The sequence below is a fragment of the Streptococcus sp. 1032 genome (assembly GCF_013277015.1).
Classification (GTDB): domain Bacteria; phylum Bacillota; class Bacilli; order Lactobacillales; family Streptococcaceae; genus Streptococcus.
Map to the genome: position 1 here is coordinate 57,672 of NZ_VMMD01000009.1, position 57,671 is coordinate 115,342.

The window sequence follows — 57,671 nt, forward strand, 5'->3', positions numbered from 1 at the left end:
GAAGTGCCACGCTACACTGAGCAGTATAGCCCTGAAATGATGGCGACCTTGCTCTTGCCAGCAGGAATTACCTCTCCAGCCAGCATCAACTACAAGGATGAGGATGCTATCATCAGTCAAATGACGGAGAAAGGTCTGTCAGTTGACCAAGCCTATGTCGAACACGTCCTTCCTGAAAAGATGCGCTATAACCTCGACTATCTCCGAGAATTTAGTTTCCTTGGAGACATCAAAATCATGTTTCAAACCGTGTTTGAAGTACTAAAATAAAGTAGTCATTAGAAAATGAGTACAGATAAAAGGAGCAAATCAATGCCAAATTACAATATTCCATTTTCACCACCTGATATTACGGAAGCAGAAATTGCTGAAGTAGCGGATACCCTGCGTTCTGGTTGGATCACAACAGGTCCTAAGACAAAAGAACTGGAGCGTCGTTTGTCTCAATACACACAGACGCCTAAGACTGTCTGCCTCAACTCTGCGACTGCCGCTCTTGAGTTGATTTTGCGCGTCTTGGAAGTGGGACCTGGTGACGAAGTCATCGTTCCAGCCATGACCTATACAGCTTCATGTAGTGTCATCACTCACGTAGGAGCAACCCCTGTCATGGTGGATATCCAAGCGGATACGTTTGAGATGGACTATGACCTGCTGGAGCAAGCTATCACTGAGAAAACTAAGGTGATCATCCCAGTAGAGCTCGCAGGGATTGTTTGCGACTATGACCGTTTGTTCCAAGTTGTGGAGAAAAAACGTGATCTCTTTACTGCGTCAAGCAAGTGGCAAAAAGCCTTTAACCGTATTGTGATTGTTTCTGATAGTGCCCATGCTTTGGGATCTACTTATAAAGGGAAACCAGCTGGTTCTATCGCTGACTTCACATCCTTCTCATTCCATGCTGTTAAGAATTTTACAACTGCAGAGGGTGGAAGCGCAACTTGGAAGACCAATCCAGCGATTGACGACGAAGAGATGTACAAGGAATTCCAAATTCTTTCCCTTCATGGTCAAACTAAGGATGCTCTTGCCAAGATGCAACTGGGCTCATGGGAATACGATATCGTCACACCAGCCTACAAGTGCAATATGACCGATATCATGGCGTCCCTTGGTCTGGTACAATTGGACCGTTACCCAAGTTTGCTTGGCCGTCGTAAGGATATCGTGGATCGCTATGATCGTGGTTTTGCAGGTTCTCTCATCCATCCTTTGGCACACAAGACTGAAACTGTCGAATCTTCACGCCACCTCTACATCACCCATGTAGATGGAGCGAGCTTAGAAGAACGCAATCTTATCATCCAAGAATTGGCTAAAGCAGGAATTGCAAGTAATGTGCACTACAAACCGCTTCCTCTGTTGACCGCCTACAAGAATCTTGGCTTTGATATAGCCAACTATCCTAAGGCCTATGCCTTCTTTGAAAATGAAATTACGCTCCCTCTTCACACTAAATTAAGCGATGAAGAAGTAGACTATATCATTGAGACTTTCAAAACAGTTTCTGAAAAAGTACTAGTTTCATCAAAAAAATGACAAACTACAGTCAAGTAATAGTGATTCTGTTTCTAAAAAGTCTAATTGAGTGTAAAACTGTTGTTTTCAATTGAAAGTCCTATAGTAAAATGAAATAAAAACAGGACAAATCAATCAGGATAGTCAAATTAATTTCTAGCAATATTTTAGAAGCAAAGGTGTACTCTTATAGTTTCAATATACTGTATGGTTTGAAATGAGATGTGAGCAATTTGGTGTAGCATTTAGAATTTTTATTAGGCATCATTTAGAAAATGTAGTGTCTTGTTCTAGTTTTCAATTCACCCTATTTTTTGAAAGACGCGAGTTTCCACGATGAGGTTGTGGAAACTCGCGTCTTTCTTTTTTGTTTTCAGAATATTGTTCAAAGTTTTGAGACTATTTTTCATGTTCTAGTCATTCTTTTGAAATAATCTATAAAACACGTGTCTGCAATGATTTATATGTCCTATTCCAGTATTTTAGAAGAACTGCGTTTATTTTTATAGAGCTTGAATCTAGCTTTTATAGAAAATCTATTTAAGAAATATATTGTATTGTTTTGATTTCAATCCGCTATATGAACGATATTCATGTAAATATACCTGGCGAATGCTTGCATGACAAGATATTTGTTCTTGTATTTATAAATTAGTATTTTACGAGATGTCAACATGCTTTAAATACAGTGAATAGGATATTTTTATGTTCAAGCTAAGAAAGATAGTAATCACTTTTGAATGGAAGGTTAAAGAATTATTAGAAGTATGGTTAGATATATAAATGGTCACGCTTTCACAGTTTTGATATTTTATTGTGTTATTCCTTGACAATTTTGATTTAAAAATATATTATAAAGAAAATGACAGCGGTGTCATTTTCTGGCATGGAATTTATATGAATATTAAATTAGGACATAATGTTTTTAATTGGAGGCTAATATGAAATCTTTTCAACAAAATGAGGTTTTCTCTATTCGTAAGTCTAAGGTGGGAGTTTGCTCAGTTCTCTTAGCGGTTTTATTTATTGGAACACAAAGTGTTTTAGCTAATGAAGTAGTTGGTGAAACTTCTTCGTCTAAAGATAATATGCAAATGAACTCTTTGTTGAGTAGCACATCTACATCATTATCTGCGGAACCCCATTCTGATACTCTCAGTCTTGATAACAATTCAAGTTTAAGTACTGATAATAATGGAGGAGTGAGTATTAATCAAAATAAACCTGATATAACAAATGATACTATGATGGGTAACATCTCTGGGATGGAAGTGAATACTATTTTAAGTACTAATCTGAACGAAGACGTAGCTTTGAATGTTAAAGATTATGGAGCAATAGGTGACGGAGTTAATGATGATCGACAAGCAATTCAAGATGCAATAGATGCTGCAGCTCAAGGGCTAGGTGGAGGAAATGTATATTTTCCGGAAGGAACTTATTTAGTAAAAGAAATTGTTTTTTTAAAAAGTCATACACACTTAGAATTGAATGAGAAAGCTACCATTCTAAATGGTATAAATATTAAGAATCACCCTTCTATTGTTTTTATGACAGGTTTATTTACGGATGATGGTGCGCAAGTAGAATGGGGCCCAACAGAAGATATTAGTTATTCTGGTGGTACTATTGATATGAACGGTGCTTTGAATGAAGAAGGAACTAAAGCAAAAAATCTACCACTTATAAATTCTTCAGGTGCATTTGCTATTGGGAATTCAAATAACGTAACTATAAAAAATGTAACATTCAAGGATAGTTATCAAGGGCATGCTATTCAAATTGCAGGTTCGAAAAATGTATTAGTTGATAATTCTCGTTTTCTTGGGCAAGCCTTACCCAAAACGATGAAGGATGGGCAAATCATAAGTAAGGAGAGCATTCAGATTGAACCATTAACTAGAAAAGGTTTTCCTTATGCCTTGAATGATGATGGGAAAAAATCTGAAAATGTGACTATTCAAAATTCCTATTTTGGCAAAAGTGATAAATCTGGGGAATTAGTAACAGCAATTGGCACACACTATCAAACATTGTCGACACAGAACCCCTCTAATATTAAAATTTTAAATAATCATTTTGATAACATGATGTATGCAGGTGTACGTTTTACAGGATTCACTGATGTATTAATCAAAGGAAATCGCTTTGATAAGAAAGTTAAAGGAGAGAGTGTACATTATCGAGAAAGCGGAGCAGCTTTAGTAAATGCTTATAGCTATAAAAACACTAAAGACCTATTAGATTTAAATAAACAGGTGGTTATCGCCGAAAATATATTTAATATTGCCGATCCTAAAACAAAAGCGATACGAGTTGCAAAAGATAGTGCAGAATATTTAGGAAAAGTATCAGATATTACTGTAACAAAAAATGTAATTAATAATAATTCTAAGGAAACAGAACAACCAAATATTGAATTATTACGAGTTAGTGATAATTTAGTAGTCTCAGAGAATAGTATATTCGGTGGTAAAGAAGGAATTGTTATTGAGGATTCAAAGGGTAAAATAACCGTTTTAAATAACCAATTTTATAATTTATCCGGTAAGTATATATCATTCATCAAATCTAATGCAAATGAGAAAGAACCTGTTATACGTGATAGCGATGGTAATTTCAATATTGTAACGGAGAATGGGCTTTACAAAATTGTAACAAATAATTTAAGTGATAAAAACGAAAAAGAAAAAAACAAAGAGGAAAAACAATCTAATTCAAATAATGTAATTGATAGTAACCAGAAGAACGGAGAGTTTAACTCAAGTAAAGATAATAGACAAATGAATGACAAGATCGACAATAAACAAGATAATAAGACAGAAGAAGTAAACTATAAAATAGTTGGAGATGGCAGAGAAACTGAAAATCATATTAATAAATCTAAAGAAATAGTAGATGTAAAACAAAAATTACCAAAGACTGGTTCGAACAAGATTATGGAACTATTCTTAACAGTGACAGGAATTGGTTTACTTTTGACACTAAAAGGGTTGAAGTATTATGGTAAAGATAAATAAAATTTGTTCGATACAAGGAAGTTCTGTAGAAAATGAGGATACTGTAGGTTCACAAAATCAGTATTTTTGGATTATCGATGGAGCTACAGATTTATATAATTCTAAAGAGGAGATAGGTTATTCAGTCTCAGAAGTTGTACATATTTTATCAGAAAGTTTGTCGGTTAATTGTAAAGAATCAAAAACTCTTAAACAAATATTTGAAACTGCTTTACTAGAGGTTAAAGATGAAATCGGTTTAAACTCATATGAATTAACAGAGTATTATCGCTTACCAACATTTGCTTTTATATTTGCTAAACTTTCAGAAAAAAAGTTGGAGTATATGATGCTAGGTGACTGCGTCATGTTAGTAAACGAAATGGAAATAACTGATCATAGAGTAGATAACTTATTTGAAAAAGGAAAAAATGAGATAAAAGATTCAATTGGTACAAATAGTGCTTTAAATAAAAAAATTATTTTACAAAAAATCAGAAAATTATCTAATCAACCGAGTGGGTACTGGATAGGTTCGTTGGATGAGAGATTTTTAGACCATGCTATTATTAATCAAATAGATGTTACTAGTGAACAAATTGTTTTAATGAGCGATGGCTTTTATGAATTCTATCAAAATAATCAAAATAAGACTTTTGAAGAGTTAATTAAGATGAGATTTAATTCTTCTGCTATTGATCCAATCTATGGAAAGAAGGATGATGCAAGTATTCTAGTTATTGATGTTTGATATATTGTTTAAAATATTAATTGTTACTATTGAACTTTGTTAAGAAGAGGTACCTAAATGTTAAGGTTATATTTAGAAAATGAAATTATAGAATTATCAAATAATTTAGAGACCATTTGGGTATCTGTGCTTGATAAATACGAGAAGTTATTTGAATATTTATCAAATGAAGAACGAATAGAATTGATTAAAGAAGATTTAATCATAAATGAGTCAGTTCTAAATGTTGATAAAAAAGGATATGAGTTAATTTGTTTACAACATCCCGTTTCATATGACTTAAGAAGAATTATTAGTGTAATAAAAATATCAACTGACATTGAACGTATTGGGGATAGAATTGTTGAAATTTTAAAAAATCTACAGATTATTCAAAATAATGAAATTTTGAAGAAAATTATTTCAGAAATAAAAATACTTCATGAAGTTATCGGACTGCATATGAATAGGGCTATATCTTGTTATAGAGAGGAACAATTTGGATGTTTAGATATGGTTGTTATACAAAAACAGAATGAGATAGAAGAGCTTAGTATAAATATTGAAAAGAAAATAATGAATTACATATTTGAAGATGATGGGAATGTTTCTGAAGTAATTGGTGCTTTAGATATTATTCATCACCTTGATAAAATTGCTCATACTACGCAATCAATTTATAAATGGATAATGTATAGAAAATATGGGAACATAAATTAGAAAGAAAAATATATGAAAACAATTATTGATAATTTTGTTGATAGAGTAATTGAATACGGAATGTATAATGAAATTGACAAAATATATGTGAAAAATAGGGTACTAGCGTTAATAGGTGAGGAGGGAACTGATCGCATTTCCGATGAAAATGACCTGAAACAAATAAAAGATTACTTAGTGGAAATCGCCTTAAAAAACGGTAAAATTAAAGATTTAATTGAGGAAAAGGAATGTTTAGGAGCAGAGTTAATGAATTTCATAGTTCCTTTACCTAGTCGATTAAATGATATTTTTTGGAGTTCATATGATATATCACCTCAAGAAGCAGTTGAAGAGTTTTATAAGTTAAGTAAAGATAGTGATTATATTAAAACTTCTGCTATTGCTAAGAATATTGAGTTTCGAGCATCAACTAAATACGGAGAGCTAGAGATTACGATAAATTTGTCAAAACCCGAAAAAGATCCAAAAACAATTGCTGCTGAAAAATTAGTAAAAGCCACTAATTATCCCAAATGTTTACTATGTATGGAAAATGAAGGATATCAGGGGCGAATAAATTATCCAGCACGTTCGAATCATAGAATTATTCGGATGAAACTTGGTGACGAAGTATGGGGATTTCAGTATTCTCCTTACTCATACTTTAATGAGCATGCGATATTTTTGAATAGTCAACATGTACCAATGGCTATTACCTCTAAAACATTTGAACAATTATTGGAGATTGTTGATATTTTGCCAGGATATTTTGCTGGTTCAAATTCTGATCTTCCTATCTCAGGAGGCTCCATTCTTAGTCATAACCACTACCAGGGAGGGAAACATATTTTCCCAATGGAAAAAGCAAAATTTGAGAGTGAATTTCGTTTTAAAGACTTTGAGGATGTTAATGCTGGTATTGTAAAATGGCCAATGTCAGTAATTAGGTTACAAAGTGAAAATAAAAATCGATTGTTAGATTTAGCTACTAAAATTCTAAACAAGTGGAGAGAATATTCAGATTTAGAAGTAGACATCATTGCAATGACTGCAGATGTCCCACACCATACGGTGACTCCTATTGCTCGTAAAGTGGACGGAAGATATGAATTAGATATTGTTCTAAGAGATAATCATACTACTGAACAATACCCAGATGGTGTTTTCCATCCTCATCAAGATGTACAACATATTAAAAAGGAAAATATCGGATTAATCGAAGTGATGGGACTTGCGATATTACCACCTCGTTTGAAACCAGAGTTAGAAGAAGTTGGAAAATATCTTTTAGGAGAGGAAAACGCAATTGCGGATTATCATTTAGAATGGGCTGATCAATTGAAAGAAAAATATCCTAACATTAAAAAAGAAGAGGTTAATAGCGTAGTTCAACACGAAGTAGGACAAGCATTTGCGAGAGTCCTAGAAGATGCAGGTGTTTATAAGAATACTTCATCTGGACATGAAGCGTTTATGAGATTTGTTAAATCGGTTGGAATAAATTAGGAGGAAACAAAAATGGCAATATTGGTAACAGGCGGAGCTGGTTATATTGGTAGCCATACCGTAGTAGAATTACTAAATTTAGGTAAGGAAGTCGTTATTGTCGACAACCTTTCAAACTCAAGCATTTTAGTATTAGATCGTATTGAAGCAATTACAGGGCAACGTCCTGCGTTTTACGAATTAGATGTCTGTGATAAACAAGGATTGAGAAAAGTTTTTGAACAAGAATCTATTGAGGCTGCAATTCATTTTGCAGGATACAAAGCTGTCGGAGAATCCGTGCAAAAGCCTGTAATGTATTACGAAAATAATATTATGAGCACATTAGCTCTTGTTGAAGTGATGTCAGAGTTTAATGTTAAAAAGATTGTATTTTCATCGAGTGCGACTGTATACGGCGTTCACAATCAGTCTCCCCTTATTGAGACGATGCCGACAAGTGCTACAAATCCTTATGGGTATACGAAAGTGATGCTTGAGCAAATTTTAAAAGATGTTCATGTGGCAGACTCAGAATGGAGTATTGCGTTGCTTCGTTATTTCAATCCAATTGGTGCTCATGAGTCTGGTTTGATTGGGGAAGATCCCTCAGGAATTCCTAACAACTTGATGCCTTATATTGCACAAGTAGCGGTAGGTAAGTTGTCAGAGCTAAGTGTGTTCGGAAATGATTATGATACGCTTGATGGTACTGGTGTGCGTGATTATATCCATGTAGTAGATTTAGCAATAGGACATATAAAAGCTTTAGAAAAAGTATCTGAAAAAACAGATGTTTATATCTATAACCTAGGCTCGGGAGAAGGCACTAGTGTATTACAACTTGTAAATACATTTGAAAGTGTTAATAAGATCCCTATTCCTTATAAAATAGTTCCAAGACGTTCAGGAGACGTTGCAACTTGTTATGCAAATGCAGACAAAGCATATAAGGAATTAAATTGGAGGACAACAAAATCGATTGAAGACATGTGTAGAGATACATGGAATTGGCAATCAAAAAATCCCAATGGCTATAATTGATGATACTGTCTATATGAGTGCTGTATTTTGGAAAAATTACTTAAACTTTTAATGAAATGCATATTTAATGAAAGATAAATTTTTTTAAAAAATGTTTGAAAGCGCTTGACAAAGTAAACGGTTTCGTTATATAATATAAGCATGGATGACACCGGTGTCAAATATAAAAAAGAGGGTCTTTATATGAAAAACCTAACAAAAATTAAGTTCAAAGAAAATGGAGAATTTAATCATTTTCCAGGAAATACTGTTGTAGCAAATCTTTATACTAAACAAGATTTGATGGAAGTTGTTGATATTATTCAATCACGTTATAGAGAATTACCATTTATCGATAAGTTTACTTTAACTCCAAGGAATTCTATTCACATGACTGTAATTGAATTGTTGTGCCATGAAAATCGTGAAACGGAGTTTTGGAGCAGTAATCTTCCTCTTGATACACCTTTACAGGAAATACATGATTACTTTGCTAAACAACTTGAAATTTTTCCATTGTTGGATGAAGAAATTCATATGCGTGTGACTGAAATGGGAAAACAAAACATACTAGTTGAACCTGCAGATGAAGCTTCTGCAAAGAGATTAGAAGAAATTCGTACTTATGTTTCAGAAAAAGCAGGTGTTCGTTTCCCTAATCATGATAGATATCAATTCCATATTTCAATTGGATATCTTCGGATTCCTCTAACCGAAGAGGAGGAAGAAGAGTTTACTAAAGTCAGAGCAGAATTAACTGAAATCTTATTAGAGAAGATTCCAACTATTACTGTAAACCGTATTGACTATACTGTATTTGAAGATATGAGACAATTTGTTCCATATCACGAAAAATTTAAATAAAATAATAAAAAAGGAGAACTTATCATGAAAAAAATGAAAGTTTGGTCTACTGTACTTGCAACGGGAGTTGCTCTTACTACACTTGCTGCTTGCTCTGGAGGTTCAAACTCTACGACTGCTTCTTCATCTGAAGAAAAAGCTGATAAAAGTCAAGAATTAGTAATCTATTCGAACTCAGTTTCAAATGGTCGTGGTGATTGGTTAACTGCTAAAGCAAAAGAAGCTGGTTTTAATATAAAAATGGTTGATATTCCTGGCGCTCAATTAGCAGACCGTGTTATTGCCGAGAAGAATAATGCAGTTGCAGATATGGTATTTGGAATTGGTGCTGTTGATTCAAATAAAATTAGAGATCAAAAATTACTAGTCCAGTACAAGCCTAAATGGTTAGATAAAATTGATCAATCTTTATCAGATAAAGATAATTATTATAATCCTGTGATTGTTCAACCATTAGTTTTAATTGGGGCGCCTGATGTAAAAGAAATGCCTAAAGATTGGACTGAATTAGGTAGTAAGTATAAAGGTAAATATTCAATTTCTGGTCTTCAAGGTGGTACAGGACGGGCAATTCTAGCAAGTATCTTAGTTCGATACCTTGATGATAAAGGTGAATTAGGTGTTTCCGAAAAAGGTTGGGAAGCAGCAAAAGAATATTTGAAAAATGCATACACTCTTCAAAAGGGAGAAAGTTCAATTGTTAAGATGTTAGACAAAGAAGATCCAATACAATATGGAATGATGTGGGGTTCTGGTGCATTAGTTGGACAAAAAGAACAAAATGTTGTTTTCAAAGTTATGACTCCTGAGATTGGTGTACCATTTGTAACTGAACAAACTATGGTTTTAAGCACTAGTAAAAAACAAGCGTTAGCTAAAGAATTTATTGATTGGTTTGGTCAATCAGAAATTCAAGTAGAATATAGTAAGAACTTTGGATCTATTCCTGCAAATAAAGATGCCCTAACAGAGTTACCTGAAGATACGAAAAAATTTGTTGATCAAGTGAAACCACAAAATATTGACTGGGAAGCTGTTGGAAAGCATTTGGATGAATGGGTAGAAAAAGCTGAATTAGAATACGTACAATAAGAAATAAGAGTTAATTTTTATGTCCAAGTCTCTCTATTATTTCTAAATTTAAGGAAGAAATAAAGAGAGGCTTTTGGTTTAGTAATAGAGGGAGTTAGTGAGATGATTAAATTTGATAATATTCAAATTAAATATGGTGATTTTGTTGCAATTGATAATCTAAATTTAGATATACATGAAGGGGAATTTTTTACATTTCTTGGACCTTCAGGATGTGGTAAATCAACTACTTTGAGAGCATTGGTAGGTTTTCTAGATCCATCATCAGGAAGTATTGAAGTTAATGGAACAGATGTCACTCATTTGGAACCTGAAAAGCGTGGAATTGGTATTGTATTTCAATCTTATGCGCTATTTCCAACTATGACTGTTTTTGATAATATTGCATTTGGTTTAAAAGTTAAGAAGGTAGCTCCAGATGTTATTAAAGCAAAAGTATCAGCAGTAGCAGCAAAAATTAAGATCTCTGATCAACAGTTACAGCGTAATGTATCAGAATTATCTGGGGGTCAACAACAAAGGGTAGCATTGGCTCGTGCTCTGGTTCTTGAACCTAAAATTCTTTGTCTAGATGAACCATTGTCAAACCTTGACGCAAAATTACGTGTAGATTTGAGAAAAGAGTTGAAAAGACTTCAAAAAGAGTTAGGTATTACTACTTTATATGTTACTCATGATCAAGAGGAAGCCTTGACTTTATCTGATAGAATTGCAGTCTTTAACAATGGATACATCGAACAGGTCGGTACACCAGTAGAAATTTATCATAATTCTCAAACTGAATTTGTATGTGATTTTATTGGAGATATTAATGTTTTGACCGATGAAACAGTCCACGAAGTATTACTGAAAAATGCAAGCGTTTTCTTAGAAGATAAAAAAGGATACATTCGATTAGAGAAAGTTCGATTCAATCGTGAAACTGAACAAGATTTCATTCTAAAAGGGACAATTATTGATGTTGAGTTTTCTGGAGTTACAATTCACTATACAATAAAAGTTTCTGAAAGTCAGATTCTTAATGTAACAAGTATTGATAGTCAGGCTGCTATTAGATCTGTCGGAGAAAGTGTGGAATTATTTATCACACCATCAGACGTTCTGCAATTTTAAGGAGGTGCAGTATGCGTCATAAATTAAATTTAAAAGATTGGCTTATTCGTTTAGGGTTAATCTGGTTCTTAGTAACATTTATTATTTATCCAAACTTTGATCTAGTAGTGAATGTATTTGTAAAAGGAGGAGAATTTTCCCTTGATGCTGTACATCGTGTTCTAAAATCTCAAAGGGCACTTCAGAGTATTATGAACAGTTTTAAGTTGGCATTTTCACTCATTATTACAGTTAATATCGTAGGTATTCTTTGTGTTCTATTTACAGAATACTTTGATATTAAAGGTGCTAAAATTTTAAAATTAGGTTATATGACCTCTTTAATTTATGGAGGAGTGGTTTTAGCGACTGGATATAAATTTGTCTATGGTCCTTATGGATTGATTACAAAATTTTTACAAAATATTATGCCTTCTTTAGACCCTAACTGGTTTATTGGGTATGGTGCAGTCTTATTCATTATGACATTTTCAGGAACTGCTAATCATACATTGTTTTTAACAAATACAATTCGAAGCGTTGACTATCACACTATTGAGGCTGCTCGAAATATGGGAGCAAAACCATTTACTGTTTTCCGAAAAGTAGTGTTACCAACCTTAATTCCAACTCTATTTGCACTTACTATCATGGTTTTTCTTAGTGGTTTATCTGCAGTAGCAGCACCCATGATTGTTGGTGGTAAAGAATTTCAAACTATAAATCCAATGATTATTACATTTGCAGGGATGGGGAATTCTCGTGATTTAGCTGCTCTACTTGCAATTATTTTAGGTATTGCAACTACAATTTTGCTTACTATCATGAACAAGATAGAAAAAGGTGGAAATTATATTTCTATCTCTAAGACTAAAGCGCCTCTTAAAAAACAAAAAATTGCGTCTAAGCCTTGGAATATCATTGCTCACATTGTAGCATATGGATTGTTCACAGTTTTCATGCTTCCACTAATTTTTATAGTATTATACTCATTTACAGATCCAGTTGCAATTCAAACAGGTAACTTAACATTATCAAACTTTACTTTAGAAAATTATCGCTTATTCTTTAGTAATAGTGCGGCATTCTCTCCATTCTTGGTCAGCTTTATTTATTCTATTATTGCTGCGACAACAGCAACAATTCTCGCAGTTGTATTTGCTCGTGTTGTCAGAAAACATAAATCTCGTTTTGATTTCTTATTTGAATATGGTGCTCTACTTCCTTGGTTACTACCAAGTACACTTTTAGCAGTAAGTTTATTATTTACTTTTAATCAGCCACAATTTCTTGTCTTGAATCAGATTTTGGTAGGTAGTTTGGTAATTCTACTTATTGCATATATAGTTGTAAAAATCCCATTTTCTTATAGAATGGTACGTGCTATTTTATTTAGTGTTGATGATGAGATGGAAGATGCAGCAAGAAGTATGGGTGCTTCACCTTTTTATACTATGATGAAGGTTATCATTCCATTTATTTTACCGGTTGTTCTCTCTGTTATTGCTTTAAACTTTAACTCTTTATTAACTGACTTCGACTTATCTGTATTTCTTTACCATCCATTAGCTCAACCACTGGGTATAACTATTCGTTCAGCAGGTGATGAAACAGCAACTTCAAATGCTCAAGCACTTGTATTCGTTTATACTATTGTATTAATGATAATTTCTGGTTCTGTTTTATACTTTACTCAGAGACCAGTTAGTAGAAAAAGGAAATAATAATGCAAGCAACAAGCTTAGGACTATCATATATCGAAATTGTATTAAGAATTGTACTTTCATTAGTTATTGGTGGTGTAATTGGTTTAGAGAGAGGAAGTAAATCTCAACCAGCAGGTATTCGTACACATAGTATTGTTTGTCTGGCTGCATGTTTAATTATGATGACTAATGAGTATGTATCTTATAAATTTGGTACAGGAGATCCTACACGCTTAGGTGCGCAGGTTATATCAGGTGTTGGTTTTCTTGGGGCTGGAACAATACTTATTACAGATAAAAAGAAAATAACTGGTTTAACAACTGCAGCCGGAATATGGGCTTCAGCTGGAATCGGTCTAGCTATTGGTGTTGGTTTTTATGAAGGAGCCATACTAGGAGCAATGTCTGTTTGGAGTATTATAACTATGTTCCAACCTTTAAAAAAATATCTTCAAAGTCGTTCAAAGATAATCGAATTGTATATCGTTGTTAGATCTACAGAGGCATATAATCGGGTACTAGTATACTGTGCTGAGAATGGCATTAGAATGACTGATTCTAGAACTGCATTTGGAGATGTTAATTCAGAAAGAATTGAATATTTTGATGTTCCAGACAAAAAAATCGCGTCATTTATTACTCTGGAATTATCAGGTAGATTTGAGCACCTTAAACTAATGGAAGAAATTGCTAATATTGTTGGTGTGATTTATGTTGAGGAAATCAGCTAATCTAGGGATAAACAAAGGGACGGATTATTCTAGTCCTTTTGTTTTCTTTAAATAATAAGAAATATAAGGGCACATCTAAAAACTCAATTTCAATACTTTTAAACATTGATGTATCAACGTTTTCTGAGCAATAAAAATAGAAAATCGGTAGTTTTTAGAGGTGTCCATAATAATTTTTGAAGAAAAGGATCTAACTAATTTGAGAGTATATAAAGTGGATTTTGATGCAGGAAAAATAACTTATTTTGATGACTATAATCTCATACAGGTATACCACTTCCATTCATTTTATGATGTTTGTGAGATGGTGTTCGCTTGTCATTTACCATTTGAAGAAATGCTTAGAAATGTTATTGTTAAGGAGAAAGCTGTTCCCATATTAGAGTGTTATATTGAACAGATAATGAATACATTTCTAAATACAGAAGGATTTACTGAAAATGATTCCTTGGAATTTTCAGGTAGTGTATTTTCTTATCCGGTGATTTGTAATGCAGTTTACAAAATAGTACAAAACAGTGAATTGAATTGTAAAATTTATGTTACTAGTACTGAAAGTTAATGTAGATTTAGTGAAGTATTTCCTCCAGATGTAAACTAGATTAAAAGATTAGAATGTAATTTTCTTGTTAAAATAATTTAAATATTGTATAGTTATAGTGAAGGTTTATGACAGGAGTATTTTAATGGAAAAAGGGAAAAAGGTAACGATATATGATATTGCACGTTTGTCTGGTTTTTCTCCAAAGACAGTTTCACGTGTAATAAATGGAGGGAATAGAGTAAAACCTGAGACTTATAATGCCATAAAAAAAGTCATCGATGAGTTATCCTATATTCCAAATGCCTATGCTCAGAATTTAACGAAGAAAGAAACCACGAATATTTTAATATCTGTGAAGAAGATTGATTCTTTTCCTTTAATCTGGTTTCAAACACTTTTAGATAAAGTTTTACAAACTTGTAGACAATTTGGAGTAAATGCTATTGTTGAATATTTTGGAGAGGAAGATTCGATTAGTAATTCAATTATTTCAAGTATTGGTAGCCTTGTAGATGGAGTGATTGTCTTTTATGAGGGGGAGAATGATATTCGAATCCAATATTTAAAGAAAAATAATATGCCTTTCATTGTCTTTGGAGAGTCTCAAACACCTGGAGTAGTTTACGTATCTAACAATAACTTTCAAGCTACTTATGATATGATGAAAGTAGTTTTGGAAAAGAATTTTAAAGATATGTGGTTACTTATGGGAGGTGAGTCTTATGTAAATAAGGATCGAGAGAGAGGAGTGAGAACTTTTTTAAAGGATAATAATTATTCTATGGATTTGAAGGTAGTTTATGGTTTAACTACAATAGAGTCAGTTTATTCCTTTGCTGTGAATGAATTGTCTTTTGGAAATTATCCAGATATTATATTTGTTTCAGGCGATGAAAAAGTTCAGGGACTAATTCGTGCGTGTTACGAAAAAGGAATAGCGATTCCGGATAATATATCCGTTGTTGGATTTGATAATATTCCAATTTCACAGTATTACACTCCTGCTTTATCTACAATTTCTCCTAATTATGTTAAATTAGCTCAAGAAATGATTGAAGGGGTATTAGCAATTATAAAGGGGGAAAGTGTCACATCTGTTGAAGTTTCTACTAAACTTGTTAGGAGACAGAGTTTCTAGTATTGTTTAATTCTTGAAAATCCTAATGGAAAAGATGGAGTGTTCTAAAGTAAGTTCTGTTTAGCCTCCATTCAGTTTCTATTGAGTTGGATCCAATTTCTAACAAGTGGGACATTTTCACGTTCGATTTACTAAAGACATTATCACATTCGAATCACACATCTTTCAAAAAAATTGTAAAAAAGTCTTGACAAAGAAAAAACAAAGTATTAAAATAAGTTCAACAAATCAGAAAAGTAACTATTTTTGATCTTCAGGGAGCCTGTGGTGATTGTGAACAGGTGGTTGGAAATAGTGAAAGTGGGCTGATTTTAAAAATGAATTTGAAACAATGAAAATTCGGTGCGCACACCTTACAGTGCAACTTGTTGTTAGACAAGGCAGAGATGTAAAGGGGGATAATCCCTTTATAATTGAGGTGGCACCGCGTTACCAACGCCCTCACATGGAAGTAGATTCTGTGTGTGGGCTTTTTTCTTTCGGTCATTTTGTTTTTCTTTTATTAGGGCCTTAAGTCGCTTTGATGAACTTAAGTTCTATCTGCAGCTCCTTGCCTACTACTAAAAGCAAACAAAAAGGCCGGACTAATATGAAAAAAGCTAGTAATACTCAATGAAAATCAAAGAGCAAACTAGGAAACTAGCCGCAGGCTATACTTGAGTACGGCAAGGCGACGTTGACGCAGTTTGAAGAGATTTTCGAAGAGTATGAAGGTATACCGAAATGAAAATCTCATCATCAATGTCTCTGGTCGTGGAGACAAGGACGTAGCTGCGATTGCAGACTACCTAGAAGCTAAAAAATAAAAGATGGAAAAATTACAGTCTTTTCTCTCACAGAGAGCTTGTGGTTGCTGGAAACAAGCAGAGAAAGTTGTAAGGTTGGGTCCATCTGAAACAAGAGAAGAAAACATAATTCTCAAGGGAGTGCCCTTTATCGCACAGCCTGTTACAGGAGGTTTCTAAGACAGGAATGAGAGATAGGAGAAATCCTATAATTGAGGTGGCACCGCGAATTTCGTCCTCACGCAAGTTATTTTGCGTGGGGATTTTTCATACAGTCGCCACGGACTAGAAGTAGAACTGAAAGGGAAATTACAATGGAACGAATCATTCATGGAGATGTCGTATCACCAATCTTGGCTTATATGCGCCTAAAGGGGCAACACAAGGTTATCTTAGAGAGTATTCCGAGAGACAAGGAAACCGCTCGTTTTTCTATCTTAGCCTATAATCCAGTTTTTGAGATTAAGTTTGAAAATGGAGTTCTCTATCAAAATGGTCAAGTGATTGATCGGGATCCCTTGGATTTCCTTTATGAAGTGACTCATAAGAGCCAGCACCATTCAGATCTACCTTTTGGTGGTGGGGCAATTGGTTTTGTTGGTTACGATATGATTTCGCTTTATGAAGAAATTGGTCAAATCCCTCAAGATACAATTGGAACGCCAGACATGCATTTCTTTGTCTATGAGAGCTACATGGTCTTTGACCACAAGAAGGAAAAAATCCATGTCATCGAGGATGCTCTCTATAGTGAGCGTAGTCAAGAGGCCTTGGAAGAAGCCTTGAACCAAGTGATTAAGGAATTACGCATTCCTGCTCCAAATGAATTTGAAGACTTGGATTTATCACCACTTGACTTCAAACCGCATATCGCTCCTCAGAAGTTTGAGGAAATGGTGGAAACGGCTCGTGACTTGATTCGTAATGGCGATATGTTCCAATGTGTACTTAGTCAACGCTTCTCAGCAGAAGTGACTGGAAATCCATTTGACTTCTACAGAAATCTCCGCGTGACTAATCCTTCTAATTACCTTTATTTCTATGATTTTGGGGATTATCAAATCATCGGTGCCAGTCCAGAAAGTTTAGTTTCAGTTAAAAATGGCATCGTGACAACCAATCCGATTGCAGGGACACGACCAAGAGGAGCTACGGATGAAGAAAACAAGGATTTGGCGACAGACCTGCTTTCGGATGAGAAGGAAACAGCAGAGCATCGAATGTTAGTAGACTTGGGTCGTAATGATATTGGTCGCATCTCTGAAACGGCCAGTGTCCAAGTCACTAAGTATATGGAAGTGGAGCTCTTCCGTTATGTCATGCATTTGACCAGTGTGATCAAGGGGCGTTTGCTTCCAGAACTCACTGCCATGGATGCCTTGAAAGCAACACTTCCTGCTGGAACAGTGTCAGGAGCACCTAAGATTCGGGCCATGAGACGCATCTATGAACTGGAAACAGAAAAACGTGGCGTATACGCAGGAGCAATCGGCTACCTATCTGCGACGGGTGATATGGATTTGGCCATTGCCATCCGAACCATGATTCTAAAAAATCAAACAGCTTATGTGCAGGCTGGGGCAGGGATTGTCTACGACTCCATCGCCCAAAACGAATACCAAGAAACCATTAACAAAGCAAAATCTATGACTAGAATTGGAGAACTAAGACCATGATTTTATTGATTGACAACTATGATTCTTTTACTTATAACTTGGCCCAATACATTGGGAATTTTGCAGAAGTTCAGGTCTTGAGAAATGATGATCCCAAGCTGTATGAAGAAGCTGAAAAAGCAGATGGTCTGGTCTTTTCTCCTGGACCTGGTTGGCCAGTTGATGCTGGAAAGATGGAAGACATGATTCGTGATTTTGCTGGCAAGAAGCCGATTCTTGGGATTTGTTTGGGCCACCAAGCCATTGCAGAAGTCTTTGGTGGTAAGTTAGGCTTGGCTCCAAAAGTCATGCATGGGAAACAGAGCAATATCAGCTTTGAAGCGCCATCTGTTTTGTATCAAGGTATCGAGAATGGCCGTGCGGTCATGCGTTATCACAGTATTTTAATTGAAGAAATGCCAGAAGACTTTGAAGTGACAGCTCGTTCGACTGACGACCAAGCCATCATGGGAATTCAACATAAAAACCTACCGATTTATGGCTTCCAGTACCATCCAGAGAGTATCGGAACGCCAGATGGCTTGTCTTCTATTCGGAATTTTATCGAGAAGGTTGTAAAGTGAGGAAACTAGGATGAAAGAGATTATTGAAAAACTAGCAAAATTTGAAAATTTATCAGGTGTGGAAATGACGGATGTCATCGAGCGTATCGTAACTGGCCGTGTAACGGAGGCGCAGATTGCTTCTCTCCTCTTAGCTCTTAAGATGAAGGGGGAAACACCTGAAGAACGCACAGCCATTGCCCAAGTCATGAGAGGACATGCCCAACATATCCCAACTGAAATCCATGATGCCATGGACAACTGTGGTACAGGTGGGGACAAGTCTTTCAGCTTTAACATTTCCACAACTGCAGCCTTTGTCTTGGCTGGTGGCGGTGTTCATATGGCAAAACATGGTAATCGCTCGATTTCTTCTAAATCTGGTTCTGCAGATGTCCTCGAAGCCTTGGGCATCAATCTTGACCTCAAACCAGCTGAACTAGGTAAGGTCTTTGATAAAACTGGAATCGTCTTTCTCTTCGCTAAAAATATGCATCCAGCGATGAAATACATCATGCCAGCTCGTTTGGAATTGGGAATTCCAACGATCATGAACTTGACTGGTCCACTGATTCACCCAATGGCCTTGGAAACACAGCTTCTTGGTATTAGTCGTCCAGAACTGCTAGAAAGTACAGCTCAGGTTTTGAAAAATATGGGTCGCAAACGTGCTATCGTGGTCGCTGGACCAGAAGGACTGGATGAAGCTGGCTTGAACGGAACAACCAAGATTGCTCTTCTTGAAAATGGCGAAATCACCTTGTCAAGCTTTACTCCAGAAGATCTGGGGATGGAAGGCTACGCTATCGAAGATATTCGTGGAGGCAATGCTCAGGAAAATGCAGAAATTTTGCTCAGCGTTCTTAAAAATGTACCAAGTCCATTCTTGGAAACGACAGTTTTAAATGCTGGTCTTGGTTTCTATGCTAATGGTAAGGTAGATAATATCAAGGATGGAGTTGCCTTGGCCCGCCAAGTCATTGCTAGTGGCAAGGCCCTTGAAAAACTTAGACTGTTACAGGAGTACCAAAAATGAGTCAGGAATTTTTAGCACGAATTTTGGAGCAGAAGGCGCATGAAGTCGAGCAAATGAAGCTGGAGGAAATCCAGCCCCTGCGCCAGACCTATCGCTTGGCAGAATTTTTGAAGAATCATCAGGACCGCTTGCAGGTAATCGCTGAGGTCAAGAAGGCTAGCCCTAGTTTGGGAGATATCAATCTCGATGTGGATATTGTGCAACAGGCCCAGACTTATGAAGAAAACGGAGCAGTGATGATTTCTGTTTTGACAGATGAAGTTTTCTTTAAAGGACATTTGGATTATCTACGGGAGATTTCCAGTCAGGTAAACATTCCGACGCTTAACAAGGACTTTATCATCGATGAAAAGCAAATCATTCGAGCTCGCAATGCAGGTGCGACAGTCATCCTGCTCATTGTGGCTGCCTTGTCAGAAGAACGCCTCAAGGAACTGTATGACTACGCGACAGAGCTTGGTCTGGAAGTTTTAGTGGAGACTCATAATCTAGCTGAACTAGAAGTGGCTCACAGACTTGGTGCCCAGATTATCGGGGTCAATAACCGCAACTTGATCACCTTTGAAGTTGACTTGCAGACCAGTGTGGACTTGGCTAAACATTTCAAAGATGATTGCTTGTACATTTCTGAATCTGCTATTTTTACAGGGCAGGATGCGGAACGAGTAGCGCCATACTTTAACGGAATTTTGGTAGGGACAGCTCTCATGCAGGCGGAAGATGTGGCCCAGAGAATCAAGGAGTTGCAGATTGACAAAGGTTAAAATTTGCGGACTATCGACCAAAGAAGCGGTGGAGACAGCCGTGTCAGCAGGAGCCGACTATATCGGTTTTGTCTTCGCACCTAGTAAAAGACAGGTGACCTTGGATCAGGCTGCTGAGCTGGCAAAGCATATTCCTGCGGATGTCAAAAAGGTTGGTGTATTTGTTTTACCAAGTCGGGCTCAACTGCTAGAAGTCATTGACAAAGTTGGCTTGGACTTGGTTCAAGTTCACGGTCAGGTGGCAGATGATTTGTTTGAGAATTTGCCTTGTGCCAGTATTCAGGCTGTGCAGGTGGATGGAGAGGGGCATGTACCCAATTCTCAGGCAGACTATCTACTCTTTGATGCCCCTGTGGCTGGGAGTGGCCAGACCTTTGACTGGGCTCAACTGGATACGATTGGACTAACTCAGCCTTTCTTTATCGCAGGTGGGCTTAATGAAGGCAATGTAGTAAAAGCAATTCAACACTTTACTCCCTATGCAGTAGATGTATCAAGCGGAGTGGAGACAGATGGACAAAAAGATTATGAAAAGATTAGAAGATTTATAGAGAGGGTAAAGAATGGCATATCAAGAACCAAATAAAGATGGATTTTACGGAAAATTCGGCGGACGTTTTGTCCCAGAAACATTGATGACAGCAGTTTTGGAATTGGAGAAGGCCTACCGTGAAAGTCAGGCAGACCCAAGTTTCCAAGAGGAATTAAACCAACTTTTGCGTCAGTATGTGGGACGTGAAACTCCCCTTTACTACGCAAAAAACTTGACCCAGCATATCGGCGGAGCCAAGATTTATCTTAAACGTGAAGACCTTAACCATACAGGGGCCCACAAGATTAACAATGCCTTGGGACAAGTTCTTCTGGCTAAACGCATGGGCAAAAAGAAAATTATCGCTGAAACAGGTGCTGGTCAGCACGGTGTGGCAACTGCAACTGCTGCAGCCCTCTTTAACATGGAATGTACTATCTACATGGGTGAGGAAGATGTCAAACGCCAAGCCCTCAATGTCTTCCGTATGGAGCTTTTGGGAGCCAAGGTTGAGGCAGTGACAGATGGTTCGCGCGTGCTCAAGGATGCGGTCAATGCAGCCCTTCGTTCATGGGTGGCTAATATCGATGATACCCACTATATCCTTGGTTCTGCCTTGGGACCTCATCCATTCCCAGAAATCGTTCGTGACTTCCAAAGTGTCATTGGTCGAGAAGCTAAACAACAGTATCGCGATATGACAGGTCAAGATCTGCCAGATGCCCTAGTAGCCTGTGTTGGTGGTGGTTCTAATGCTATCGGGCTCTTCCATCCCTTTGTAGAAGATGAGTCTGTAGCTATGTATGGGGCTGAAGCAGCAGGACTTGGTGTGGATACAGAGCACCACGCAGCTACCTTGACCAAGGGTCGTCCGGGTGTCCTTCACGGTTCTCTCATGGATGTGCTCCAAGATGCCCATGGTCAAATTCTTGAAGCCTTCTCTATCTCAGCAGGTTTGGACTATCCTGGTATCGGTCCAGAACATTCTCACTACCACGATATTAAACGTGCCAGCTATGTCCCTGTGACAGACGAAGAAGCCTTGGAAGGATTCCAACTCTTGTCTCGTGTGGAAGGGATTATCCCAGCCTTGGAATCAAGCCATGCGATCGCTTTTGCGGTGAAGTTGGCCAAAGAACTTGGACCGGATAAGTCTATGATTGTCTGTCTATCAGGTCGTGGGGATAAGGATGTGGTTCAAGTCAAAGACCGCTTGGAAGCAGATGCAGCAAAGAAGGGAGAAGCTCATGCCTAAGACACTAACAGAAAAATTAAACGCTATAAAAGCAACTGGAAAAGGAATTTTCGTTCCTTATATCATGGCTGGGGACCACGAAAAAGGTTTGGATGGACTAGGAGAAACAATACACTTTTTAGAAGATTTGGGTGTTTCGGCTATTGAAGTGGGTATTCCCTTTTCAGACCCTGTTGCAGATGGACCTGTTATCGAAGAAGCTGGCTTGCGCAGTTTAGCCCACGGGACCTCTACCCAGGCTTTGGTTGAAACCTTGAAAACCATTCAAACAGAGGTGCCACTTGTCATCATGACCTACTTCAACCCCCTCTTTCAGTACGGTGTGGAGAACTTTGTCAAAGATTTGGAAGATACAGCGGTTAAGGGCTTGATTATTCCAGACCTGCCTCATGAGCATGCCAACTTTGTAGAACCATTTTTGGCAGATACAGACATGGCCTTGATTCCCCTAGTTAGTTTGACGACAGGAATTGAGCGCCAGAAAGAGTTGATTGAAGGGGCAGAAGGATTTGTCTATGCCGTTGCCATCAATGGGGTGACAGGGAAATCTGGCAATTACCGTGCAGACTTGGACAAGCACTTGACTCAACTGCATCAAGTAGCTGATATCCCAGTATTGACAGGTTTTGGCGTATCTAGTCAAGCCGATGTAGAACGCTTCAATGCGGTGTCAGATGGCGTTATCGTCGGTTCAAAAATCGTAAAAGCTCTCCATGAAGGAGAGCCAATTGAGGACTTTATCAAACAAGCAGTAGCTTACCAAAAATAATTACACAAGCAGCGAACAAGAGGAAAGGCACGAAAGGAAGTCTTTCCTTTTTCTTTTGTAGGAGAAAGGCTAGTTTTATAATGAATTGAATCTGGAATAGTACATTATGATTCCTAAAATATTTTAAGAAAGTGATTTGAATTTCCCAATAAATTTGTTCAGTTTTTAATTGATTTTACTATAGAAGATATAATTTTCTAAATTACTCTGATATGCAACTTTAAGAAAAAGCTAATTATTGTAGTAATTTCTTTAAGAAAATGATATAATTCATTAAAAAGAATTTGAAGGAGGAAGAATTATGTTGAATCAGGATCTCTTTGATTCGCTTGAGGCACAAAAAATTGTAGATACTTTGATGAAAGGGCAAAAAGATTATGTAGATGAACGTATAGAAAAAAGAGAGACCATGATAGTGTCGAATGGTTATGCATGGACGCGACCTAATCATATTGATACTGCATTTGCATCAGCAGATTTGTTTGAGTATAAATTAAAATTAGCAGGACAGACTTGGGGATATTTAGAATTTGAAACAAATACAGAAAAATATGGGAAAGTATTGTTAATTATAAAGGGTAAGAAGCGACTTACGAACCAATTTCCTTTGGTACAAAAAAATAAGAGTGGCTACTTATTTGAATATGCTCAGATGAATACACTTTATCTTAATCAACATTCTTCCTATAAAAATGATGAAGATAGTCATTCTTTTCCAATTCAGATGGAGTTAGTTTCTGATGAAATGATTCAAGAAATTGAACAAGCTACTAAAAATTCGAATATCGAAAAATTTATGATTTTAACTTATGAGGCGGACTTAGAAAACAATATTATATCTGTAGATGTTGTTATGCCTGATGCACGAACTGGTCAGTTACACTTGATTCAAGATTTGTCTGAGTATATTCAATCAAGTTCGTACCATTTCGAAGAAGCTAAATATCAAAATATTCCTAATTTTTCAGAATTATCGGAAACAGAAGATTTTGAAATTATTCCAAGAATAGAAAAACAAGAAGGTCAAAAGTAGTAAGGAGTATGTAAATGTTTAATGGTCGGGTATTGAAAGAATTACGGCTGTTAAATGGTTTAAGTAGAGCAGAATTAGCTCAGAGAATTGATTTAACGGAACAAGCCATTTGGCAGTTTGAGTCCAACGAAACGAAACCTAAATTATCAACCAAAATGCATTTGGCCAACCAATTTCATGTTGATTTAACTTATTTTGAACAAGAAGAAGAAAGTATTCGATTTGATTCTTCTGTAATTGCCTTTAGAAATGCAGACCTAGCAACACGGAAAACAATAGATATTCAAACTATGTATTTACATAAGGTAGATAGTTTGATTGATTATTTTGAAAGTTTTGTAATTATACCTAATATTACAATTCATGACCTAAGTAATGTAGTGAGTGAATCTTATCATAAGGGAGAATCCATTGAGGAATTGGCTCTTTATGCCAGGGAAAAATTAGGTATTTCAAAAGATAATCATGATTTGCTTTATAAATTAGAACGTTCAGGCATCTATATCGTGGAACGATTAATTAATGGCCAAGCTGATGCTTATAGCGCATGGTCAAAATTGGGAAGACCTTATATTGTGTTGGGAACGAATAAATCATCTGTACGTCGAAATTTTGACTTAGCTCATGAGCTAGGACATATTCTTTTACACAAATATAAAGATATGAATGAAGATGGCGATCGTTTGGAGCAAGAAGCAAATTATTTTGCATCATGTTTTTTATTGCCAAAAGAAGAGTTTTTAGTCAAATTTGAAGAGAGGGTTGGCAAGCGTGTCAGCAATCCTGATAGTTATATTTTATTGAAGTCGGATTTGAATGTTTCGATACAGGCTTTAGAGTATCGAGCTTTTAAGTTAGGATTATTGACTCCAAAGCAACATTCTTACTTTTATCGTCAAATTGCGCAAAAAGGTTACAAAATGATAGAACCTCTGGATGATCAAATTTTTGTTAAAAAACCAAGCAAAGTAAAGAGTATTCTGGACGTCGTTTTGAGTAATCATCTAGTCAGTCTAGCGACTATAATGTCTAAACAAAGTATTCGTTTACAGTTTATAAGCGAAATATTTTCAGTCGAAATGAAATTTTTTGATCAGTATCAAGAAGATAAAAGAACGGATCGATTTGATAACATCATTCCTTTGTATAAAAGAAATAATTTATAATTTAACTGTGAAATAATTTCATGAAGGACATATGGCAGAAATTGGACTTTATCAAACAAGCAGTAGCTTACCAAAAATAATCACACAAGTAGCGAGTAAGAGGAAAGGCACAAAAGGAAGTCTTTCCTTTTTCTTTTGCAGGAGAAAGGCTAGGATGCCCGTCGCCGAAGCAAACTGAATCAAGATCAGTAATTCTGTTGCGCTAAAGACGATAGCACAAGAAGCTAAAAAGAGAAAATCCCCTGCGCCCATGCGGATATCGATAAAATGAGCCACAATTCCAAGTACAAGGAAGAAGACCATGACTAGATTCCAGCCAGAGCAGGCCATTAGGATTATATGAAAAGTCATCCAGACCAGTAAGGGATATTCCTGATGGCGAAAGTCGTAGATGCCCAAGGTCAAACCAGCAGTGATTAGGATGACTTGACCCAAGGAAAGAAAGCTCCAAGACCAGGACAGAAATAGGAGCCCTAAGCCTAGTTCAAAAAGGGCATACCAGACAGGATAAGTAGCCTTGCAGTAGCGACAGCGAAAGCGATTAAAAACCTGCGAGAGAATCGGAATCAAATCTAAGGGCCGCAAGCGAGTCTGACAGGAATCACAATGACTAGCTGGAAAGATAATAGATTGCTCTGGAAAGCGGTCAATGACCAAACCAAGAAAGGAAGCGAGAATGCTCCCAACAAGAAAAAAATAAAAATCAATCATACTTATCTATTCGTAAAAAATGGGAGAAGTAGTATAATGGAGAAACATAGATAAGATGGTGAGGCAAAGATGATAATTCGTTTTGAAGAAAAGGTGAGTACAGAAAACGCTCAGCTCGTATGCAAATGGTCCAACTCTCTTGGCAAATCCTTTCAAGAACAATGGATGGGAACAATGATTCCTTTTCCCTTGACAATTCAAGTTTTGCAAGAGTTGGAAGGAATCTTTTCAATCTTTGATGGACAAGAGTTTGTGGGACTTATCCAGAAAATCAGGCTAGAAGGCAGGAATCTTCATATTGGAAGATTTTTTATCAATCCCGAGAAACAGGGGCAGGGCTTAGGTAGCCAGGTTTTCAGGAAATTTGTTAGTTTGGCCTTTGAAAATGGAGACATAGACAGTATTTCTCTAAATGTCTTCGAAGCAAATCAAGCAGCCCAGCACCTTTATCAAAAAGAAGGATTTGAAATCGTTCAAATGGTTGAAACACCTGTACGAAAATACATCATGAAAAAGGGGAGATAGGAGTTTAATTACAAATATAAAGAAAGCGAACAAAACAGAATTCTGATTTTCAGAAAACAGGTTTGTTCGCTTTTTATGATATACTCCCTCTTTTTAGCCTATTTATTAAATGTAATAGAAAATTAGGAATGTAGAATTGTATGATACAAACAAAGTGCAATAGCTGAGTGTGCAGCTGTAAAATCATTATAAGGTTCAATAATAACTTCAGGTAGGCGATTATAGAGCAATTTGGGTTTGTAGTTCATTTCACTATATAGTTTTTGGATGATGTGCTGATTTGTTAGTAAAGGACTATGTAGGTAGATTTTTTGAGAGTCAATCATCATACTGATATTTAAAATGGTTTGACTAAGATAGAGTAAGGCTTGATGGATAAGTGTGATTATTCCAGTGTCACCTAATTGATAAGCGGTTAAAATAACTTGGATATCAATATCATCGGCATTTTTGACTAAGCTAGGAAGTAAAGAATAGGTAGATTGATGATATAGAATTTTTGATTTTTTGATTAACCAAGATTCTCCAGCAAAAGTTTGTAAGCATCCCTTGCGCCCGCAACTACATTCTTCTCCCTCAGATGAAACAACTGTATGCCCTATTTCTCCAATCATTAGATTTCCTTTCCCATAAATGTTCCCGTCGTAGATATAAGAACAGTGCATACCTCTAGCAAAATGAAAATAAGCAAAATTAGGGTCATTCTGTTGGCGGCTAAATAGGCGTTTACCTATAGCCATACAGTTAACATTGTTAGAGAAAAACAAAGGCTTATCAAAGTGAGATTGAATCATTTCTAAGTCGATATGTTGCCATAAAGGATTGTTTGTTGTTATTTTATAATCATCTAAATAGCGACCAGGTAGCGCAATTCCAATTGCTTCTATTGCATAATCAGAGCAGTTATTTAAGAATTGCTTTAGTGTCTGGCTAATGAGTTGATTCCCCTTTTCTTGGATTAACTGTTTAGTAACAATTTCTTTCTCTTCTTTTAAGATGTTTCCTAGATTATCTCCTAAAGAAAAAGTAAAGTGTTTTTCAGATAGTTCACAACCAATGTAGTAAAATCGTTTAGCTTGAATATCTAGCAGGATTTTTTTCTTCCTACACTTGTATCGTGTTCGTCTTCACCAAGTTCTAAGAGAATGTTTTCTTTAATCAACTCATTTGTGATACTGCTGGTTGTTGCAGGTGTTATTCCTGTTTTTGTAGCAATTTCAATTCGTGAAATGGGGCCTAATGTATAAATTGTCTCCAGTATTTTAGCTCTTAGTTGTAATTGTTTCTTAGATAAGGTCATATTAGTTGTCTTTCTAGTTGTCAGATTTTTAAAATCTTATGATTTTTTGTTATGGAAAAATGTAGATGTTAATCTTTTTAAGCTTTTTAAGCTTTTCATTACCTACAAGTCTCTTTTTATTATATATTGATAATAAAAAATAATCAAATGTTTACACAAATCCTTGACAAGGCTTTCTTATAGTTGTAAAATATAAATAACAAAAGATAATCAAATAACAACTTGACGTCAAAAAATAAAGCTAATTGATAACTTTTGATAATAAAATATATTTAAGAGGAAGTGCAACGGAAAATAATGGAAAGTAATTCACAAGATAGAAAATAGAGTAGTATGTGATGATAGGGGTTCTTGCTAACAATGATATAGAGCCTAGTTGTTACGAAAATATTTCAATCAGTTGGAGGATTGAGAATGAAACGTTTAATTAGTGCAAATCCATCTGAGATATTAGAGATGAATGCTGAAGAATTAAAACAAAGTATTTTAGCAAGTGAAGGTAGAGTTGTTCTATCTGAAAATGTAGCCACTCGTGAGACATTTGTTGGAGATATCACTAATTCTGAAATTGCTAGAGCTTTTGGAGCTGACATGATTTTATTGAATTGTGTTGATGTTTTTGAGCCTAAAATTTATGCTTTGGATAGTTCAGGTGATGATGTTATTCATCGCTTACACCAGCTCGTTGCTTGCCCAATTGGTGTAAATTTGGAACCGATTGACCCATCTGCAAAGATGCTAGAGGAAACACAGGAAATTGTTGCAGGTCGTGTTGCAAACAGAGATACCTTTAAGAGGATTGAAGAACTTGGGTTTGATTTTGTTTGTCTGACTGGAAATCCAGGTACAGGAGTTAGCAATCAAGAGATTATCAAAGCAGTTCAATCTGCTAAAGAGAATTTCTCAGGTTTGATTATAGCTGGTAAAATGCACGGCGCTGGTGTAAAGGAACCTGTCGCGGATATTTCCGTTGCGGAGCAGTTGCTTGAAGCAGGTGCAGATGTGATTTTGGTTCCAGCTGTTGGGACAGTTCCTTCTTTTAACGATGAAGAATTACGCGCAGTGGTAGATTTAGTTCACAGTAAAGGTGGGCTAGTACTGAGTGCTATTGGGACTAGCCAAGAAACATCTGATACGGAGACAATTAGGGAAATAGCGCTGAGAAATAAAATTTGTGGAGTTGATATTCAACATATAGGTGACGCAGGATATGGGGGACTGGCAACAGTCGAGAATATTTATGCATTGAGCAAGGCAATTAGAGGAGTGAGACATACAGTATCTCGCTTGGCTAGGTCAGTAAATAGGTGATAAAGGAGTAAGCTATGGCTAAAGTAACAATTATGTTAGCATGTGCAGCAGGTATGAGTACAAGTCTGCTAGTGACAAAGATGCAAAAGGCAGCAGAAGATAAGGGGTTGGATGCAGAAATTTTTGCAGTTCCAGCTCCTGAAGCAGAAGAAATTGTAGCAACAAAGGAAGTAAATGTGTTGCTTTTAGGCCCTCAAGTTCGCTATTTACTAGGGGACTTTCAAGAAAAACTAAAAGATAGACAGATTCCTGTGGCGGTTATTCCGATGACAGATTACGGAATGATGAATGGTTCTAAAGTCTTAGATTTAGCTGAAAGTTTATTAGACTAAGATTGAGGAGAATGCTATGAATGAAAGTAATTTAGAATCTGTAATGGGGCTAATTATGTATGGTGGGGAAGCCAAAAGTAATGCTATGGAGGCTATTCAGGCAGCAAAAAAAGCTGATTTCTCAAAAGCCAATCAAAGATTAGCTGATGCGAATGCTGCCTTATTACAGGCGCATAAAGCTCAAACAGAAATGTTGACAAGAGAGGCACAGGGGGAAGAAACTTCAATTAGCCTCTTGATGGTACACGCGCAAGATCATTTAATGACGAGTCTGACCTTTGTTGACTTAGCAAAAGAAGTGGTAGAAGTGTACAAACGATTTGAAAAAAATTAGGAGTTTGGTATGAATACAATGTTGGATAAAATGCAAGAAAAACTTTCTCCAATTGCAATGAAAGTTGGGAATCAGAAGTTTTTAGTTGCTTTACGTGATTCATTTGTGGGGACTATGCCTGTTATTATGACAGGTTCCATTGCTTTGTTATTAAATGCTTTTCTAGTGGATTTACCACAACAATTTCACTTAGAAAGTATTACGAAAACCTTTCAGTGGCTTGTTGACATCAATAATTTGGTATTCAAGGGAAGTATACCAATTGTTTCATTGTTGTTCATCTATTGCTTGGGAGTGAATATCGCTAAGATTTACAAGGTTGATACAGTTTCTGCTGGTTTGGTATCACTTGCCTCGTTTGTCATTTCGATTGGAAGTACAGTTACAAAGAGTTTCCCTTTGGCAAATGTAGGAGATGTGAAATTAGATCAAATCCTACAAGGAATTGATAATCTAGCATTTGATGGTAAAAATCTGATGGTAACTATTGGGAATGTGATTCCAGGAAACCATATCAATGCTAGAGGCTACTTTACAGCCATGATGATTGGATTTTTAGCCTCTATTATTTTCTGTAAAGTAATGAAAAAGAACTGGGTAATCAAGTTACCAGATTCAGTTCCCCCTGCGATTGCTAAGCCGTTCACTTCTATCATTCCAGGATTTATGGCGATGTATATAGTAGCCATCTTGACTTATGTTTTCCATTTACTTAGCAATGACTTATTGATTGATTGGGTTTACAAGGTGTTACAAACGCCATTACTAGGTTTGTCTCAAAGTTTCTTTGCAGTTATTCTGATGATCTTTTTGAATAAGTTATTCTGGTTTTTTGGTCTCCATGGAGGAAATGTATTGGCTCCCATCATGGAAGGGCTATTTGGAGTTGCTATGTTAGCGAACTTGGATGCTTTCCAAAAAGGTGAACCGATTCCTTATATATGGACAAGTGGATCTTTTGGGGCGTTTGTCTGGTTTGGAGGATTAGGATTAGTACTTGCTATTTTAATTTTTTCAAGAAACAGTCATTATCGAAAAGTTGCCAAACTTGGTCTAGCACCAGTTCTGTTTAATATTGGTGAGCCGGTCAATTATGGTTTACCAGTTGTCTTGAATCCTTTGCTATTTATACCATTTGTACTTAGCCCAGTTTTCATGGCAACGGTAGCTTACTGGGCAACAAGCTGGGGTCTTGTTTCACCTGTTACGCAAAATGTTACTTGGGTAATGCCACCAATTTTATATGGTTTCTTCTCTACAGCATTTGATTGGCGTGCCATCATCTTATCAGTTGTTTGTTTGATTATTAGTGTCTTGACTTATTTCCCATTTGTGAAAATGGCAGATAAAACTGAATTGAGTTAAGGGTCTTACTTGCGTTTTTTGTGATAAAATAGAAATAGATTACGTGTAAGATGAGTTAGGTGTAGGATTTCTTATCTCCACTAAAATTGTTATTAGACAAAGGTTTATAGTCTGTTGAAGTTAGAATAGTACACTGTAACTTCTAAAACAGTGCTAGAAAATGATTTGAATTTTCTAATCGATTTAGTCATATTTTAGTTCATTTTTCTATAAAACATAACAAGAATGTTATCGCTTTATATAGAAAGATTGATATAGAAAGGGGTGCAGTAAAGGTAGATATCTTCTTGTGCCTCTTTTGCCATATTAGAAAGGAGATTTTATGGTTCAGACAAAACAGCCAAATATTATTTTGATTGTTGTAGATCAAATGAGAGCAGACGCCTTATCCTTGAATAGTAAGGATAAGCTAGTTAGCACTCCAACATTAGATATGATGGCTAGTGTAGGTTATAATTTTGAAAATGCCTATTCTCCAGTTCCTTCTTGCGTTCCTGCTAGGGCAGCTTTATTGACTGGCTTAGACCAAGATAAAAGTGGACGTGTTGGTTATCAAGATGAGGTGCCTTGGAATTTTACTAATACTCTTCCAAAAGTCTTTAAAGATATGGGTTATCAAACAGAGTGTATTGGTAAGATGCATGTTTTTCCTTCCAGACAGAGACTTGGGTTTGATCATGTCTTGCTTCACGATGGGTATCTACATGTTGATAGAAAGTATGACAAGGCTTATGGAAGTCAATTTGATTATGCTAGTGACTATCTAGCCTTTTTAAAGGGTAAAGTTGGTTATGATGTTGATTTGATTGATGACGGAATGGATTGTAATTCTTGGGAAGCTAGACCTTGGGATAAAGATGAGAAGTTACATCCAACAAACTGGGTTGTGAGTGAGTCCATTTCATTTTTACAAAGAAGAGATCCAACGGTTCCTTTTTTTCTCAAAATGTCTTTTGAAAAACCACATGCTCCATTAAATCCCCCAAAATACTATTTTGATATGTATATGGAACGCTTGCCTCAATTTCTCGATTTGCATATTGGGAATTGGGAAGTATTAGAAAAGCAAATTCCGTCTATTTATGCTTTAAGAGGGAAATTAAAGGAAGATGATCAAAGAAGAATGGTTGCTGCTTATTTTGGATTGATTACTCATATAGACCATCAAATTAGTCGCTTTTTGACTGCCCTAAAAGAATTTCGTCATGATAAAGATACGATTATCTGGTTCGTTTCGGATCATGGGGATCAGCTTGGTGAACATTATCTGTTTAGAAAGGGATATCCTTATCAAGGAAGTATCCACATTCCTTCGTTCATTTACGATCCGGCTGGATTGATAGCTGGTAATAGGGGAACAATCAAGCAATTAGTGAAAATCCAAGATATTTTTCCTTCACTCGTGGATTTGGCAGGAGGAACTACTACAGATGAACTAGATGGACGGAGTGTTAAGAATTTATTATTTGGACAGTACGAGGGGTGGCGAACAGAATTTCATGGTGAACATGCTTTAGGAAAAGATTCTAGTCAATATATCTTGACAGACCAGTGGAAATTTATCTGGTTTCCTGTTTTAAATCATTATCAGTTATTTGATATGAAAAAAGATCCGCATGAAATGAATGATTTGTATCCAAGTGAAAAATACCAACCTATTGTTCGTCAAATGAAGAAAAAATTAGTAGACTTTCTTAGATATAGAGAAGAAGGTTTTGTTGTGGATGAAGAGTTAGTTCCTGTTGAACTATCTAAAATAACACCCACTCTAACGAAAACGGGGGATACTTAATCATGAAGATGAAAAAAATCAAGGGTGGGACATTTATGATGGGAACAAATTCTGAAGAGGGCTTTTTAGATGATTTTGAAGGTCCTCAAGTCGCTGTTAGTGTAAAGGATTTCTCCATTGCGGATACTCCAGTTACGAATCAAGAATTTGCTCAATTTGTGAAAGAAACAGGCTATAAAACACTAGCTGAGCGACAAGAGTGGTCTTTTGTTTTTATATTGTTCGTTCCAGAGGCAGAAAGGGAGGGATATCCTCATCCTGCTGGGGCTCCGTGGTGGTTACAAGTTCCGAACGCTTGCTGGAAACATCCCTACGGTGAGAACAGTAATCTAGTGGGTTTAGAAGACCATCCAGTAGTTCATGTTGCTTTAGAAGATGCATTGGCTTTCTGTAATTGGAGCGGAATGTCTTTACCGACTGAAGCACAGTGGGAATATGCTGCTAGAGGAGGAAGACAATCTGAATATCCTTGGGGAGATACTCTTTTAGAAGGTGGATATTATCATGCCAATACTTGGCAAGGAAGATTTCCTTATGAAAATACTGCTTTAGATGGATTTATAGGAACGGCTCCTGTCTATGAATTTTTACCTAATGATTTTGGTCTATATCAAATGATTGGGAATGTTTGGGAATGGTGTCGCAATCCGAGATATACCTTATTAGCTAGTTTTAATGAAGATGACTATGAGTTGCCAAAATATGGGATACAAGAGGAGGAGTATGCTATCAGAGGAGGTTCCTTTTTATGTCATTGTTCTTATTGTAATCGATACCGAGTAGCTGCTAGAAATGGATGTATTTCTACTTCAACTAGTAGCCATCTAGGTTTTAGATGTTTGAAAGAATAGGATGGACTTAAAAAGTGGTTGAGATTATTTATTTTCTAATCATTATAATAGCTAGTGGATTGGGTTCTATATCAGGCATGGGTGGTGGAATTATAATTAAGCCACTTATGGATAGTTTTGGATACCATTCGGTCAGTGATATTGCTTTTTATTCTAGTTTCTCTGTTTTTATAATGGCGATTATTTCAACAATCAAAAGATTTTCACAAAGTAAAGAGATAAAATGGAGATTGATTTTTACGGTATCCTCTTCTTCTGTTTTAGGAGGATTTCTAGGTCATCTTATTTTTCAAGTTCTGTTATCTCAATTATCAGTACGGCTAGTATTCATTGTTCAAATGATTTTACTATTTGTGATGCTACTTGTATCATTTGTTTTAGCAGATTTTAAAAAAACTTATCAATTTGATAAGATAGGATTCTATATGATTTGTGGTCTTCTATTGGGCTTGATTTCTAGTTTTTTAGGGATTGGTGGTGGTCCGCTCAATGTATCTTTATTGATGGTGTTTTTTTCTATTTCGATAAAAGAAGCAACGATGTATTCTCTTGCAATTATTTTCTTTTCCCAGTTGTCTCATTTGGCTACAATTGTTGTGGTTACAGGTTTAAATCAGTATCATTTAGCACCTGTTCCAGTTATTTTTCTTGCTTCTATATGCGGAGGGGTATTGGGGACGGTTGTATCAAAAGTCTTACCTGAAAATTGGGTAAGATACTGTTTTAAAGGGATGTTATTCTTTGTCATGGGAATAACTTTATATAATTTATTTCATATTTTGTAAGGTCAGTGTGAAAATATTTAAATAGACTTCCTGTAAAAACTGGATTTAACGCCCTCTATTTGTCAAATTAAGCTAGACAGTCTTACCAACTCAGAAAATACCTGATGAGGTGTTTGGTATCCAAGGGATTTAGGTGGGATGTGATTTCTTGAGGCTGGGAAAAAAGTCTTTAAAATTAAAAAACGTATAATATCAGGTGTTGAAACTTTGATATTATGCGTTTTATTGTGGGAATATTTATTTCATTTTCCTGAAATTGAGTTTTTGCCCAGCCTAAAATTCTTGACTGACTTTGTTGAAATCTGTCTACTTTGGCAAGTCATGACACCTTAAAAGTCTATTTGAATGTTCGTTGAGACACCGCTGTCTTGGACATCCTAGATTCGCAAAAAAGCTCTCACTATCGTGCTGATTGGAAATATCTTTCCATTTTGAAAACTCTTTTCCCCAGTCAAATGTAATAGATTTAAAGAGGTTCACTAGAAATTGTGCTAGCCACCCTTGGATGGATTCTGCCACATATTTTGCCTTACGACTCTTGGTCTTCAAACTGACAATCAATTGACTATACCTGTTCGCTTACAAATAGGAGAGAACTTTTTACGAAAATCTAATGAATATGCCATAAGAACATTATACCGCAACGTGTACTATTTTTGGTTCATTTTACTATAGAAACTATTGAAGCACCTGTACGAAAATACATCATGAAAAAGGGGAGATAGGAAACAAATAAAGGCTTTTCCTGTTTTATGTAGATGTTCACACATGAAAATTGAAAGAATTTTAGAAAGCTGATTGGAGTGATTTTATTCATGATAGGAAAAAGGATCTGGTCAAAAATGATTGAGAAATAGTTGCTTAAAAAGCGTTTGCATGATACTATATATTGAAAGGAGGTGATAATATGGTAGAACAAAGAAAATCAATTACCATGAAAGATGTTGCTTTAGAAGCAGGAGTTAGTGTTGGAACAGTTTCACGTGTGATTAATAAAGAAAAAGGCATTAAAGAAGTAACTTTAAGGAAAGTTCAAAGGGCTATAAAAACATTGGACTATATCCCTGATAATTATGCTCGAGGTATGAAAAAGAATAGAACAGAAACTATCGCTTTGATTATTCCGAGCATATGGCATCCATTTTTCTCGGAGTTTGCCTATCATGTTGAGAAAGAGTTATTAAAATATAATTATAAATTATTTATTTGTAACGCTGATAGCGATTCACAAAATGAAATCGAATATATCGAAATGTTGAAACAAAATAAAGTGGATGGAATTATTGGTATTACATATTCTGATATTGACAAATATATTTTATCCGATTTACCGTTTGTAAGTATAGATAGACATTTTTCGGAAAATGTATGCTATGTTACTTCAGCAAATTACAAAGGAGGACAAACTGCAGCAGAGGAACTGGTTAGAAGGGATAATAAGCACCTTGCTTTTATTGGTTCAATTAATATGTATGAGAATGAGACTATACTCAGAAGTAAAGGATTCAGAGAAAAAGCTAAGGAATTAGGAGTAGATGTCTATAATTTTGAAATGAAAGAACCTTTAATAAATCCTGAAAATCAGATAAGAGTTTTTTTGCAATCTCATAAAGAAATTGATGGTATATTTACAATAAATGATATGATGGCTCTGAGAGTTATTAGTGTTATGAAAGAACTGGGGAAAATAGCACCTGATGATTACCAGATAATTGGGTTTGATGGTTTAAAAACTTCTGTCGATCAATCTTATCTAGTGTCTACAATAGTTCAAGATATTGGTATGATGGCAAAAGAATCTGTTGCAATGATACTGAAAATGATTAAGCGAGAAGAGATTCTAGAAAAACGAATCGTAATTCCCACATATTTTTGGGGAGATAAAACAACAAAAAAAATTTAAAAAGCGCTTGACAATTAATGAAAGCGCTGTTATAATATAATCAACAAATGAAACGTTTCAAAAAGGAGGAAAATAATGCGTAAAGGTACAATGTTATCTGTTGTTGCGGGGCTATCGTTAGCTATACTTGCAGGTTGTAGTGGAGGAACTAACTCAAAACAAGCTAGTTCTTCAAATGATATTAAAGTCTGGGTACAATTCTCTGACGAAACCAATGAAGGAAAAGCTTGGCAAAAAGTTGTTGACAACTTTAATCAATCAGGAAAAAGTAAGTACAAAGTTGTAACTGAGTATATTCCTCGTAGTGGTAGTGGTGGAGGATATGAAGACAAGGTTAATGCTGCTATCACGACTAATAGTCTTCCAGATGTTATTACCCTTGATGGACCAAATACGGCAGCTTATGCAAAATCTAAAGTGATTACTCCGCTAGATGATTATCTAAAAGATAATAATATGGATGATGTTTTGGACAGTATTAAACAACAAGGAACTTATGATGGCAAATTCTATGCATTTGGATTTTCTGAATCGAATGTTGGTGTTTATTACAACAAAAAAATGTTCAAAGAGGCCGGAATTGCGGAATCAGAGCTTCCAACGCTAGAAAAGCCATGGACATGGGATGAATTTAATACGATTGCTAAAAAATTGAAAGATCATTATAACAAACCGGCAATTGATTTTCGTATTAATTCAAACGATGAAATGTTACCATATGCTTATATGCCGTTGATTTGGTCAAATAATGGTTCTGTCGTAAACGAAGATGGAACAAAGGCAGAAGGATACTTCAACTCAAAAGAGAGTGTAGAAGCAGTTCAATTCATTCAAAATCTTGTAAAAGAAGGTTATACAACTGTTAGTCCAGTCGAAAAAGGTTTTGAAACAGGAGAGTATCCAATGCTTTTGAGTGGTTCTTGGACGATTGCTGACATGAATACAAACTACAAAGATATTGATTTTGGTATCCTTCCTTACCCAGTATCTAGTAAGACGAAAAAATTAGTATCCCCTTCAGGTAGTTGGCAATTAGCTGTTACGACAAAATCTGATAAAAAAGAGGCAGCATCTGAATTTGTTAAATTTGCTACAAATACAGAATCAAGTGAAATTATTAGCTTGGGGAATTCGGTCCTTCCGATTCGTAAATCTACAATTGAAAATATCAAAGATAAAGTGTCCGAACCAATGCGTTTCTTGATGGAACAAAATTCAAAAACAGCTCATGCTCGCCCAGTTGTCGTAGCATATCCTCAGGTTTCTAGAGCTTTTCAACAAGCGATGCAAGATATCAGCTATTATGAAGAAAATCCAAATGTGCAAAAAGTCTTGGATACTCGTACAAAAGAAATGCAAACTGCTATTGATCAGTCACTCAAATAATCTGTAAAAAAGAAGGTGGAAGGAAAATGTTTGGAACTACCTTCCCCTTTCTTGTTAATAGCCTAGTTTGATATATATGATTAAAGGAGATGGATATGAGTAAAGAAACTGTTGTGGATACAAAAAGACGTGAAAAAATAAAGGATAACATACTAGGTTATAGTTTTTTAGCTCCAGCTTTAATTTTATTAGGTATCTTTTTAGTAATTCCAGTTGGAATGGTCATTTATTACGCTTTTACAGATTATTATTTGTTGACACCAGATGAAAGAAAATTTGTTGGACTTGAAAATTTTATTCGATTAACAAAAGATCCGATTTTCTTAAAGAGCTTCTTGAATACTTTGAAATTTGTTGTTTGGATTATTCCAGTTCAATTGGGAGCGGCCTTAGGAATGGCTTTGATTGTTAATAAAAAGCGCAAAGGGAATATGTTTTTTAAAGTGGCTTTTTTTGCTCCAGTTGTCATGTCCTTGGTAGTTATTTCTATTCTTTGGCTTTATCTTTTAAATCCAAATAGTGGCTTATTAAATGCTATTTTAAATAAGGTAGGTATTGCTTCTCAACCTTTCTTGACTAGTCCTAAACAAGCTATGTATGCAATTGTTTTTGTTTCTGCTTGGCAGGGTGCAGGTTATCAGATGCTTTTATTTTTAGGAGGAATGCAGAATATTCCACAAGATGTCTATGAAGCTGCTGAATTAGATGGATTCTCAAAGTGGGCTCAGTTTCGTTATATCACGATGCCCCTACTAAAACCAACAGCCCTGTTTGTATTGTTAACAACTTTAATTTCTGCCTTTAAACTGATTGTGCAACCAATGGTTATGACACAAGGTGGTCCATTAAACTCAACAATTACTATGGTGTACTATATTTATCAACAAGGCTTTACTGATCGTCTTGTAGGATATTCTAGCTCAATCGCTTTAGTGTTTACAACGTTAATTGGTATGATTAGCTTAGTACAACGTCGCGTTCTGAAGGAGGATGACTAAGATGAAACGATTTAAACCAACAACAATCTTAGAATATATTCTGTTAACCCTATTGGCAGGACTCTTCCTTTTTCCTATGGTTTGGATGGTAGTTTCAGCTATGAAGCCAGAAGCGGATGTTTATAAAAATTTGACTAGTTGGCAAGCCTTCTTACCAAGTTTAAATCCTGCTGATTGGTTTAAACCTTATCAGGAAGTATTTGAGCGATTTAGTATTTTTACCTATCTAGGGAACAGCATTTTTTATGCTGGAACGTTTGCTATTGGTTCTATTATTGTCAATGCACTGGCCGGTTTCGCTTTTGCAAAAGTCAATTTTTCAGGTAAGAAAATTTTATTTGGTTTCTTACTTGCTTTACTTATTATTCCAGTAGAAACTGTGTTAATTCCACAATTTACCATTATCAATTCCCTAGGTTTGGTCAATAATCGTCTTGCAGTTATTATTCCAGGATTGGCGAGTGTATTTAATATTTACTTATTTAGGAATTTCTTTATTGCAATTCCAGAAGAGATTCTTGAGTCTGCAAAGATGGACGGAGCAAGTATCGTTAGAATTTTCTTTAGAATTATGCTTCCAATGTCTAAACCTGCAGTTGCTACAGTTGGTGTTTTATCATTTATTTCAAGCTGGAATGATTATATTTGGCCATTGATGGTTTTGACAGATTCTTCTAAATTTTCAATGCAGGTTGCAATTACAACTATTAATACAACTCAACCAGTTTATATCAATCAGGTAATGGCTGTATTAACTATTTCAACGATTCCGTTGATTTTGGTCTATGTAGTCGCTCAGAAATATATTGTTCAAGGTCTGGGTGGTTCCGGAACTGGAATAAAATAGGATATACTTATGATAAATAAAACATTTACAGTAGAAAAAGCCAATCGTTTTATAGCAGAAAATAAACATCTCGTAAATACTCAATATAAGCCTGAAGCACATTTTTCAGCTGAGATTGGTTGGATCAATGATCCAAATGGATTTGTCTATTTTCGTGGAGAATACCATCTCTTTTATCAATTCTATCCATATGATAGTGTTTGGGGGCCTATGCACTGGGGACATGCTAAAAGTAAGGACTTGGTAACTTGGGAGCACTTGCCAGTGGCACTTGCTCCTGACCAAGATTATGACCGCAATGGATGTTTCTCAGGTTCTGCCATTGTCAAGGATAATCGCCTCTGGCTCATGTACACTGGACACATCGAAGAAGAAACCGGTGTTCGTCAAGTGCAAAATATGGCATTTTCAGACGACGGGATTCACTTTGAAAAGATTGAACAAAATCCAGTTGCAACAGGAGCAGACTTGCCAGATGAGTTGATTGCTGCTGATTTCCGTGATCCAAAACTCTTTGAAAAAGATGGACGCTATTACTCCGTAGTAGCTGCCAAACATAAGGATAATGTGGGCTGTATCGTTCTACTAGGGTCCGATAACCTAGTAGAATGGCAGTTCGAATCCATCTTTTTAAAAGGGGTAGAACATCAAGGATTTATGTGGGAATGCCCAGATTACTTTGAGTTAGATGGGAAGGATTGCCTTATTATGTCACCCATGCGTTATCAGCGTGAGGGAGACTCATATCATAACATCAACTCATCGGTTTTGTTCACGGGTAAGGTGGATTGGGAAGAAAAACGTTTTATCCCAGAATCAGTTCAAGAAATTGATCATGGTCAAGACTTCTATGCTCCACAAACATTGTTGGACAATCAAAATCGTCGTATCCTGATTTCTTGGATGCAGACATGGGGGCGTACTCTTCCAACCCATGACCAAGAACACAAGTGGGCATGTGCCATGACTTTACCTAGAATTCTAAGATTGGAAGATGGCAAACTAAGACAATTCCCTGTTAAAAAAGGCCAATATCAAATCCAAATAGATAAAGATTGTCAATACCATTTAGGAAATGATACAGATTATCTTGAATTTGGTTATGACAGTAATGCGCAGCAAGTTTACATTGATCGTAACCATCTTGTTCAAAAAATTCTAGGTGAAGAAGAACAGGATACTAGTCGACGGTATGTAGATATTGAAGCTAAAGAATTGGAAGTTGTTCTAGATAAAAATTCCATAGAGATTTTTGTCAATCAAGGTGAAGCAAGCTTGACTGCAACTTATTACCTAACAGTGCCAGCTGAGCTATCACGAATCGATTAAAAATTAAGTAACTTCTCCTAAAGAAAAATCTCTTTCTATAAATGTTGAAAGAGATTTTTTTGTTTGATTAGATAGTAGAAAAGGCGAAAAGATGCTTATATACTTGAGGAGGAAGCCGTTTGAGACAAGAAAAAAAGCCTTGATGTTAAGGCTTTTCCTGTTGTATTTAGATGCCCCCTACAGTCGATTTAGAGTTCAAATAAGTAAAAATGAGTAACAAAAATATTGATAAATCAAGGTTTTGCCACTCTCTAAATTGCCTGTAAAAATAAAAGGTAGAACAAAAGTAGAACATTTTTTATCTTATTTCTTTAAGGATAAGTATCAAGGCATCTAAAACTCGGGAGCGTTGTTCAGTTGGAAGAGTTTTTAATTCATCAACAAGTAGAGAAATTTTGGGGTCTTCTTCTTTTAATTGTATATCAAAGAATGTATCTAAATCTACTTCTAAGGCTTCCATTACTTTCTCTAGCGTTTGAATCTTTAAGTTAGTTGAAAGATTTTCTAATTTGTAGATATAATTAGTACCCAAATCAGCCATCTCTTCTAGTTGTTCTTGAGTATATCCTCTTTCTAAGCGCAATAGACGGATTCTTTTAGAGATGTAATCTTGAAGATTGGTTTTGTTATTTGTCATGTAGTACCTCGCTACTTACATGATACAGTCAAAATGGTACAAATTTTAGACTTTTTAAAGTTATTTTACACATAAATAACCTTTAAAGGTTGTTTTGTGGTATAATAAGTTTATAAAGAAAAAAGAGGAAACAATATGAAAAAATCAACAATCGCAATGACAGCAGCCGCAGCTGCTACAGTTTCTCTATTTAACACAGTAGGCGCAGAAGAAGTCGCTCCAAAACCAGTGAATGTGGAAGCACCAAAGGCGGAAGTTGTGGAAACAACTGCTTCTGCGGTAGCGACAAAAGAAGAAGTTGCTACAAAAGAAGCAGAAGCTAAAAAAGCGGATCAAGCTGTAGCGGAAGCCACACAGGCGATAAAAGACGCCAAGCGTGCTACAAATGAAGCAGATTCTCTTGTCAATGAGAAAACAGAAGCTGTGAAAAAAGCAGAGGATTTTGCGAAAAAGGCAAGCCCAGCAGTTATTACAGAAGCTGAGAAAGCAGTTACTAAGGCAGAAGCAGAAGTTCCTGCGAAAGCAGAAGCGGTTAAAAATGCAGAAACAAAAGCTACAGAAGCAAACCAAGCGGTATCTGCACAAGAAGCAGTTGTAGCAGAAAAAGAAGCTACTCAAGCTACAAAAGAAAAAGCACTTACAAGTGCCACAGAAGCGGTTCAAATCGCCACAGACGCTGTTAATGGCAAAGGTTTGGAAAATGCCAAGGAAGCCCAAAAAGAAGCCGTAGAAGCCGAAAAAACAAGCAAACAAGCGCAAACAGATGCAGAAACTGCTCTTAAAGAAGCAGAAACAGCAAATCAAGCTACAAAAGCGCAAATTGAAGAAACAAAGGCAGAGATTGCTACAAAAACTCAAGCGGTATCGGATGCCAAAGCAGAACAAGAAAAGGCAGACAAAGCAGTAACAGGCCTAACTGCTGAGTATAACCAAGCGGTATCTGCTTTGAAAGCTATTCAAAATACAAAACAAGGTACAATTACTTTAGCTCCTAAGTTTATTGAAGCTGTAAAAGCTCGTGTAGCTCTCTTGAAAGCAGTTGAAAATGGAGAATACAACGATCGTTTAGATGAAGTTCCTGTTAAGTTTAAAGAAACTCGTGCAGAAATTCTGAAAACTCAATTGGAAAATGCTCAAATCAATCATTTTGTACCTGTAGAATCTGATTCTAAAGATACTAAGAAATATGATTTGAATAATCTACCAGAAGATTTTAAACGTGATTTGACTCTCTATGCAGCAGACCTAACAAATCAAATGCGTCGTCAACTTGGTTTGTCTGATGTGAAAGTGACTGAGGATTCATTCCATTTTGCAGATAAAATTGCACGTGAATACGAAAAAGATGGTGTTACCCCTGAGTTGCTAGATAGCTACCGTGCTAAGAAAAATGGTCATGGACACTATGCTATCGGTATCAATAAAGTTGCTAAAGAGTATGGTTTGAATGATGGCATGTCTGAAACTGACCGTAAAGAGGGAGAAGGTCGAGGGCTTCAAAGTTATGAGAATTCAGTAAACTTTATTGAAACTAATCCTAAGAAGAAGTCTGAATTAGAATACTTAACTAAGTCAGAAATTCGTACTAAACTCTATGAGTCTTTGGTTATGTTTGTATCTACAGAAAATGATTATGGACATACTCGTGGTACACTTGGTTTTGAAAAAGGTGACACTACTCTTTATTACGGAGGTTTTGGTGCTAGTCAAGTAGCAGGTATGTATACTTTGCACACAGTACCGGGTATCCCAGAAACATTCATGGCTAACTCAACTTTTAGTCGTACAGAAGTGGAAAATCCATATACTAAAGCTAGAGACACAGATAGTGTTAAAAAAGCTGAGGCTTTGGTAGCTACTAAAAAAGCAGAAAAAGCACAAGCAGAACAAACTCTTAAAACTGCTAACCAAACTGTAGCTGAAGCAGAGACTGCATTGCAAACTGCAAACTCAAACTTGAAAGCACAAGAAGCTAAGTTGGTAGATACAGTAGCCTTGAAACAAGCTCTTCAATCTGCTACAACCACTCATAATCAAGCCGTAGTCGCTCTTTCAAATGCCAATGCCTTGGTTGCTACCTTGTCTGCTACAAAGGCAGATAAAGAAGCGAAGTTGGCAGAGTTGAAAGCAACTGCAAAACAAGCAGAGAAAGAATTTAACCAAGCAAAAGAAGAAACCAAAGCAGAGAAAGCAACTCTTTCTTCTCTTCAAGCAAAAGCAGAAGAAGCTACTCAAGCGGTATCTGTTGCCAAAGAAGCACTTAACCAAGCAAAAGCACAAGTTGTTTCTTCAAAAGAGTTGGTTCAAGATTTGAAAGTTGCTGTCAAAGAGCTTGAAACTCGCAAGGCAGAGTTGAAAGATGCAGAAGAAGCGCTCAAAGAAGCAAAAGCAAACCAAACAACTGCACAAGAAGCACTTGAAGCAAAAGAAAAAGTAGCCAAAGAAGCGCATAAGGCTTATGCAGTAGCAAAAGCAAGTTATGAAGCAGAGCAAGCTCGTCTTCAAGCAGAAGAGTTGAAGAAACATCCTGTAACAGAAAAGGGTATCCCTGAAGTCCGTCCAGCTCTTCCAGAGTACGTACTTCCAACAACTCCATCTGTTCCTAGCGTTCCTGTAGCTCCTGTAGCTCCTGTTCTTCCAACAACTCCACGTGTTGAAGTTCCTGTTGTAAATAACAATGGTGGGGTGTTTGGCCAAGATAAAGCCAAAGTAGATGTAGTTGCCAAACAAAAAACGGAAACTAAGACTGCAAAAGATTCTCAGACTGGTAACTGGATTGAGACAGCTGGTCGCTGGTGGTATCAGCATGAAGATGGTTCATACACTACTAATGGTTGGGAACTAATCAAGGGTACATGGTATTACTTTGACAATACAGGCTGGATGCAAACTGGCTGGGTCAAAACTGGTGGCTCATGGTATTACTTGAATGAAACAGGTTCACTGGCTACAGGCTGGGTCAAAGACAATGGCACATGGTACTATCTTAAAGATAGCGGTAAAATGGCTACTGGTTGGGTAAAAGATAATGATACATGGTATTACCTTGATAGCGCTGGAACTATGAAAACAGGCTGGTTTACAGTTTCTGGTAAATGGTACTATGCCTATAGCTCAGGAGCTTTGGCAGTGAATACTACTACACCAGATGGCTATACGGTCAATGCCAATGGTGAGTGGGTATAAAGACAAAATTGTAATAATAAAAAGAGAGAGCGATTGCTCTCTTTTTTGAATTTAGTAGTAAATTACGTTAAGTGATATGATTATAAAAATAAATATTTTAATAATTATTTATTGTTTTCTCCATCTTTAATTATGCTTATCAAACCCATCTCTCTCATATATACTTCAAAATCTTCCATACTCATCATATGTTCTATATATTCAATTATGCTTGTAAAACCCATCTCTCTCATATATACTTCAAAATCTTCCATACTCATCATATGTTCTGTATATTCAGTTATGCTTGTAAAACCCATCTTTCTCATATATACTTCAAACTCTGCCTCTTCATCTATAATAGCAAGTAAATAAGTTTTAAACTTGATAAGTAATTTATGGGGTGAAGGTGATTTAATTTCTGTTTGAAGTGTATCATTAATCTGATTAATTACATTAGAGGTTAAAAATTTCTTATTTCTTATCTCTTTAGGTAATTTATTTTGTAGTTTTGGTTCTAGTTCAATTTTTAGGTATTTTTTAAGATTAAAAACTAGTTCAAGTATTTCCACTAGGATAAGGAGAGACTGTGTAGGGAGTATATTTAAAAAATTATAGATTGTATTTAGTGATTTTTCTTTATTAAAAGATGCACTATTAAAATCTTTACTAGACTCAACATTTTTAAAGTTTTCAATTAATCCATCAATTAGCTTAGCCCATGATTTTATATCTAAGTCTACTATTGTTTGATTGGTATCAAGAAATAAATGTAGTGTTAGATTTTTTCCAGATAATTCAGAAGAATATTGAATAATAGAATTAGATATTATTTCCAAATTCCTTGGTTCTAATTCTTTAAAAAATGATTGCAGTAAATCTAGTTTATCACTTCTATTTATAGGATAACTGAGACTTTTTTGCAAATCGGTTAATCCTTCATAGATACGAAATTCATCGAACAGTTTGAAAGACGTTGGTATGTTACGTATATGTTTTATGTAAACTTCCTTTGTTGTTCTCGTTCTAACTTTATTTTGGAAATTTTTAGAACGTTGAATCCAGTTATATAACGTTTTTTCAGAATTCGGAGCATCTCCTTTAAAATATTCATCAAGAAATGCTTTATCCGTCAGATCTTTATTGTCTTCTCTCAGTATTCTGACTATAGTATAGAAAATATTGATGTTGCTAATAAATTTAGAAAATAATTCGTTGTTTTCTAAATTACGGTAGTTACTTTTTTTTTTCATCTTATTGACGAAGTGATTAAGCAAAATTCTATTACTTTCATCACTTCTATATAGTAAAAATTCATTAAAATTATTTTCTTGGGAAATCATGACCGATACTCCTTGTTTATTATTTTGATTATCATAACATAATCTGAATTGAATGCAATGTAAAATAAGAGAAGTATTTTTATATAAATAAATTTTTATTTTACTGAATCGCGTTCTTGTTTTGGGTTAAAATAAACTTTTAAAATACATTTAGCGTTTTACACAATCTATAGTAAAGAGGATGTGGTTAATATGAAGTAGAAGAACTATATAATTTCACTAATACGTGCTTCTATATAATAGAATGTTTTGATTATAACATAAGCTGAATTGAATGCAATGTAAAATAAGAGAAGTATTTTTATATAAATAAATTTTTATTTTACTGAATTACGTTTTTGTTTTGGGTTAAAATGAACTTGTAAAATACATTTAGTGTTTTCAAGATTTATAGAAAGGATGTGATTAATATGAAGTAGAAGAGGTATGTAATTTCGCTATTTTCACTACTATGTGATTCTCTACATATATTAGTAGAAATGTTAATGAATAGAGATAGAAAAGAGAACAATCATGAATTGTTTAACATTACAGACAGCAGGTTTACTACTTGGTGTCTCAGATAGTAAAGATTTTGAGACAGCTGTTGTAGTTGGTGCGACTTTCCAGATTGGGAGCCGGACAGCAAATGGAAGGTTTACAACACATTCAATTAAAGTTATGAATGTAAATGCTAGCGACTTTATAAAGTATTTAGATAGTGTAGTTACATTAACACTTTCAAATACTACAATTAGCTCGTATATTTCAGGGAATAGTGCTTCTTTATCAATTAAAGCAGACTCTGTAAAAGTCTCTCAAGCCAGCTGAGGTACTTAATATGTTTAAAAACAAGTATAGAGTAGCAATAGATTATTTCAAAAAACGTACAGAGTTAGAGAAGTTTTTACTAATTCTTGTGTCGTTAGCTTTATTGATTAGCTTTATTTATGCTTTACCAGCTATTTTGGATCTTTTATTAAAAATGGTTGTTTTACTGCTTATAGCGTTACCGTTTGCTGTGTGGGTTGGTTTGAATACAAAACGAGAAGAAGTTTACTATGATAATAGCAAACTCTCTCTGTGTTTCAAACAAATTGTAAGTAGATTGGATTCAGACTCTAAAAATCGTTATCTTTTTCAAAAATGGCAAGCAGTTCGAGCGAGCAAGAAAAAAACTGCAAAAATTATTGAAGTAGTGTGTGTGACAGATTCAAATGTAAAAGACTTCAACTCTAATGAAGTTGAAGCTCAAATAAATATTTATTTGTCAGAGTTTCTTGAAAATCATGCTATGACATCAACAAACGCTGAAAGCTTTTCGTGTCAATCAGTAGCAGTAGCCGAGTATAATAACGTGAACTATCTATTTATACGCTTTTTGCTTGCTGTTAATGGGAATGAAGCTAGTTCTTTCAAGAAAGAATTAGATGTATATAAAGCTAAACAAGAAAAAATAGTGCAGGTAGAGGATAGTGATTTCAGTAATTAATGCTGTACTAGATGCTGAGTTATTGAAGAGAGGAATTCACTTTCCTCTCCCAATAGATGTAAAAAAACCACATTTAGCAATTTTTGGTTCGAGTGGAAGCGGTAAGACATATGCAAGTCAGTTACTACTTGCAAAAGCAGTTTTGAGCTCTGCAAAATTAGTTGTCGCAGACTTCAAAGGAGATTTAGAGTTTTCATTTCTTGAGAATCAGGAGAATTTTTATAGATTTGAAAGAGTAGGATTGTTCTTTGATTTTGTATCTGATACTTTGCTGAAAAACAGGCAATCTGGACAAGATGAAAGTAGAAGTCTAATCATATGTTTTATTGATGAGATGAGTGCGTATTTTACGATGCTAGAAAAGAAGGAACGTGATACTAGGATTAGACAACTTTCAAGGATTTTGATGCTTGGTAGATCTTTTAATATTCATGTTTGGATTAGTCAGCAAAGACCAGATGCGGAATATTTTGGTAAGTCGAGAGAAAATATACATAATATTCTACTTCTTGGGTCATTCAGTAAAGAAGTATTAAATATGTTAATAAGCGATGAGAAAGATGTAGTAAATCGTAAACATTCTAGAGGTAGGGGATATCTCATTAGTTCTGGAGAAGCAACTAAAGAAATAGTTGTTCCGATTTATAATGTAGCTAAAGTTCAGAGCAAGATTTTAGAGGGTATGTATAAGAGTAGTGAGGCAGTTGACTCTGAGTAGCCCGTGGCGAAGCAGAATGTCTTACTGCCTCGCTCGGCTCTGCCGAGCAGTAGGGGGATATGTAATAACCCCCGTTCCATTGTCACCTAAATTCTTTGCTTTAGAAATCCCACTTTAGGGAAAGAACTTCTCTCTACTTTAAAAAGCTCTCAAATCAAGTCTTTTCGTACTTGATAAAACTTAGGGTGCTTATTCCTTGAAATAGTGGAATAATTAAAATATAGAAATTTCGCTACTCAAGTAATAGTTAACAAAAATAATCCACCGCCTTGTTAATTTTCACTTATTAGGCGAACTGAAAGAAGGAGATTATGTCTTATAAAAATGAAATTGAAGAGTATCTTCAAAAAAACAATAACCGCAAGCCAGTCATCATGACTAGTATCGATGAAGCTACGTTTGTCATCAAACCGACAGAAGATACTGTAGGAGAATATCCAGATAATTGGCATCAAATTGCTTTATCTCTATCTGAAACAGTAGCAGAAAAGCTATCCCTCCCAGTTCTATTTGGAGATTATATTCCACTGAAAACCTCACCAGCAGGCTATACTGACGGCTTTACCTTTCAGAATCTCCCTTATTACTTTGCGATTGCTTGGCATCAAACTAATTTTACTATGGGAATTATCCTGAAATTTTCTGCATCGGCTTTGTCTCACTATAAAGCCTCCTATCAAGACTATTATAGTGAAGCAATTGACGTTCACAATATAGCACAACTGCTGTACGCTGACTATTATGACTTGCGCCTCTCTCGTATTGACCTTGCTGTTGATTACTTTAATTATCCAATGTCTGTCAGTGAGCTTTACCAAAGTATGAAAGGTAAGCGATATATCATTACCAATCACAAGGGACGTAAAAATGTTTCTAACATTAGCGCTCAAGAAGTAAATGGTCAGGCGCAAACGATATATATTGGTAGCAAGAAAAAGAATGTAAATGCTCTGTTGCGGATCTATAACAAGTATCAGGAACAATTAGACAATCAAGGTCGCTATATGCACTTAACTAAGTATTGCAATTCTTGGGTCCGTATGGAAGCTTCTTACAAAGGAACTTATAGCAATCAAATACTAGCCTTACTTCTTGATATTGATAGCCCTCAAGATTTGAGCAAGCTCATTGTTAATAAAATGATTGACAAGTATTGTTTTCATGACACCAAGACTGGTCAACTGTTGCCATTCACTAGTGATTTACTTAAAGGATTTGGTAGCTTCCCAGAGCTTGAATCCTTAAACTCTCGAAATAATGATTTATTAGCAACCATTTCTTATTTGTTAAAAGGTAGCGGATTTTATCCACTTCTAAAGAAAATTGAGGAAATTTGGGGTACGCAAGCCCGTAATCACTTTATCATTAGGCTAATTCAAGAGTATGAGTGGAACTACCTACCAAACCAAGATGTTGAGCTATGGATTAACAAATTTGGTTCAGAGCTCTCTCAATTAAATTATAAAGAGTATTTTGAAGATAGTTTTAATTTATTCTATCAAAAAAACAATATTACTCCGAAACGACCTAAAAATAAAGAGTAATATTGCGTGAAAAATAGTATAGGGATGATTTTCACCATCTCTATACTATTGTCTCATAAAAAAGGAGAATTTTCTATGACTGAGATAAATAAAATTACTGTTGATTTAATCAATATAGAGATACAATTGCCAGAAGATAAAATTATCGTTGATAGAAAAGAATATGATAATTTACAACATAACTCTTCTCAAGGTAGGTATATGACCTTATCTGATGTTCTACAACTTTTATCAGTTTCAAGACCGTGGTTACTTGATAATGTATTGTATAACCCAAAAATCCGTAGAGAAATTGATGTTGAATTAAATCCAAATGGGTTTGTTAAATATCCTGAGAACCAAGGTGGACGCTATTTCTTTTTGGCGAGTAAAACAAAACAATGGTTTGAAGAAAACTTTAGAGAAATTATGATATAATAGCCTTGGCAAAAACCTTGGTTATCTAATGAAAGAGGTAACTATTGGCAACTTTTAGACAACGTACAAAAGGTGGTACATGGGATTATAGAATTGTAGATAGTGACAAAAAACTTGTTGCATCAAAAGGTGGTTTCCGAACGAAGAAGGAAGCAGAAAAAGAAGCTTTAGCTATCGAATTGAAGTTGATGTCAGGTGCAAAAATTAATTCGCAAGCTAGTTTATATGAGTTATGGGAAGAGTGGTTTGATGTTGTTGTAAGACCACTTGGAAAAAGTGAATCAACGCTTTTTAAGCATATGAAGAGAGGGGACTTGATAAAGGAACTTTTTCAAGATAGATCGGCAACTTCTATTCGTTTTAGTCAATATCAACGAGCTTTAAATTCGTATGCTGAGAGGGTTACAAAAGATACTGTAGCACGACTAAACTCAGAAATCCGAAAAGTCATTCAGTTTGCTCAACGTGACCAATTAGATATAGTTGATTTTACTGATGGTGCGATTATTTCAGGGATGAAGAAAAGCAAGACAACAGACGAAAAATATATTGATAATATTGAAGACTATTATAAGATTTTAGTTCATTTAAAAAGTCATCTTAATTACAGTAAATCTGTGATTCCTTATCTTTTGTTTGTTTCCTTTAAAACAGGGATGCGTTTCGGAGAGATTTTAGGTTTAACTTGGGATTGCGTTGATTTTGAAAATCAAGTAATTCACACTTATAGGCGCTACTATAATTATAAATGGAGACCACCCAAAACGGATACATCTGTTCGAGATGTACCTATAGATGAAGAAACATCTGAGGTTTTGAAATTATTAAAGAAAGAACAAAAGATTGTCTATAAAAATCAAGGGATTAAGGAAAAAGAAAATTTCCTCTTCTATGATACTGTGTATGGAGTTCCTAGTAACAATGCTGTAAATCAAAGTTTACAAACGATACTAAAAAAACTAGAAATTTTTCCATATAATTTAACTGCTACGGGTATAAGGCATACTTATGCTAGCATGTTGCTTGCAAAGGGAATTGATATCTGGGTGGTTGCTCATGTAATGGGTCATAAAAATATAAAACAGGTAACAGAAACATATGGTCATCTTTTAAAAGAGAAGAAAGAAAAAGAACATCAGATTATTCGAAACCTTTTAAGTGAGTATCCGTTGGTAGAACAAAAGTAGAACAGATACGAAAAAAAGCCTTTAGAATAAGGCTTTTAGGCACTAAATTATGCCCCCTACAGGGATCGAACCTGTGACCCACGGATTAAGAGTCCGCTGCTCTGCCAGCTGAGCTAAGGAGGCAAATAAAAAAGCTGTATTGGTGCCGAAACTTCACGGTTTGTATTGAACCCGCGCAATTAAGCAGGTGGGCAACTCGCTCTAACTGAAGCTGTTTCCGTGTGAGACGGCCTACATGCTGTTAGAAGACTTTTGTTTCCCTAATAATACAAAAAATAGTCGGTCAACACTTAAGTGTGAAGTCGTACACCACAGCGTTTCTATGTTTATATGATACCACTTTTTCAAAAAAAATCAAGAGGAAAGTGCAATTTTTTGAAAAGGATTTCAGATTTTTCGCAAACGGTCGATAGCTTCCTTTCTTTGAGCCAAAGCCCGTTCATATTTACCAGTATCTTCTGCTTGGAAATAGTGATGATTGCGAATTTTTTCTGGCAGATAGTCTTGCTTGACCCAATTTCCAGGATAGTTGTGTGGATAGAGATAGTCTTGGGCATTCCCCAGTTCCTTGCTTCCACTGTAGTGCCCATCACGCAGGTGTCGCGGAATGGGCAAATGACCTGATGTTTTGAGGTCGGCAAGTGCCTTATCCATAGCTAGATAGGCTGAGTTGGATTTTGGAGAAAGGGCCAAATCAATGACGACATTGGCAATGAGAATGCGGGCTTCTGGGAAACCAATCCTTTGTGCAGCATCCAGAGCAGTCACGGTATGAATCTGGGCTTCAGGGTTGGCCAAACCGATATCTTCATAGGCGATAACGGTCAAGCGACGAGCGAGACTTGGCAAATCACCAGCCTCAATCAAGCGGGCAGCATAGTGAAGACTGGCATCAACATCTGAGCCACGGATAGACTTTTGCAGGGCAGATAGAACGTCATAGTGACCATCTCCATCCTTGTCCATGGTAATATAGCTCCGTTGCAGGCTATTTTCCATGATGTCTAGAGTGATATGGCGGATGCCCTTGTCATTCTCAGGGGTAGAGAGAACTGCCAAATCCAGTGAGTTAAAGGCAGAGCGCAGGTCTCCGTTTGTAGAGGTGGCAATGAAGTCCAGCGCATCCTCATCTAGTTCTACTGGAAAATCAAAACCACGTTCAGGGTTATTTAGAGCTATCTGTAGGGCCTCTTTGACGTCTTGGTTAGACAGAGGTTCCAACTCAAAAATTTGAACACGACTACGAATGGCAGGAGTGACAGAAAAGAAAGGATTTTCAGTCGTAGCGCCAATCATGATGACTAGTCCACTTTCCAAGAGTGGCAGGAGGAAGTCTTGTTTGGTCTTATCCAGTCGATGAATCTCGTCTAGTAATAGGACGAGACCACCAGAGAATTTAGCCTCTTCCGCAATTTCTTGCAGTCGCTTTTTACTATCAACTGTCGCATTGAAAGTTCGAAAGGCATACTTAGTAGTCCCAGCGATGGCTGAGGCAATACTGGTCTTGCCGATTCCCGGAGGTCCATATAGAATCATGGAGGACAGGCGGTTGGCTTCCACCATGCGGCGGATGATTTTTCCTTGTCCGACCAGATGTTCCTGACCGATGACCTGGTCGATGGTTTTAGGGCGCATGCGAAGCGCGAGATTGTCTGGCATAGCAGTCCTTTCTAACGTGGATTTTAGTGTCATATTTTTTGAGCAGTATAACTCACCAAATGTATCTTACTATGTCCATTCTAGCCTATTAGTTGTGATATTTCAATGTTTTTGTAATATTCAGGATGTGAGATAGAATCTTTTTGACTATTTAATTTAATGAGGAGAGGTATCAGCATGAGAGATTTGATTTTCCTTAAAACTCAAAATATGATAGTTGAGTCTAAAGAAGTGGAATTGCTGACTTGAGAAATAATATTGCTAAATGTTATTGCATGAACTATAATGAAAAGAGAGGTGATAAGCAATGGAAAGAATGGAATTACCAAGTCAGGAAATTTTGATTTTTACAAAACAAATTCGTCATTGGATTCTTAGTGATCAAGTTATCTCAGGAAAAAGACAATTTTTCTTCCGTGAAGATACTCCAAAAGAGATTTTAGATTTGTACGAAAACATTAAACCTAAACTTGATTTTGCTTACCAAGAAGTTCATTTTAATCATAATGGGTCGAAAAAATATGAAAAATAGAATAATTGATGTTTTTAAAGTAGTAAATCGTCTCCTTGTAATAATTGTTGAAAATCCTGATTTGAAAGACTTGAGAGTTAATCAGTTTGTAAAAATTGGAGATAAAAAGTATAGGGTACGCAGTGTTCCTATGATTCATTCAACTCCGCCTCAGTCTGTCTTAAATCGAGATACTTTAACAATTGACTATACAGATGATGAATTGCTTGATAAAGAAGCAGTATTTACTACTCATTAGAAAAATAGGTATGAATAAATTGGCTTCCCTTAGAACCACATCTAGGGGCTTTTATGTATAAGAGAATAATACGTATCCCTTCTTTACAATACGTGTAGCACGTGCTATAATAGTGTTGTCAGGAGGTAAAAGCGCTATGCCTATGACACAAAAAGAGATGGTCAAACTCCTTACGGCCCATGGTTGGATAAAAACCAAAGGTGGTAAAGGCTCCCATATTAAAATGGAGAAGCAAGGGGAAAGACCTATCACAATCCCTCATGGTGAGCTAAATAAGTACACTGAAAGAGGGATAAGAAAGCAAGCTGGGTTGTAAAATTCAGCCCCTGCTTTTTGATATGGAGGTAGTGAGATGTTAGTTACGTATCCAGCTTTATTTTATTATGACGATACAGACGGAGCAAAAGCGACTTATTTTGTCCATTTCCCGGATTTTGAATACTCAGCTACACAAGGAGAGGGGATTTCTGAGGCTTTGGCTATGGGTTCGGAGTGGTTAGGCATAACTGTTGCAGATTTGATAGAGAGTGATGGAGATTTGCCCCAGCCGTCAGATATCAATAGCTTGTCTTTAATTGATAACGATCCATTTAAAGATGATGAAGATTTCGTGTCAACCTATAACCTTGATAAATCTTTTATTTCTATGGTGTCTGTTGATGTATCAGAATACCTAGGAAGTCAGGAACCAATTAAAAAGACCTTGACCATACCAAGATGGGCAGATAAGTTGGGACGAGAAATGGGACTTAACTTTTCTCAGACTTTGACAGACGCTATTGCAGATAAGAAAATACAAGCATAAGATTAAGTGTGGTATCGTGGGAATGGTCAATAAAAAAGCACATCTAATTGTGCTAGTTACTTGTCCATTGATTTTATAGATTTCTTAGCCCTTTCGAGGGCTTTTTTGTGTTGAGTTTTTAGAAAAAATAAGGAAATCAACCGTTTAAGAAAATCACTGATACCAAGGGTTTAAATGAGGTAATATGGTATAATTAGGACATAAAATAATTTTGTGGTAATATGGTAGTATCTATTTTAGCATATTTCCGAGCAATCGGGGCGATTTAAGAGTCGCATAGAAAGAGGACAAAATGGCAACATACGGATTTTTAGATGTTTTAGAGGAAGAGTTGGAGAAGAACTTTCCTTTTGACTTTGAGATTAGTTGGGACAAGCGTAACCACGCGGTTGAAGTGAGTTTTCTATTGGAAGCGCAAAATGCTGCAGGTGTGGAGATGGTGGATGAAGATGGAGAGGTTTCATCAGATGACATTCTCTTTGAAGAAGCAGTGCTTTTTTACAATCCTGCCAAATCAACAGTCAATGAGGAAGACTATTTGACTGTCATCCCTTACCTACCTAAAAAAGGATTTTCTCGCGAATTTTTAGCTTATTTTGCGCTATTCCTTAAAGATACTGCCGAGGTTGGACTAGATGCCCTCATGGACTTTTTGGAAGACCCAGAAGCAGAAGAATTCGTCATGGAATGGAATCAAGAAGTCTTTGAAGAAGGAAAAGTTGGATTGGAAGAGGGAGAGTTTTATCCTTATCCGAGATACTAGGAGTTGGTTGGAGATTTTATGAAGAAAATTGGGATTTATTTGGTTTATGTGCTAGCTGTTGTCTTTATTATGCTGGCTTGTGCTTGTGGAACAATCGCATTTGCAGAGTTGGGGTATTCCGCAGTTTTAGCCTTTACTTTTGGTTATGCCTTCGCTCTTCTAAGCATGTATTTAATCTTTATTCTTCATGAGCTGGGTCATGCTTTTTGTGGTTACTTGACAGGCTATCGGCTGGTGGCTTTTGGATTAGGACATTTTATTTTGACCAAAAAGTCAGGCAGGTTTCATCTTAGTAGAACAGCCATTCTGAAAAATGTTGGTGCTCAATACATTGGTTTAAAAGAGGATGAAAGTGATCAAAGAATCATCCTGATGCTTTCAGGAGGCTTGATGGTTCATATCAGCTTGATATTATTGGCGATAGTGTTTGGATTTTTGACAAGAAGCTGGTATTTTGCAGGGACTTGGATTTTTCTTAATTTGTCTTTCTTCCTAAATAACATTTTGCCAGTCGGCATCACCGATGGCGCAAAAATTTGGGAATTACTACAACACCCTGAAAATACGAAATACGCCTACCTGATGTTGAGGCATTCTGCCCAGACCTTGCTAGCTCCTCAAGAATATGATTTAAAAGACTTTATCATGTCTGTTGATGAGGATGTGAGAGGGAGTTTTGCAGAAAGTGTTCGGACTCTTCAGGGATTGGTATTCATATTGGATGATAATATAGAGCTTGCAAAGCAACAGTTTCAGTCTGTGCTAGAGAAAACAGATAATCCAATGTCTAAAACTATTTCTCAATTATACCTTCTTCAAGTTGCTCTGATGGAAGGAGATAATAAGAAAGCGGAAGAATATGCAAGTATTCGAGGGGTCAAATCCTTTTTATCTCTAAAAACAGCAGATATGCAGGTCATTCAAGCTTGGTATCAATTTAAGGTAAAGAAAGATGTGGTTCAAACTCACAAGGCTATGAAGATTGCTGGACAGAAAATGAATAGCAGCCGGATGTTACGGGATGAGAAAATCTATTATCAAAACTGGTTAGCCGATCTGGAAAAGGAATTAACCGAAGGAGTCTAATATGGAAATAGAAATTTCTGATTTCACAGGCTGTAAGATTGCTTTGTTTTGTGGGGATAAGCTTCTGACTATCTTACGCGATGATAAGGCAAGCATTCCCTGGCCCAATATGTGGGAACTGCCCGGTGGGGGACGAGAGGAGGATGAAAGTCCTTTTGAGTGCGTGGCGCGTGAAGTTTATGAAGAACTTGGTGTTTATCTGACTGAGGATTGTCTGCTTTGGAGTAGGGTTTATCCAAGTATGCTTTTTGCGGATAAACAATCTGTATTTCTAGTCGGCAAGTTAACGCAAGAACAGTTTGACCAGATTGTATTTGGAGATGAAGGACAGGGCTATCAGTTAATGAATGTCGAGGAATTTCTTACTTCCAGTCAAGTTGTACCTCAGTTGCAGGGTAGATTGAGGGATTATTTGGAGGAAAGTTTATGATAAGACTTGAACGAGCAGGAGCAGAGGATTTGGAGACCATCATTGCGATTCAAAGAGCTAGCTTTAAGGCTGTCTATGAAAAATATCAAGATGAGTATGATCCTTATCTGGAGGACAGTGAACGAATCAAGTGGAAATTGGTTGAGCGTCCCAATAGCTATTACTACTTTTTGAAAGAAAAGGGAGAAAATATCGGATTTTTACGAGTTCAGACCAATGAAGAGTTGACGGAGGCTTGGCTGGGAACGGCAGCGATTTTGCCCCAGTATCAAGGAAAAGGTTATGGTTCTGAAGGATTGAAATTGCTGGAAAAGGAATTTCCAATGATTAAACAGTGGGATTTGTGTACGGTATTACAGGATGAAGGTATGGTTGCTTTCTATGAGAAGAACGGCTACCATCAAACCCATATTGAACCTGAAAAAGAAGGTATGGATATGGTTTACATGAAAAAATGCATAGAGAAATAGAAAGGATAGTTCAGTTACATTTCTAAACTGAACCCGCCCTAAACACTGTGCTAAAAAGATAAACTTCTCTTAGACACAAGCGTCTTCAGAGAATTTCCTATTTTGGCTTTGTGTTCTACGGGCTTGGTATCTTAAATATGGAAACATGGCAAGAGTTAAAAGTTACAGTCAAGCGTGAGGGAGAGGAATTGGTTTCAAATATCTTGATCGAGCTGGGAGCGCAAGGCGTTGCGATTGAAGACAGCATGGACTATG

Annotated in this window: 56 protein-coding genes, 1 tRNA gene, 2 pseudogenes and 1 other annotated feature (2 of these 60 cut by a window edge); of the genes and pseudogenes, 52 read left to right on the forward strand and 7 right to left on the reverse strand. The window is 36.0% G+C overall.

Annotated features, from left to right (window positions below; genetic code table 11):
- From HT711_RS02205 to trpA, 21 genes are all read left to right on the forward strand, one after another.
- Positions 1–270, forward strand: the 3' portion of a protein-coding gene (locus HT711_RS02205; RefSeq protein WP_000922211.1) for a sugar transferase. The gene continues 423 nt to the left of window position 1, outside the view; only the last 270 of its 693 coding nucleotides appear in the window; its start codon lies off the left edge, out of view; its stop codon occupies positions 268–270.
- 42 nt (positions 271–312) lie between these two features.
- Positions 313–1,539: a DegT/DnrJ/EryC1/StrS aminotransferase family protein gene (locus tag HT711_RS02210; protein WP_173249712.1), complete on the forward strand. Its 1,227-nt coding sequence runs from the start codon at positions 313–315 to the stop codon at positions 1,537–1,539.
- Between the two features lie 920 nt (positions 1,540–2,459).
- Positions 2,460–4,538 carry a glycosyl hydrolase family 28-related protein gene (locus HT711_RS02215; protein ID WP_173249713.1) on the forward strand — a complete coding sequence of 693 codons (2,079 nt, stop codon included), beginning with the start codon at positions 2,460–2,462 and terminating at the stop codon, positions 4,536–4,538.
- Positions 4,522–5,268 carry a protein phosphatase 2C domain-containing protein gene (locus HT711_RS02220; protein ID WP_084675176.1) on the forward strand — a complete coding sequence of 249 codons (747 nt, stop codon included), beginning with the start codon at positions 4,522–4,524 and terminating at the stop codon, positions 5,266–5,268. The genes HT711_RS02215 and HT711_RS02220 overlap by 17 nt, the downstream gene beginning before the upstream one ends.
- 57 nt (positions 5,269–5,325) lie before the next feature.
- Entirely contained in the window at positions 5,326–5,967 is a 642-nt protein-coding gene (locus HT711_RS02225; protein WP_000945323.1) for a phosphate uptake regulator PhoU, read from the forward strand.
- Between the two features lie 12 nt (positions 5,968–5,979).
- Positions 5,980–7,455, forward strand: coding sequence for a UDP-glucose--hexose-1-phosphate uridylyltransferase (gene galT, locus HT711_RS02230; protein WP_173249714.1), 1,476 nt, complete (start codon positions 5,980–5,982; stop codon positions 7,453–7,455).
- Between the two features lie 12 nt (positions 7,456–7,467).
- Complete coding sequence (galE, locus tag HT711_RS02235) at positions 7,468–8,478, forward strand: UDP-glucose 4-epimerase GalE (RefSeq protein WP_173249715.1); 1,011 nt, start codon at positions 7,468–7,470, stop codon at positions 8,476–8,478.
- Between the two features lie 183 nt (positions 8,479–8,661).
- A complete protein-coding gene (locus HT711_RS02240) occupies positions 8,662–9,321 on the forward strand; it encodes a DUF1868 domain-containing protein (RefSeq protein WP_000793811.1) in 660 nt (219 codons plus the stop codon).
- A 24-nt stretch (positions 9,322–9,345) separates the two neighbouring features.
- Complete coding sequence (locus HT711_RS02245) at positions 9,346–10,413, forward strand: extracellular solute-binding protein (RefSeq protein WP_000738376.1); 1,068 nt, start codon at positions 9,346–9,348, stop codon at positions 10,411–10,413.
- A gap of 102 nt (positions 10,414–10,515) precedes the next feature.
- Complete coding sequence (locus tag HT711_RS02250) at positions 10,516–11,526, forward strand: ABC transporter ATP-binding protein (protein ID WP_033679773.1); 1,011 nt, start codon at positions 10,516–10,518, stop codon at positions 11,524–11,526.
- An 11-nt stretch (positions 11,527–11,537) separates the two neighbouring features.
- A complete protein-coding gene (locus tag HT711_RS02255) occupies positions 11,538–13,229 on the forward strand; it encodes an iron ABC transporter permease (protein ID WP_173233229.1) in 1,692 nt (563 codons plus the stop codon).
- Positions 13,230–13,231: 2 nt separating this feature from the next.
- Positions 13,232–13,942, forward strand: coding sequence for an MgtC/SapB family protein (locus HT711_RS02260; RefSeq protein ID WP_173233227.1), 711 nt, complete (start codon positions 13,232–13,234; stop codon positions 13,940–13,942).
- A 160-nt stretch (positions 13,943–14,102) separates the two neighbouring features.
- Positions 14,103–14,504, forward strand: a complete 402-nt coding sequence (locus HT711_RS11080; RefSeq protein ID WP_000022332.1) for a hypothetical protein — start codon at positions 14,103–14,105, stop codon at positions 14,502–14,504.
- 124 nt (positions 14,505–14,628) lie between these two features.
- The gene (locus HT711_RS02265) at positions 14,629–15,624 is read left to right on the forward strand and encodes a LacI family DNA-binding transcriptional regulator (protein ID WP_173233225.1); all 996 of its coding nucleotides are present in this window, start codon (positions 14,629–14,631) and stop codon (positions 15,622–15,624) included.
- Between the two features lie 214 nt (positions 15,625–15,838).
- Positions 15,839–16,070 (forward strand) — a binding site (T-box leader).
- A gap of 653 nt (positions 16,071–16,723) precedes the next feature.
- Positions 16,724–18,085 carry an anthranilate synthase component I gene (gene trpE / locus HT711_RS02270; RefSeq protein WP_173233223.1) on the forward strand — a complete coding sequence of 454 codons (1,362 nt, stop codon included), beginning with the start codon at positions 16,724–16,726 and terminating at the stop codon, positions 18,083–18,085.
- Positions 18,082–18,648 (forward strand): aminodeoxychorismate/anthranilate synthase component II, encoded by a 567-nt coding sequence (locus tag HT711_RS02275; RefSeq protein ID WP_138706819.1) that lies wholly within the window; start codon positions 18,082–18,084, stop codon positions 18,646–18,648. The genes trpE and HT711_RS02275 overlap by 4 nt, the downstream gene beginning before the upstream one ends.
- Before the next feature lie 10 nt (positions 18,649–18,658).
- Complete coding sequence (trpD, locus tag HT711_RS02280; RefSeq protein ID WP_173233221.1) at positions 18,659–19,663, forward strand: anthranilate phosphoribosyltransferase; 1,005 nt, start codon at positions 18,659–18,661, stop codon at positions 19,661–19,663.
- Positions 19,660–20,427 carry an indole-3-glycerol phosphate synthase TrpC gene (gene trpC / locus HT711_RS02285; RefSeq protein ID WP_173233219.1) on the forward strand — a complete coding sequence of 256 codons (768 nt, stop codon included), beginning with the start codon at positions 19,660–19,662 and terminating at the stop codon, positions 20,425–20,427. The genes trpD and trpC overlap by 4 nt, the downstream gene beginning before the upstream one ends.
- Positions 20,414–21,013 carry a phosphoribosylanthranilate isomerase gene (locus tag HT711_RS02290; RefSeq protein ID WP_173213104.1) on the forward strand — a complete coding sequence of 200 codons (600 nt, stop codon included), beginning with the start codon at positions 20,414–20,416 and terminating at the stop codon, positions 21,011–21,013. The genes trpC and HT711_RS02290 overlap by 14 nt, the downstream gene beginning before the upstream one ends.
- Positions 20,991–22,214, forward strand: a complete 1,224-nt coding sequence (trpB, locus tag HT711_RS02295; protein WP_049491302.1) for a tryptophan synthase subunit beta — start codon at positions 20,991–20,993, stop codon at positions 22,212–22,214. Before HT711_RS02290 ends, trpB begins: the two co-directional genes overlap by 23 nt.
- Positions 22,207–22,983, forward strand: coding sequence for a tryptophan synthase subunit alpha (trpA, locus tag HT711_RS02300; RefSeq protein ID WP_112443832.1), 777 nt, complete (start codon positions 22,207–22,209; stop codon positions 22,981–22,983). The genes trpB and trpA overlap by 8 nt, the downstream gene beginning before the upstream one ends.
- Here the strand turns inward: trpA and HT711_RS02305 are convergent.
- A pseudogene (locus HT711_RS02305) lies at positions 22,955–23,056 on the reverse strand (prepilin peptidase); the annotation flags it as partial. The gene trpA and the pseudogene HT711_RS02305 overlap by 29 nt on opposite strands.
- A 228-nt stretch (positions 23,057–23,284) precedes the next feature.
- Between HT711_RS02305 and HT711_RS02310 the strand changes: the two are divergent.
- Together HT711_RS02310 and HT711_RS02315 are read left to right on the forward strand one after the other, a co-directional pair.
- Positions 23,285–24,016 carry a hypothetical protein gene (locus tag HT711_RS02310; protein WP_173213102.1) on the forward strand — a complete coding sequence of 244 codons (732 nt, stop codon included), beginning with the start codon at positions 23,285–23,287 and terminating at the stop codon, positions 24,014–24,016.
- 14 nt (positions 24,017–24,030) lie between these two features.
- Positions 24,031–25,182, forward strand: a complete 1,152-nt coding sequence (locus tag HT711_RS02315; protein ID WP_130886591.1) for an XRE family transcriptional regulator — start codon at positions 24,031–24,033, stop codon at positions 25,180–25,182.
- A 51-nt stretch (positions 25,183–25,233) separates the two neighbouring features.
- On the opposite strand, the gene HT711_RS02320 is transcribed toward HT711_RS02315, so the two are convergent.
- Positions 25,234–25,893, reverse strand: coding sequence for an A24 family peptidase (locus tag HT711_RS02320; protein ID WP_173213100.1), 660 nt, complete (start codon positions 25,891–25,893; stop codon positions 25,234–25,236).
- A gap of 69 nt (positions 25,894–25,962) precedes the next feature.
- On the opposite strand from HT711_RS02320, the gene HT711_RS02325 reads away from it, so the two are divergent.
- Positions 25,963–26,418: a GNAT family N-acetyltransferase gene (locus tag HT711_RS02325; RefSeq protein ID WP_173233217.1), complete on the forward strand. Its 456-nt coding sequence runs from the start codon at positions 25,963–25,965 to the stop codon at positions 26,416–26,418.
- Between the two features lie 122 nt (positions 26,419–26,540).
- On the opposite strand, the pseudogene HT711_RS02330 reads toward HT711_RS02325, so the two are convergent.
- Positions 26,541–27,718, reverse strand: a pseudogene (locus HT711_RS02330) (ROK family transcriptional regulator).
- A 414-nt stretch (positions 27,719–28,132) separates the two neighbouring features.
- Between HT711_RS02330 and HT711_RS02335 the strand changes: the two are divergent.
- The 12 genes from HT711_RS02335 to HT711_RS02390 all read left to right on the forward strand — a co-directional run bounded on the left by HT711_RS02335 (position 28,133) and on the right by HT711_RS02390 (position 40,951).
- The gene (locus tag HT711_RS02335; protein WP_173233213.1) at positions 28,133–29,029 is read left to right on the forward strand and encodes a haloacid dehalogenase-like hydrolase; all 897 of its coding nucleotides are present in this window, start codon (positions 28,133–28,135) and stop codon (positions 29,027–29,029) included.
- 14 nt (positions 29,030–29,043) lie between these two features.
- Positions 29,044–29,361, forward strand: coding sequence for a PTS sugar transporter subunit IIB (locus tag HT711_RS02340; protein ID WP_001151646.1), 318 nt, complete (start codon positions 29,044–29,046; stop codon positions 29,359–29,361).
- 16 nt (positions 29,362–29,377) lie between these two features.
- A complete protein-coding gene (locus HT711_RS02345; protein ID WP_173233210.1) occupies positions 29,378–29,695 on the forward strand; it encodes a PTS lactose/cellobiose transporter subunit IIA in 318 nt (105 codons plus the stop codon).
- Positions 29,696–29,704: 9 nt separating this feature from the next.
- On the forward strand, positions 29,705–31,060 hold the full coding sequence (locus HT711_RS02350; RefSeq protein ID WP_001094994.1) for a PTS sugar transporter subunit IIC: 1,356 nt from the start codon (positions 29,705–29,707) through the stop codon (positions 31,058–31,060).
- Positions 31,061–31,382: 322 nt separating this feature from the next.
- Positions 31,383–32,852 (forward strand): arylsulfatase, encoded by a 1,470-nt coding sequence (locus tag HT711_RS02355; RefSeq protein ID WP_173249716.1) that lies wholly within the window; start codon positions 31,383–31,385, stop codon positions 32,850–32,852.
- A gap of 2 nt (positions 32,853–32,854) precedes the next feature.
- Positions 32,855–33,703, forward strand: a complete 849-nt coding sequence (locus tag HT711_RS02360; RefSeq protein WP_088788311.1) for a formylglycine-generating enzyme family protein — start codon at positions 32,855–32,857, stop codon at positions 33,701–33,703.
- A gap of 14 nt (positions 33,704–33,717) precedes the next feature.
- A complete protein-coding gene (locus tag HT711_RS02365) occupies positions 33,718–34,488 on the forward strand; it encodes a TSUP family transporter (protein WP_173233206.1) in 771 nt (256 codons plus the stop codon).
- Positions 34,489–35,395: 907 nt separating this feature from the next.
- Positions 35,396–36,391, forward strand: a complete 996-nt coding sequence (locus tag HT711_RS02370) for a LacI family DNA-binding transcriptional regulator (protein ID WP_173233204.1) — start codon at positions 35,396–35,398, stop codon at positions 36,389–36,391.
- Positions 36,392–36,466: 75 nt separating this feature from the next.
- Positions 36,467–37,777, forward strand: coding sequence for a sugar ABC transporter substrate-binding protein (locus tag HT711_RS02375; protein ID WP_060628702.1), 1,311 nt, complete (start codon positions 36,467–36,469; stop codon positions 37,775–37,777).
- Between the two features lie 95 nt (positions 37,778–37,872).
- Positions 37,873–38,775 carry a sugar ABC transporter permease gene (locus HT711_RS02380; RefSeq protein ID WP_000032532.1) on the forward strand — a complete coding sequence of 301 codons (903 nt, stop codon included), beginning with the start codon at positions 37,873–37,875 and terminating at the stop codon, positions 38,773–38,775.
- Between the two features lies 1 nt (position 38,776).
- The gene (locus HT711_RS02385) at positions 38,777–39,622 is read left to right on the forward strand and encodes a carbohydrate ABC transporter permease (protein WP_000819520.1); all 846 of its coding nucleotides are present in this window, start codon (positions 38,777–38,779) and stop codon (positions 39,620–39,622) included.
- A 9-nt stretch (positions 39,623–39,631) separates the two neighbouring features.
- Positions 39,632–40,951: a glycoside hydrolase family 32 protein gene (locus HT711_RS02390; protein ID WP_173249717.1), complete on the forward strand. Its 1,320-nt coding sequence runs from the start codon at positions 39,632–39,634 to the stop codon at positions 40,949–40,951.
- A gap of 298 nt (positions 40,952–41,249) precedes the next feature.
- Here the strand turns inward: HT711_RS02390 and HT711_RS02395 are convergent, their stop codons facing one another.
- Positions 41,250–41,588 (reverse strand): helix-turn-helix transcriptional regulator, encoded by a 339-nt coding sequence (locus HT711_RS02395; protein WP_173233200.1) that lies wholly within the window; start codon positions 41,586–41,588, stop codon positions 41,250–41,252.
- Positions 41,589–41,723: 135 nt separating this feature from the next.
- Here HT711_RS02395 and HT711_RS11400 point away from each other — a divergent pair, with 135 nt between their 5' ends.
- The gene (locus HT711_RS11400; protein ID WP_173233198.1) at positions 41,724–44,774 is read left to right on the forward strand and encodes an SEC10/PgrA surface exclusion domain-containing protein; all 3,051 of its coding nucleotides are present in this window, start codon (positions 41,724–41,726) and stop codon (positions 44,772–44,774) included.
- A gap of 104 nt (positions 44,775–44,878) precedes the next feature.
- Here the strand turns inward: HT711_RS11400 and HT711_RS02405 are convergent, their stop codons facing one another.
- Positions 44,879–46,096 (reverse strand): hypothetical protein, encoded by a 1,218-nt coding sequence (locus HT711_RS02405; protein ID WP_173233196.1) that lies wholly within the window; start codon positions 46,094–46,096, stop codon positions 44,879–44,881.
- Between the two features lie 513 nt (positions 46,097–46,609).
- Between HT711_RS02405 and HT711_RS02410 the strand changes: the two genes are divergently transcribed.
- The 6 genes from HT711_RS02410 (at position 46,610) to HT711_RS02435 (ending at position 51,433) form a co-directional block, all read left to right on the forward strand.
- Positions 46,610–46,906 carry a hypothetical protein gene (locus HT711_RS02410; protein ID WP_060628694.1) on the forward strand — a complete coding sequence of 99 codons (297 nt, stop codon included), beginning with the start codon at positions 46,610–46,612 and terminating at the stop codon, positions 46,904–46,906.
- A 10-nt stretch (positions 46,907–46,916) separates the two neighbouring features.
- Positions 46,917–47,567 (forward strand): hypothetical protein, encoded by a 651-nt coding sequence (locus tag HT711_RS02415; RefSeq protein ID WP_060628693.1) that lies wholly within the window; start codon positions 46,917–46,919, stop codon positions 47,565–47,567.
- Positions 47,551–48,285 (forward strand): DUF87 domain-containing protein, encoded by a 735-nt coding sequence (locus tag HT711_RS02420; RefSeq protein ID WP_173233194.1) that lies wholly within the window; start codon positions 47,551–47,553, stop codon positions 48,283–48,285. The genes HT711_RS02415 and HT711_RS02420 overlap by 17 nt, the downstream gene beginning before the upstream one ends.
- A 311-nt stretch (positions 48,286–48,596) precedes the next feature.
- Entirely contained in the window at positions 48,597–49,829 is a 1,233-nt protein-coding gene (locus HT711_RS02425; protein ID WP_060628691.1) for a replication initiation factor domain-containing protein, read from the forward strand.
- Positions 49,830–49,904: 75 nt separating this feature from the next.
- Positions 49,905–50,246, forward strand: a complete 342-nt coding sequence (locus HT711_RS02430) for a DUF771 domain-containing protein (RefSeq protein WP_060628690.1) — start codon at positions 49,905–49,907, stop codon at positions 50,244–50,246.
- A 44-nt stretch (positions 50,247–50,290) separates the two neighbouring features.
- Positions 50,291–51,433, forward strand: coding sequence for a site-specific integrase (locus HT711_RS02435; RefSeq protein WP_060628689.1), 1,143 nt, complete (start codon positions 50,291–50,293; stop codon positions 51,431–51,433).
- A gap of 50 nt (positions 51,434–51,483) precedes the next feature.
- Here HT711_RS02435 and HT711_RS02440 read toward each other — a convergent pair.
- A tRNA-Lys gene (locus HT711_RS02440) sits at positions 51,484–51,556 on the reverse strand.
- A gap of 264 nt (positions 51,557–51,820) precedes the next feature.
- Positions 51,821–53,092: a replication-associated recombination protein A gene (locus HT711_RS02445; RefSeq protein WP_164226089.1), complete on the reverse strand. Its 1,272-nt coding sequence runs from the start codon at positions 53,090–53,092 to the stop codon at positions 51,821–51,823.
- A gap of 307 nt (positions 53,093–53,399) precedes the next feature.
- On the opposite strand from HT711_RS02445, the gene HT711_RS02450 reads away from it, so the two are divergent.
- The 9 genes from HT711_RS02450 to prmA form a co-directional block, all read left to right on the forward strand.
- On the forward strand, positions 53,400–53,624 hold the full coding sequence (locus tag HT711_RS02450; protein WP_225904797.1) for a hypothetical protein: 225 nt from the start codon (positions 53,400–53,402) through the stop codon (positions 53,622–53,624).
- Positions 53,614–53,862 (forward strand): hypothetical protein, encoded by a 249-nt coding sequence (locus HT711_RS02455; RefSeq protein ID WP_173219539.1) that lies wholly within the window; start codon positions 53,614–53,616, stop codon positions 53,860–53,862. The genes HT711_RS02450 and HT711_RS02455 overlap by 11 nt, the downstream gene beginning before the upstream one ends.
- A gap of 136 nt (positions 53,863–53,998) precedes the next feature.
- The gene (locus HT711_RS02460; RefSeq protein ID WP_001132279.1) at positions 53,999–54,178 is read left to right on the forward strand and encodes a type II toxin-antitoxin system HicA family toxin; all 180 of its coding nucleotides are present in this window, start codon (positions 53,999–54,001) and stop codon (positions 54,176–54,178) included.
- 36 nt (positions 54,179–54,214) lie between these two features.
- Positions 54,215–54,667 carry a type II toxin-antitoxin system HicB family antitoxin gene (locus HT711_RS02465; RefSeq protein WP_173219580.1) on the forward strand — a complete coding sequence of 151 codons (453 nt, stop codon included), beginning with the start codon at positions 54,215–54,217 and terminating at the stop codon, positions 54,665–54,667.
- A gap of 292 nt (positions 54,668–54,959) precedes the next feature.
- On the forward strand, positions 54,960–55,430 hold the full coding sequence (locus HT711_RS02470; protein ID WP_000257122.1) for a DUF3013 family protein: 471 nt from the start codon (positions 54,960–54,962) through the stop codon (positions 55,428–55,430).
- A gap of 18 nt (positions 55,431–55,448) precedes the next feature.
- Entirely contained in the window at positions 55,449–56,516 is a 1,068-nt protein-coding gene (locus HT711_RS02475) for a M50 family metallopeptidase (protein WP_173233192.1), read from the forward strand.
- A gap of 1 nt (position 56,517) precedes the next feature.
- Positions 56,518–56,946 (forward strand): NUDIX hydrolase, encoded by a 429-nt coding sequence (locus HT711_RS02480; RefSeq protein WP_173233190.1) that lies wholly within the window; start codon positions 56,518–56,520, stop codon positions 56,944–56,946.
- Positions 56,943–57,416 carry a GNAT family N-acetyltransferase gene (locus HT711_RS02485; RefSeq protein WP_173233188.1) on the forward strand — a complete coding sequence of 158 codons (474 nt, stop codon included), beginning with the start codon at positions 56,943–56,945 and terminating at the stop codon, positions 57,414–57,416. The genes HT711_RS02480 and HT711_RS02485 overlap by 4 nt, the downstream gene beginning before the upstream one ends.
- A gap of 137 nt (positions 57,417–57,553) precedes the next feature.
- Positions 57,554–57,671, forward strand: partial view of a 50S ribosomal protein L11 methyltransferase gene (gene prmA / locus HT711_RS02490; RefSeq protein WP_173233186.1) — the 5' portion only. 833 nt of this gene lie beyond the right edge of the window; the window shows 118 of its 951 coding nt (coding positions 1–118); the start codon lies at positions 57,554–57,556; its stop codon lies off the right edge, out of view.

Excerpts from the sequence above, each read along its gene's own strand:
- HT711_RS02210 (WP_173249712.1), top strand. The coding sequence starts at position 313 with ATGCCAAATTACAATATTCCATTTTCACCACCTGATATTACGGAAGCA.
- HT711_RS02215 (WP_173249713.1), top strand. The coding sequence starts at position 2,460 with ATGAAATCTTTTCAACAAAATGAGGTTTTCTCTATTCGTAAGTCTAAG.
- HT711_RS02220 (WP_084675176.1), top strand. The coding sequence starts at position 4,522 with ATGGTAAAGATAAATAAAATTTGTTCGATACAAGGAAGTTCTGTAGAA.
- HT711_RS02225 (WP_000945323.1), top strand. The coding sequence starts at position 5,326 with ATGTTAAGGTTATATTTAGAAAATGAAATTATAGAATTATCAAATAAT.
- galT (WP_173249714.1), top strand. The coding sequence starts at position 5,980 with ATGAAAACAATTATTGATAATTTTGTTGATAGAGTAATTGAATACGGA.
- galE (WP_173249715.1), top strand. The coding sequence starts at position 7,468 with ATGGCAATATTGGTAACAGGCGGAGCTGGTTATATTGGTAGCCATACC.
- HT711_RS02240 (WP_000793811.1), top strand. The coding sequence starts at position 8,662 with ATGAAAAACCTAACAAAAATTAAGTTCAAAGAAAATGGAGAATTTAAT.
- HT711_RS02245 (WP_000738376.1), top strand. The coding sequence starts at position 9,346 with ATGAAAAAAATGAAAGTTTGGTCTACTGTACTTGCAACGGGAGTTGCT.
- HT711_RS02250 (WP_033679773.1), top strand. The coding sequence starts at position 10,516 with ATGATTAAATTTGATAATATTCAAATTAAATATGGTGATTTTGTTGCA.
- HT711_RS02255 (WP_173233229.1), top strand. The coding sequence starts at position 11,538 with ATGCGTCATAAATTAAATTTAAAAGATTGGCTTATTCGTTTAGGGTTA.
- HT711_RS02260 (WP_173233227.1), top strand. The coding sequence starts at position 13,232 with ATGCAAGCAACAAGCTTAGGACTATCATATATCGAAATTGTATTAAGA.
- HT711_RS02265 (WP_173233225.1), top strand. The coding sequence starts at position 14,629 with ATGGAAAAAGGGAAAAAGGTAACGATATATGATATTGCACGTTTGTCT.
- trpE (WP_173233223.1), top strand. The coding sequence starts at position 16,724 with ATGGAACGAATCATTCATGGAGATGTCGTATCACCAATCTTGGCTTAT.
- HT711_RS02275 (WP_138706819.1), top strand. The coding sequence starts at position 18,082 with ATGATTTTATTGATTGACAACTATGATTCTTTTACTTATAACTTGGCC.
- trpD (WP_173233221.1), top strand. The coding sequence starts at position 18,659 with ATGAAAGAGATTATTGAAAAACTAGCAAAATTTGAAAATTTATCAGGT.
- trpC (WP_173233219.1), top strand. The coding sequence starts at position 19,660 with ATGAGTCAGGAATTTTTAGCACGAATTTTGGAGCAGAAGGCGCATGAA.
- trpB (WP_049491302.1), top strand. The coding sequence starts at position 20,991 with ATGGCATATCAAGAACCAAATAAAGATGGATTTTACGGAAAATTCGGC.
- trpA (WP_112443832.1), top strand. The coding sequence starts at position 22,207 with ATGCCTAAGACACTAACAGAAAAATTAAACGCTATAAAAGCAACTGGA.
- HT711_RS02310 (WP_173213102.1), top strand. The coding sequence starts at position 23,285 with ATGTTGAATCAGGATCTCTTTGATTCGCTTGAGGCACAAAAAATTGTA.
- HT711_RS02315 (WP_130886591.1), top strand. The coding sequence starts at position 24,031 with ATGTTTAATGGTCGGGTATTGAAAGAATTACGGCTGTTAAATGGTTTA.
- HT711_RS02320 (WP_173213100.1), bottom strand. The coding sequence starts at position 25,893 with ATGATTGATTTTTATTTTTTTCTTGTTGGGAGCATTCTCGCTTCCTTT.
- HT711_RS02325 (WP_173233217.1), top strand. The coding sequence starts at position 25,963 with ATGATAATTCGTTTTGAAGAAAAGGTGAGTACAGAAAACGCTCAGCTC.
- HT711_RS02335 (WP_173233213.1), top strand. The coding sequence starts at position 28,133 with ATGAAACGTTTAATTAGTGCAAATCCATCTGAGATATTAGAGATGAAT.
- HT711_RS02340 (WP_001151646.1), top strand. The coding sequence starts at position 29,044 with ATGGCTAAAGTAACAATTATGTTAGCATGTGCAGCAGGTATGAGTACA.
- HT711_RS02345 (WP_173233210.1), top strand. The coding sequence starts at position 29,378 with ATGAATGAAAGTAATTTAGAATCTGTAATGGGGCTAATTATGTATGGT.
- HT711_RS02350 (WP_001094994.1), top strand. The coding sequence starts at position 29,705 with ATGAATACAATGTTGGATAAAATGCAAGAAAAACTTTCTCCAATTGCA.
- HT711_RS02355 (WP_173249716.1), top strand. The coding sequence starts at position 31,383 with ATGGTTCAGACAAAACAGCCAAATATTATTTTGATTGTTGTAGATCAA.
- HT711_RS02360 (WP_088788311.1), top strand. The coding sequence starts at position 32,855 with ATGAAGATGAAAAAAATCAAGGGTGGGACATTTATGATGGGAACAAAT.
- HT711_RS02370 (WP_173233204.1), top strand. The coding sequence starts at position 35,396 with ATGGTAGAACAAAGAAAATCAATTACCATGAAAGATGTTGCTTTAGAA.
- HT711_RS02375 (WP_060628702.1), top strand. The coding sequence starts at position 36,467 with ATGCGTAAAGGTACAATGTTATCTGTTGTTGCGGGGCTATCGTTAGCT.
- HT711_RS02380 (WP_000032532.1), top strand. The coding sequence starts at position 37,873 with ATGAGTAAAGAAACTGTTGTGGATACAAAAAGACGTGAAAAAATAAAG.
- HT711_RS02385 (WP_000819520.1), top strand. The coding sequence starts at position 38,777 with ATGAAACGATTTAAACCAACAACAATCTTAGAATATATTCTGTTAACC.
- HT711_RS02390 (WP_173249717.1), top strand. The coding sequence starts at position 39,632 with ATGATAAATAAAACATTTACAGTAGAAAAAGCCAATCGTTTTATAGCA.
- HT711_RS02395 (WP_173233200.1), bottom strand. The coding sequence starts at position 41,588 with ATGACAAATAACAAAACCAATCTTCAAGATTACATCTCTAAAAGAATC.
- HT711_RS11400 (WP_173233198.1), top strand. The coding sequence starts at position 41,724 with ATGAAAAAATCAACAATCGCAATGACAGCAGCCGCAGCTGCTACAGTT.
- HT711_RS02405 (WP_173233196.1), bottom strand. The coding sequence starts at position 46,096 with ATGATTTCCCAAGAAAATAATTTTAATGAATTTTTACTATATAGAAGT.
- HT711_RS02410 (WP_060628694.1), top strand. The coding sequence starts at position 46,610 with ATGAATTGTTTAACATTACAGACAGCAGGTTTACTACTTGGTGTCTCA.
- HT711_RS02415 (WP_060628693.1), top strand. The coding sequence starts at position 46,917 with ATGTTTAAAAACAAGTATAGAGTAGCAATAGATTATTTCAAAAAACGT.
- HT711_RS02425 (WP_060628691.1), top strand. The coding sequence starts at position 48,597 with ATGTCTTATAAAAATGAAATTGAAGAGTATCTTCAAAAAAACAATAAC.
- HT711_RS02430 (WP_060628690.1), top strand. The coding sequence starts at position 49,905 with ATGACTGAGATAAATAAAATTACTGTTGATTTAATCAATATAGAGATA.
- HT711_RS02445 (WP_164226089.1), bottom strand. The coding sequence starts at position 53,092 with ATGCCAGACAATCTCGCGCTTCGCATGCGCCCTAAAACCATCGACCAG.
- HT711_RS02450 (WP_225904797.1), top strand. The coding sequence starts at position 53,400 with ATGGAAAGAATGGAATTACCAAGTCAGGAAATTTTGATTTTTACAAAA.
- HT711_RS02455 (WP_173219539.1), top strand. The coding sequence starts at position 53,614 with ATGAAAAATAGAATAATTGATGTTTTTAAAGTAGTAAATCGTCTCCTT.
- HT711_RS02460 (WP_001132279.1), top strand. The coding sequence starts at position 53,999 with ATGCCTATGACACAAAAAGAGATGGTCAAACTCCTTACGGCCCATGGT.
- HT711_RS02465 (WP_173219580.1), top strand. The coding sequence starts at position 54,215 with ATGTTAGTTACGTATCCAGCTTTATTTTATTATGACGATACAGACGGA.
- HT711_RS02470 (WP_000257122.1), top strand. The coding sequence starts at position 54,960 with ATGGCAACATACGGATTTTTAGATGTTTTAGAGGAAGAGTTGGAGAAG.
- HT711_RS02475 (WP_173233192.1), top strand. The coding sequence starts at position 55,449 with ATGAAGAAAATTGGGATTTATTTGGTTTATGTGCTAGCTGTTGTCTTT.
- HT711_RS02480 (WP_173233190.1), top strand. The coding sequence starts at position 56,518 with ATGGAAATAGAAATTTCTGATTTCACAGGCTGTAAGATTGCTTTGTTT.
- HT711_RS02485 (WP_173233188.1), top strand. The coding sequence starts at position 56,943 with ATGATAAGACTTGAACGAGCAGGAGCAGAGGATTTGGAGACCATCATT.